This is a genomic window from Streptomyces sp. NPDC015171, assembly GCF_043079545.1.
Classification (GTDB): domain Bacteria; phylum Actinomycetota; class Actinomycetes; order Streptomycetales; family Streptomycetaceae; genus Streptomyces.
Genome location: NZ_JBIBUO010000001.1, coordinates 228,540 through 281,216 on the forward strand (window position 1 = coordinate 228,540; position 52,677 = coordinate 281,216).

41 protein-coding genes are annotated in these 52,677 nt (G+C 73.1%); 13 read left to right on the top strand and 28 right to left on the bottom strand.

Annotated features, from left to right (window positions below; all coding sequences use genetic code 11):
• Positions 1 to 115: 115 nt before the first annotated feature.
• Positions 116 to 1,228, bottom strand: a complete 1,113-nt coding sequence (locus ACF073_RS01095; RefSeq protein WP_392065659.1) for an SDR family oxidoreductase — start codon at positions 1,226 to 1,228, stop codon at positions 116 to 118.
• 192 nt (positions 1,229 to 1,420) lie between these two features.
• Between ACF073_RS01095 and ACF073_RS01100 the strand changes: the two genes are divergently transcribed.
• Together ACF073_RS01100 and ACF073_RS01105 are read left to right on the top strand one after the other, a co-directional pair.
• Positions 1,421 to 2,878, top strand: a complete 1,458-nt coding sequence (locus ACF073_RS01100) for a zinc-dependent metalloprotease (RefSeq protein WP_392065661.1) — start codon at positions 1,421 to 1,423, stop codon at positions 2,876 to 2,878.
• A complete protein-coding gene (locus ACF073_RS01105; RefSeq protein WP_392065663.1) occupies positions 2,875 to 3,396 on the top strand; it encodes an NUDIX hydrolase in 522 nt (173 codons plus the stop codon). Before ACF073_RS01100 ends, ACF073_RS01105 begins: the two co-directional genes overlap by 4 nt.
• A 48-nt stretch (positions 3,397 to 3,444) precedes the next feature.
• Here the strand turns inward: ACF073_RS01105 and ACF073_RS01110 are convergent, their stop codons facing one another.
• The 4 genes from ACF073_RS01110 to ACF073_RS01125 form a co-directional block, all read right to left on the bottom strand.
• Positions 3,445 to 4,200 (bottom strand): AIM24 family protein, encoded by a 756-nt coding sequence (locus ACF073_RS01110; RefSeq protein WP_392065665.1) that lies wholly within the window; start codon positions 4,198 to 4,200, stop codon positions 3,445 to 3,447.
• 17 nt (positions 4,201 to 4,217) lie between these two features.
• Positions 4,218 to 4,898, bottom strand: coding sequence for an AIM24 family protein (locus tag ACF073_RS01115; protein ID WP_392065667.1), 681 nt, complete (start codon positions 4,896 to 4,898; stop codon positions 4,218 to 4,220).
• A gap of 11 nt (positions 4,899 to 4,909) precedes the next feature.
• Positions 4,910 to 6,574, bottom strand: coding sequence for a TerD family protein (locus ACF073_RS01120; protein ID WP_392065669.1), 1,665 nt, complete (start codon positions 6,572 to 6,574; stop codon positions 4,910 to 4,912).
• A 238-nt stretch (positions 6,575 to 6,812) separates the two neighbouring features.
• Positions 6,813 to 7,418, bottom strand: coding sequence for a M48 family metallopeptidase (locus ACF073_RS01125; protein ID WP_392065671.1), 606 nt, complete (start codon positions 7,416 to 7,418; stop codon positions 6,813 to 6,815).
• 348 nt (positions 7,419 to 7,766) lie between these two features.
• Between ACF073_RS01125 and ACF073_RS01130 the strand changes: the two genes are divergently transcribed.
• Complete coding sequence (locus tag ACF073_RS01130) at positions 7,767 to 8,981, top strand: TOMM precursor leader peptide-binding protein (protein ID WP_392065673.1); 1,215 nt, start codon at positions 7,767 to 7,769, stop codon at positions 8,979 to 8,981.
• Entirely contained in the window at positions 8,974 to 10,353 is a 1,380-nt protein-coding gene (locus tag ACF073_RS01135; protein WP_392065675.1) for an ABC1 kinase family protein, read from the top strand. Before ACF073_RS01130 ends, ACF073_RS01135 begins: the two co-directional genes overlap by 8 nt.
• A 140-nt stretch (positions 10,354 to 10,493) precedes the next feature.
• On the opposite strand, the gene ACF073_RS01140 is transcribed toward ACF073_RS01135, so the two are convergent.
• The 5 genes from ACF073_RS01140 to ACF073_RS01160 form a co-directional block, all read right to left on the bottom strand.
• On the bottom strand, positions 10,494 to 10,706 hold the full coding sequence (locus ACF073_RS01140; RefSeq protein ID WP_392065677.1) for a hypothetical protein: 213 nt from the start codon (positions 10,704 to 10,706) through the stop codon (positions 10,494 to 10,496).
• A 137-nt stretch (positions 10,707 to 10,843) separates the two neighbouring features.
• A complete protein-coding gene (locus ACF073_RS01145; RefSeq protein WP_392065679.1) occupies positions 10,844 to 11,167 on the bottom strand; it encodes a hypothetical protein in 324 nt (107 codons plus the stop codon).
• Positions 11,164 to 11,532: a WhiB family transcriptional regulator gene (locus ACF073_RS01150; RefSeq protein WP_392065681.1), complete on the bottom strand. Its 369-nt coding sequence runs from the start codon at positions 11,530 to 11,532 to the stop codon at positions 11,164 to 11,166. The genes ACF073_RS01145 and ACF073_RS01150 overlap by 4 nt, the downstream gene beginning before the upstream one ends.
• A gap of 172 nt (positions 11,533 to 11,704) precedes the next feature.
• A complete protein-coding gene (locus tag ACF073_RS01155) occupies positions 11,705 to 12,025 on the bottom strand; it encodes a hypothetical protein (RefSeq protein ID WP_392065683.1) in 321 nt (106 codons plus the stop codon).
• A 164-nt stretch (positions 12,026 to 12,189) separates the two neighbouring features.
• Positions 12,190 to 14,466: an ATP-dependent DNA helicase UvrD2 gene (locus ACF073_RS01160; RefSeq protein ID WP_392066833.1), complete on the bottom strand. Its 2,277-nt coding sequence runs from the start codon at positions 14,464 to 14,466 to the stop codon at positions 12,190 to 12,192.
• A gap of 164 nt (positions 14,467 to 14,630) precedes the next feature.
• On the opposite strand from ACF073_RS01160, the gene ACF073_RS01165 reads away from it, so the two are divergent.
• A complete protein-coding gene (locus tag ACF073_RS01165) occupies positions 14,631 to 14,873 on the top strand; it encodes a mycoredoxin (RefSeq protein WP_356819894.1) in 243 nt (80 codons plus the stop codon).
• 95 nt (positions 14,874 to 14,968) lie between these two features.
• Here the strand turns inward: ACF073_RS01165 and nudC are convergent, their stop codons facing one another.
• The 5 genes from nudC to ACF073_RS01190 all read right to left on the bottom strand — a co-directional run bounded on the left by nudC (position 14,969) and on the right by ACF073_RS01190 (position 25,525).
• Positions 14,969 to 15,913 carry an NAD(+) diphosphatase gene (gene nudC / locus ACF073_RS01170; RefSeq protein ID WP_392065685.1) on the bottom strand — a complete coding sequence of 315 codons (945 nt, stop codon included), beginning with the start codon at positions 15,911 to 15,913 and terminating at the stop codon, positions 14,969 to 14,971.
• A gap of 152 nt (positions 15,914 to 16,065) precedes the next feature.
• On the bottom strand, positions 16,066 to 17,469 hold the full coding sequence (locus tag ACF073_RS01175; protein WP_392065687.1) for a dipeptidase: 1,404 nt from the start codon (positions 17,467 to 17,469) through the stop codon (positions 16,066 to 16,068).
• A 53-nt stretch (positions 17,470 to 17,522) separates the two neighbouring features.
• Entirely contained in the window at positions 17,523 to 21,179 is a 3,657-nt protein-coding gene (locus ACF073_RS01180; RefSeq protein WP_392065689.1) for a UvrD-helicase domain-containing protein, read from the bottom strand.
• Positions 21,180 to 21,272: 93 nt separating this feature from the next.
• Positions 21,273 to 24,881: an ATP-dependent helicase gene (locus tag ACF073_RS01185; protein ID WP_392065691.1), complete on the bottom strand. Its 3,609-nt coding sequence runs from the start codon at positions 24,879 to 24,881 to the stop codon at positions 21,273 to 21,275.
• Between the two features lie 257 nt (positions 24,882 to 25,138).
• Positions 25,139 to 25,525 (bottom strand): MGMT family protein, encoded by a 387-nt coding sequence (locus ACF073_RS01190; protein WP_392065692.1) that lies wholly within the window; start codon positions 25,523 to 25,525, stop codon positions 25,139 to 25,141.
• 162 nt (positions 25,526 to 25,687) lie between these two features.
• Here ACF073_RS01190 and ACF073_RS01195 point away from each other — a divergent pair, with 162 nt between their 5' ends.
• The 3 genes from ACF073_RS01195 (at position 25,688) to ACF073_RS01205 (ending at position 32,121) form a co-directional block, all read left to right on the top strand.
• Positions 25,688 to 28,726, top strand: coding sequence for a lysylphosphatidylglycerol synthase domain-containing protein (locus tag ACF073_RS01195; RefSeq protein ID WP_392065694.1), 3,039 nt, complete (start codon positions 25,688 to 25,690; stop codon positions 28,724 to 28,726).
• Positions 28,727 to 28,801: 75 nt separating this feature from the next.
• Positions 28,802 to 30,349 (top strand): alpha/beta hydrolase, encoded by a 1,548-nt coding sequence (locus ACF073_RS01200; RefSeq protein WP_392065696.1) that lies wholly within the window; start codon positions 28,802 to 28,804, stop codon positions 30,347 to 30,349.
• Between the two features lie 215 nt (positions 30,350 to 30,564).
• Positions 30,565 to 32,121, top strand: a complete 1,557-nt coding sequence (locus ACF073_RS01205) for an alpha/beta hydrolase (RefSeq protein ID WP_392065698.1) — start codon at positions 30,565 to 30,567, stop codon at positions 32,119 to 32,121.
• Positions 32,122 to 32,194: 73 nt separating this feature from the next.
• Here ACF073_RS01205 and moeZ read toward each other — a convergent pair whose 3' ends face one another.
• From moeZ to ACF073_RS01265, 12 genes are all read right to left on the bottom strand, one after another.
• On the bottom strand, positions 32,195 to 33,373 hold the full coding sequence (gene moeZ / locus ACF073_RS01210; protein WP_392065700.1) for an adenylyltransferase/sulfurtransferase MoeZ: 1,179 nt from the start codon (positions 33,371 to 33,373) through the stop codon (positions 32,195 to 32,197).
• Positions 33,374 to 33,436: 63 nt separating this feature from the next.
• Positions 33,437 to 34,180: a spherulation-specific family 4 protein gene (locus tag ACF073_RS01215; RefSeq protein WP_392065702.1), complete on the bottom strand. Its 744-nt coding sequence runs from the start codon at positions 34,178 to 34,180 to the stop codon at positions 33,437 to 33,439.
• On the bottom strand, positions 34,168 to 35,127 hold the full coding sequence (locus tag ACF073_RS01220; RefSeq protein WP_392065704.1) for an NAD-dependent epimerase/dehydratase family protein: 960 nt from the start codon (positions 35,125 to 35,127) through the stop codon (positions 34,168 to 34,170). The genes ACF073_RS01215 and ACF073_RS01220 overlap by 13 nt, the downstream gene beginning before the upstream one ends.
• Before the next feature lie 185 nt (positions 35,128 to 35,312).
• Positions 35,313 to 36,662 (bottom strand): hypothetical protein, encoded by a 1,350-nt coding sequence (locus ACF073_RS01225; protein WP_392065706.1) that lies wholly within the window; start codon positions 36,660 to 36,662, stop codon positions 35,313 to 35,315.
• Positions 36,663 to 36,832: 170 nt separating this feature from the next.
• On the bottom strand, positions 36,833 to 38,548 hold the full coding sequence (locus ACF073_RS01230) for a DUF3492 domain-containing protein (RefSeq protein ID WP_392065708.1): 1,716 nt from the start codon (positions 38,546 to 38,548) through the stop codon (positions 36,833 to 36,835).
• Between the two features lie 201 nt (positions 38,549 to 38,749).
• Entirely contained in the window at positions 38,750 to 40,348 is a 1,599-nt protein-coding gene (locus tag ACF073_RS01235; RefSeq protein WP_392065710.1) for a dipeptide ABC transporter ATP-binding protein, read from the bottom strand.
• Positions 40,345 to 41,343 (bottom strand): ABC transporter permease, encoded by a 999-nt coding sequence (locus ACF073_RS01240; RefSeq protein ID WP_392065712.1) that lies wholly within the window; start codon positions 41,341 to 41,343, stop codon positions 40,345 to 40,347. The genes ACF073_RS01235 and ACF073_RS01240 overlap by 4 nt, the downstream gene beginning before the upstream one ends.
• Positions 41,340 to 42,479 (bottom strand): ABC transporter permease, encoded by a 1,140-nt coding sequence (locus tag ACF073_RS01245; protein WP_392065714.1) that lies wholly within the window; start codon positions 42,477 to 42,479, stop codon positions 41,340 to 41,342. The genes ACF073_RS01240 and ACF073_RS01245 overlap by 4 nt, the downstream gene beginning before the upstream one ends.
• A gap of 4 nt (positions 42,480 to 42,483) precedes the next feature.
• Positions 42,484 to 44,202, bottom strand: a complete 1,719-nt coding sequence (locus tag ACF073_RS01250) for an ABC transporter substrate-binding protein (protein ID WP_392065716.1) — start codon at positions 44,200 to 44,202, stop codon at positions 42,484 to 42,486.
• Positions 44,203 to 44,406: 204 nt separating this feature from the next.
• Entirely contained in the window at positions 44,407 to 44,502 is a 96-nt protein-coding gene (locus tag ACF073_RS01255; protein WP_392065718.1) for an Ms4533A family Cys-rich leader peptide, read from the bottom strand.
• 57 nt (positions 44,503 to 44,559) lie between these two features.
• Positions 44,560 to 46,254 carry a DUF3152 domain-containing protein gene (locus ACF073_RS01260; RefSeq protein WP_392065720.1) on the bottom strand — a complete coding sequence of 565 codons (1,695 nt, stop codon included), beginning with the start codon at positions 46,252 to 46,254 and terminating at the stop codon, positions 44,560 to 44,562.
• A gap of 8 nt (positions 46,255 to 46,262) precedes the next feature.
• Positions 46,263 to 47,258: an alpha/beta fold hydrolase gene (locus tag ACF073_RS01265; protein ID WP_392065722.1), complete on the bottom strand. Its 996-nt coding sequence runs from the start codon at positions 47,256 to 47,258 to the stop codon at positions 46,263 to 46,265.
• 197 nt (positions 47,259 to 47,455) lie between these two features.
• Here ACF073_RS01265 and ACF073_RS01270 point away from each other — a divergent pair, with 197 nt between their 5' ends.
• The 4 genes from ACF073_RS01270 to ACF073_RS01285 all read left to right on the top strand — a co-directional run bounded on the left by ACF073_RS01270 (position 47,456) and on the right by ACF073_RS01285 (position 49,313).
• Positions 47,456 to 47,689: a hypothetical protein gene (locus tag ACF073_RS01270; RefSeq protein ID WP_392065723.1), complete on the top strand. Its 234-nt coding sequence runs from the start codon at positions 47,456 to 47,458 to the stop codon at positions 47,687 to 47,689.
• A gap of 168 nt (positions 47,690 to 47,857) precedes the next feature.
• Positions 47,858 to 48,499, top strand: a complete 642-nt coding sequence (locus tag ACF073_RS01275) for a TetR/AcrR family transcriptional regulator (RefSeq protein WP_392065725.1) — start codon at positions 47,858 to 47,860, stop codon at positions 48,497 to 48,499.
• A 148-nt stretch (positions 48,500 to 48,647) separates the two neighbouring features.
• Complete coding sequence (locus ACF073_RS01280; RefSeq protein ID WP_392065727.1) at positions 48,648 to 48,875, top strand: DUF3107 domain-containing protein; 228 nt, start codon at positions 48,648 to 48,650, stop codon at positions 48,873 to 48,875.
• Positions 48,876 to 49,046: 171 nt separating this feature from the next.
• On the top strand, positions 49,047 to 49,313 hold the full coding sequence (locus ACF073_RS01285; RefSeq protein ID WP_392065729.1) for a hypothetical protein: 267 nt from the start codon (positions 49,047 to 49,049) through the stop codon (positions 49,311 to 49,313).
• Between the two features lie 157 nt (positions 49,314 to 49,470).
• Here ACF073_RS01285 and ACF073_RS01290 read toward each other — a convergent pair whose 3' ends face one another.
• Entirely contained in the window at positions 49,471 to 50,226 is a 756-nt protein-coding gene (locus ACF073_RS01290; RefSeq protein WP_392065731.1) for a ferritin-like fold-containing protein, read from the bottom strand.
• 493 nt (positions 50,227 to 50,719) lie between these two features.
• Between ACF073_RS01290 and ACF073_RS01295 the strand changes: the two genes are divergently transcribed.
• A partial coding sequence (locus ACF073_RS01295) for a DEAD/DEAH box helicase (protein WP_392066835.1) occupies positions 50,720 to 52,677 on the top strand: 1,958 nt, incomplete at its 3' end.

The window sequence follows — 52,677 nt, forward strand, 5'->3', positions numbered from 1 at the left end:
GGGGAATACGAGATTCACCAGTCCCGCGCGCGGGGGCGTTTGGAGTGTCCTACGACACCGGACGGCGCTCCGGCGCGGCGCGCGGCACCCCGGGGCGCGGGCCCGTCCCGGCGCCTCAGACGCGCCGCCGCGCCTTCCGGGCCCGCCGTACGACCGCGGCGGCGCCCAGCAGGGCCACCGTCGCGCCCGCCGCGCCGGCCGCCGTCGCGTCCTTGCGCCCCAGCCGCCGGCCGGCCACCGTGTGCCGCCCGGCCACCTCCCCCAGCAGCTCGGCGAGGACCTCCTCGTTGGTCCAGCGCGGCCGCCAGCCGGCGTCGTGCAGCCGGCTGCCGCTGATCACCCAGGGGTACATCGTGTAGGCCAGGTCCCCGGCCGGGGACGGGGTGAGGCCGATCCGGTGCAGCCGGGCCGCCGCGCCGAGCGCGACCGCCGACGGCAGCTCCATCCGCCGGATCCCGCTCAGCTCCTCGACCTCCTCCTGTTCCAGCCACCCGTCGCAGCCGACGGCCAGCTCCCCGTCGACCTTCTCCAGCACGGCGTACTCCAGAGCGCTGCACAGATCCTCGACATGGCAGAACTGCCACGCGGGCCGCGAGCCGGCCACGACAAGCAGCCGCGGCGACTCGAAGTACCTGGTCAGCGCGGTGTCGGTGCCGCCCACGAGCACGGCGGGCCGTACCACGGTGACATTGAGGCCGGGGTGGGCCCGGGGCGCGCGCCGCGCCAGCCGCTCGACCTCCAGCAGGTCGCCGACGCCGGTGGCCTCGGCGGTGGCGCGCAGCTCGGCGTCCTCCGACAGGGGCAGCTCGTTGTCCGGCAGCGCGCCGTAGACCATCGCCGAGGTGCACAGCACCACCCGGTGGACTCCGGCCGCCGCCGCCGCGGTCAGGACGGTCTGGGTCCCCCGGACGTTGTAAGCCGTGCGCGCCGCGGGATCCGTCTCCAGATCGAGGTCGAGCGCGAGGTGGACGACCACGTCCGCGCCCCGCAGCTTGTCCGCGATGGCGGGGTCGCGGACGTCGAGGATGTGCCACTGCGCGTCGGCGCACTCGCCGCGCCGCTCGTCGATGGCGACGACCTGTCTGATCTCGTCGGACGCGGCGAGCCGCTCGGTGAGCAGGGCGCCGACCCCGGTGGCGGCGCCCGTCACCGCGACGACGGGCCCGCGCACGGCGGGAGGGGTTGAGCGGTTTCGCGCTGCGCGAACCTGCGGATCTGGGGAACTCACCGGGCGTCTCCAGCGGTTGTCTTCAGTACGGGCGCGAGAGGCGCGTCCGTACCAGGTGTATCCATCCTGCCGCAGGGCTTCCGCGGGCGGAGCACCGAGGCCCGATCGGGTCCGGGTGTCTACGCTGGGTGGTGTTGTCGGGCAGCCGCGCCGCCGGAGCGAAACCGGTGGCCTTACCAGCCGAGGAATCCCGTGAGTAACACCCCATTCGGTTTCGGCCTTCCGCCGGAGGAGCCGGAAGACGGCGACGAGGGCAAGAAGAAGGACCAGCAGAGCGGTGGTGACCAGGGACCGGCCAATCCGTTCGGCTTCGGCGGCATGCCCGGAGCCGGCGGCTTTGGCGGCCCCGGCGCCGACAACCCGCTCGCTGCCATGTTCGGTTCCCTGAACCCCACCGACCTGGGCGCCGCGTTCCAGCAGCTGGGCCAGATGCTCTCGTACGAGGGCGGCCCGGTGAACTGGGACATGGCCAAGCAGATCGCCCGCCAGACGGTCGCCCAGGGCACCTCTGACGGCACCAAGGACGCCAGCGTCGGCCCTGCCGAGCGCAAGGCGGTGGAGGAGGCCGTCCGCCTGGCCGACCTGTGGCTGGACGACGCGACGTCCCTGCCGTCGGGCTCCGGCTCGGCGGTGGCCTGGTCGCGCGCGGAGTGGGTCGAGGCGACCCTGCCCGCCTGGCAGGAGCTGGTCGACCCGGTCGCCGAGCGGGTCGGCGCGGCCATGGGCGACGTCCTGCCCGAGGAGATGCAGGCCATGGCGGGCCCGCTGATCGGCATGATGCGCTCGATGGGCGGCGCCATGTTCGGCACCCAGATCGGGCAGGCCGTGGGCGTGCTCGCGGGCGAGGTCGTCGGCTCGACCGACATCGGCCTGCCCCTGGGCCCGGTCGGCAAGGCCGCGCTGCTCCCGGCCAACGTGGAGGCGTTCGGCAAGGACCTGGGCGTGCCGCAGGAGGAGGTGCGGCTCTACCTGGCCCTGCGCGAGGCCGCCCACCAGCGGCTCTTCGCCCACGTGCCGTGGCTGCGCTCGCACCTGTTCGGGGCGGTCGACGGCTACGCGCGCGGCATCAAGGTCGACACGGCCAAGCTGGAGGACGTGGTCGGCCAGTTCGACCCGCAGAACCCCGAGCAGCTGCAGGACGCACTCCAGCAGGGCATGTTCCAGCCCGAGGACACGCCCCAGCAGAAGGCCGCCCTGGCCCGTCTGGAGACCGCTCTGGCGCTCGTGGAGGGCTGGGTCGACGCGGTCGTCCACGCCGCCGCGAAGCCGCGCCTGGGCTCCGCCGACGCCCTGCGTGAGACGCTGCGCCGCCGCCGGGCGACCGGTGGGCCCGCCGAGCAGACGTTCGCCACGCTGATCGGTCTGGAACTGCGCCCGCGCCGCCTGCGGGACGCCTCCCGCCTGTGGGCCTCGCTCACGGACGCGCGCGGGGTCGACGGCCGGGACGGCCTGTGGGCCCACCCGGACATGCTGCCGACCGCGACCGACCTGGACGACCCGGACGGTTTCGTCCACCGCGAGCAGCTGGACTTCTCCGAACTGGACAAGATGCTCGGAGAGGCGGCGGGCGGCGCGCAGGGCAAGCCCGACCTGCGCAAGAAGGACGACGACGGCGAGGACGACGGCACCGGGGGCGACGACACCGAGTGAGCCTGTACGACGACGCGGTCCTCGTCCTGAAGGGGTACGAGGACCAGGAAGAGCTGCGCCAGACCTATCTGGACCATCTGGCGTCCCACCCCGACGGCATGTGGAAGTCGTGCCACGCGGGCCATCTCACGGCCAGCGCCATGGTCATCGACCCGGAGCAGGGCCGGGTGCTGCTCACGCTCCACCGCAAGCTGCGGATGTGGCTGCAGATGGGCGGCCACTGCGAGCCGGGCGACCCCACCCTGGCGGCGGCGGCCCTGCGCGAGGCGGCCGAGGAGTCCGGCGTGGCCGGGCTGACGCTGCTGCCCGGCGGCCCGGTCCGGCTCGACCGGCACGCGATCCCGGCGCCGTGCCACTGGCACCTCGACGTGCAGTACGCGGTCCTGGCCCCGCCCGGCGCGGTGCAGGAGATCAGCGAGGAGTCGCTCGACCTGCGCTGGTACGGCTACGACGAGGTGGCGGGGGTGGCGGACGAGTCGGTCGTACGCCTGCTGGAGGCCACGCGCGCCAGGCTCTGACCCGGTGAGGGGTGACCGCCGGCGCGGTCACCCCTCCTCCGTCGTGGTTCAGCTCCAGACGTTGCCCTGGTTCTGGCCGCGCGCCCCCTGCTGCCCCATGCCGAACTGGGCGCCGAGGCCCTGCCCGATCACCGCGTGCTGCGGCGGCAGCAGCTCGCTGGGCTGCACGAGCGCGAAGCCGGAGCCCATGAAGCTCAGCTCCCAGCCCTCACCGGTGCTGCCGCGCCGGCGCCACACGCCGGAGGAGTGCGTCTGCGCCTGCATCTGCACGCGCAGCCCGGTGGACCAGGCGACGATCGCGTCCGCGTCGCAGTTGACGTACTTGTCCGGCGTGACCTGCATCAGCAGGGGTGCGCCCGAGGTCATCAGGGCGACCTTGCCGCGCCCCGTGATGTTGAGCTGGTACTTCCCGGACCCGGAGATGCCGTAGAGGCTGTCGACGGCGATGACCTCGTGGTGCAGCGAGGAGTCCATGGCGAGGACGTAGGAGCTGTCGACGGTCAGGCCGTCCTGCTCGACGTCCATGAGGTGCACATGCTGGGCGAGATTGGCGAGGTACACGGTGCCCTGCCCGTGGCAGCGCATCAGGTCCAGGCCCTCGCCGGTGTGCGCACGCGCGCGTGCCTGGCCGTTGCTGCGGTACTCGGCGTCGAACTCGACGAGCCCCTGGTAGGCGACCATCGTGCCCTTGCGGGCGAGGATGTCGTCGTGGCCCTCCAGGGTGACGCGGAGCATCTGCTTGTTCTGCAGGCTCCAGCGCTCCTGCGTCTGGACGTCGTTGTGCGCGAAAAGCGGGCTCTGCATGGTGTTCTGGCTCCCCCTCAGCCCCGGAACCGGAGGCGGTCGGTGCTGTCCTCACTGGGCTGGACGACGACGATGCCTTGGCCGGAGAAGGCCATCTGGTAGGCCTCGCCGCTGCCCCGGCCGATCAGCGACTGGGCCTTGAAGCTGCGCTTGCCCTTCACCTTCAGGTTCGGCGACCAGGCGACGAGCGCGTCGGGGTCGACGTAGGTCTCGTCCTCGCCGCCGCCGCAGTCGACGACGATCGGCTTGCCCCGGGAGGTGAGGGCCACCCAGCCCTGCCCGGAGATCTTCGTGTTCCACAGGCCCTGCCCGGCGAACTTCGCGAGGCCCTTGACGCGCTCCACACCCCAGGTGAGGTGGGCGTCGAAGGCGAGCAGGTTGGTGGCGTTGACGGAGATGCCGTCACCGTTGAGGTTGATCACGACGACGTCGGCGCCGTAGTCGGCGAGGTAGAGCAGGCCGTCGCCGGAGCACTTCATCAGCGGCGCCCCTTCGCCGGTGACCCAGTCGCGGGCGATCTGGCGGACGGCAGGCGGGTTGGGCTCGTACTGGATGAAGCCCTCGTAGGCGACCATCGACCCCACGCGCGCGAGGAGGTCGTTCCCGGTCTGCAGGGCGACCTTCAGCATGTGGTTGCCGTGGTTCTCCATGCGGGCGGTGACGGGTGCGGGAGCGTAGCCCGCGATCGGCTGGTTCATGACGGGCTCCCTCAGACCTCGTACGGCTGGACGACGATGAAGTTGCCGGGAGCGCCCCGGAACTGGAGGTTCACGCTCTCGCCGGTGTCGCCCGGGTAGGCGTTGCGGCGCATGCGGACCTGGCTGGACACGATCACCTGCGAGGCGGCCGACCAGGCGACGACGGCGTTGCAGTCGGCGAAGGTCGTCGGGGTGACCGGCAGCACCACGGGCGTGCCGTGCGTCTTGACGACGATCGTGCCGGTGCCCTGGAACTGCATGGTGAACAGCGCGCCGCCCGGGATGCCGTGGCCCTCGACGCGGCGGACCTCGTACTGGAGGCTCTCGTCGAAGGCGAGGACGTTCTCCGCGGAGACGCAGATCGCGTCGCCCTGGAGCTCGACGGGGTGCAGATGGGCGGAGTTGTCGGCGAGGAACACCTGGCCCTGGCCGGTGCAGCGCATCAGCTGCATCTCCTGGCCGGTCGCGTTGCCCACGACCCGGCCCATGAACCCGGCGCCCTTGTAGCTGAAGTCGACCTTGCCCTGGTAGAGCACCATGCTGCCCTGCCGGGCGAGCACCGGCTGGCCGCCGATGCCGAGGTCGACGCGGATGAGCTTCTTGTTCTGCTGGGTCCAGCGCTGGCCGGTCGGCGTCTCCTTGAACGCCTGCAGCGCCGCGGTGACCCCGGCGCCGCCCTGGGGAGCGCCCTGCGGCACTCCGTAGGCGGCGGGCTGCTGGCCGGGGGCCTGCCCGTAGCCCGGAGGCATGGGCGGGGTCGGCTGGCCGCCGTGGGGTGCCGGCTGCTGGCCGTAGCCGGGGGGTGCCGACGCGCCGGGCTGGCCGTAGCCCGGGGGCATCGGCGCGCTCGGCTGGCCGCCGTACGACGGCTGCTGCGGCTGGCCGTAGGGGGCCGGGGGCGCGGCCGGCGGCGGGACGGTGCCGGCCGCGGGTGGTGCCAGGGGTGCGATGACCGTGGGTGCGCCATGCACGTTCGGCGCGGGCGCCGGAGCCGGGGCCGGGGGCGGGGTGTGGCCGGGCGGCGGGGCGAAGCCCTGCGGTGCCGGGGCGGGTGCGGGCGCGGACGCGGACGGGACGCCGAACGCGGGCGGGGCGAAGCCGGGGGTGGCGCCGGTCTCCGGCTGCTGCGGAGCCGCGGGCGCCTCCTCCTCCGCCACCTCGCCGCCGAAGTTCTTCAGCAGCGCGTCGAGACCGCCGTCGAAGCCCTGGCCGACCGCGGCGAACCGCCACCCGTCCTTGAAGTAGAAGTCACCGAGCATCACGGCCCGCTCGGTGGAGAACTCCGCGCCGGTGAAGGAGTACCGCGCGACCTCCTCGCCGCCCGCCACGATCCGCAGATAGCCGGGGCTGACCTGCGACATCTGCCCGGCGCCGTCGATGGTCGCCGTGAAGGCCAGCTTGCGGATGTGCGAGGGGATCCGGTCGAGCGTGACCCGGAACGACTCCGTGTCACCCGCCTGGGCACCCAGCAGCTGAAGGGACTCCTCCGGCGACTTCGGCTGGTTGAAGAAGACGAAGTACCGGTCGTCCGAGAGACGCTCGTCGGCGTCCAGACCGAAGCAGCTGATGTCGAAGGTCAGCCCGGGGGCGGAGATCTGCACGCCTACGTACAGATCCGTGCCCGCCGTGAGGTCACTGATCCTGGCCTTGTGGCCGCGTTGGAATTCCCTGGCCATGCGTTACGACCGTCCCCCATCCCGAGTGTGAGTGCGTCGCGCCAGGCTAACCGCAAAGACCGACAACGACCCCAGAGGGCCGGGGTCGGTACAGACCCGGTACAGAACCGGACCCGGCCGCTCACAGGACGGCGGCCACTCATGGGAGGGCGGCCGTTCAGGGAAGGCCGCTCATGGCAGAGGACGTTCATGGGGGGAGGGCGCTCATCGGGTGGGGACGCTCATCGGGTGGGGACGCTCAGTCCTCCCGCTCCTCGCGTGCGCCCGGCAGGTGCGGCAGCCGGGCGGCGGCGACCACTCCTTCGAGGAAGCCGCGGGCCCGCTCGGTCCGCGGATAGGCCTCCAGCAGCCGCCAGAAGTCGGGGCCGTGCCCGGGGACCAGCAGATGCGCCAGCTCGTGGCAGAGCACATAGTCGACGACGTAGTCGGGCATCCCCTGCAGGCGGTGCGAGAGCCGGATGCTGCCCTCGGCCGGGGTGCACGAGCCCCAGCGGGTGTTCTGGTTGGTGACCCAGCGCACGGAGGCGGGCCGGGCCCGGCCGCCGAAGTACTGGGCCGACAGCCGCTCGGCGCGCTCGGTCAGCTCGGTGTCGCCCAGCACCCGCTTGCTCTCCTGGGCGGCGAGCTTGTCGAGCATGACGGTCACCCAGCGCTGCTCCTCCGCCTTCGACATCCGGGCGGGGATCAGTACGACGGTGCGATCGCCCTCGCGGTACGCGGAGACCGTCCGGCGGCGCCGGGCACTCCTGCGGACCTCGATCGCGCTCGCCCCCGAGCCGCCGGGCGGCTGGTCCGTCGTGCTGCGCTGTGGTTTTCCGGCGCTGTGCAGGGGGTCGGCGGGCACGCCCCGACGTTACCCGCCCGGCAGGGACAAAGTCCCGGCTCCGGAACGGTTCACTGCGGATCCCCCACCATGTGTTTGATTTGTACGACCAGTCAAATTGCCCGACTTGCACATATTTACCCACCCGTTTCGCGCCTGCCGCACCCCCGATTCATACGATGAATCCCGTCGCCTGTGGATAACTTTCGGCGCCCGGTGCGCCGGCCGGGCATGCTGGCAGACGTCGGCGGGGTGCGACCGCTTCCGCCGTGGAACGCAACGGAAGTATCAGATGCAATCGGGTGTTTCAGGCGTCCCCGTCTCGCGTTTCCGGGTCGCGGACGTCTCGACACCTACGGGGGGCGGGTCATGCATCCGGTGGTGAAGCCCGCGCTGCGGCGCGGCTGGCGCGACCACGACACCGTGCAGTTCGGGATGACCCCGGCGCACGCGGTGACGCTGGGCCCGATGGACCGGGCGACCGGCGGCTTCCTCGACCTGCTCGACGGCACCCGCGGGCTGCCGTTGCTGCGCGAGGAGGGCCGCCGCAGGGAGGTGGCGGAGGGTCATGTCGACGCACTGGTGGCAGGGCTGGCCCGCGCGGGACTCGTCGACGACGCGCGCGGCGGCGGACCGGCCGCCGACACGCTGCGGCAGAGAGCGGACGTCCTGGAGCGGCTGCGCCCCGACCTCGCCTCGCTCTCCCTGATCACGGCCGAACCGGGCGGCGCCCAGGCCCGGCTCGCCGCCCGGCGCACGCTGCGGGTGCGGGTCCAGGGGGCGGGCCGGGTCGGCGCCCTGCTGGCGTCGGTGCTGGCGGGCGCCGGCGTCGGCGAGGTCGACGTGCGCGATGCGGGCCGCGTGGAGCCGTGGGACGTGGCGCCCGGCGGGCTGCCCGCCGAGTCGCTCGGCGACCGCCGGGAGGCCGCGGCACGGGCCGCCGTGCGCCGCGCCGCGCCGGACCGCCCACCGCGCCACGCCCACGCCCCCGGGTCCGGCGCCGGGGACCCCGGCCTCTCCCTCGTGGTCCTCGCGCCCCGGGACGACGTCGCCGTGCACGCCCCGGACCCGGCCTCCGCCGAAGTGCTGATGACCTCCGGCACCCCCCATCTGTACGCCGGCGTCGTGGAGGGCACGGGTGTCGTCGGCCCGCTCGTCCTGCCCGGTGAGTCGGGCTGCGCCGGCTGTCTGGACCGGGACCGCGCTGACCGGGACCCGGCCTGGCCCCGGCTGGTCACCCAGTGGCGTTCCGGCCGGGGCCGCCGGGTCGGGGCCTGCGATCTGGCACTGGCCACGACCGTGGCCGGTCTTGCGGCGGCGCACGCCCTGGCCTTCCTCGACGGGGAGTCCCCGTCCGGCACCGGAGCCCGCTGGGAGGTGTCCCTGCCCGGCCTGAACTGGTGCTCCCGGCCGGTCCGGCCGCATCCGGAATGCGGTTGCGGGGCGGCGAGGAGAAGTAACCGGGAGGACTTCTCAACCAGCGGGGAGGCGCGCGCAACAATGGCGGTGCAACGGCCGTCGCAGCAGCGACGACGCGAAGCAGGCGCGGCGCGGCCGACTGGGACCTGGAGGGCGCATGTCTGATCTTCCCCGCAAGGCGGTCACACGGACCGCCAAGCTCGCCGCGCTCCCGCTCGGCTTCGCCGGACGGGCGACCTGGGGGCTGGGCAAGCGGATCGTGGGCGAGTCGGCGGAGATCGTCGGCCGCGAGCTGCAACAGCGCACGGCGGAGCAGCTGTTCAAGGTGCTCGGCGAGCTGAAGGGCGGCGCCATGAAGTTCGGGCAGGCCCTGTCCGTCTTCGAGTCGGCACTGCCCGAGGAGGTCGCCGGCCCCTACCGGGCGGCCCTGACCAAGCTCCAGGAGGCGGCGCCCCCGATGCCGACCCGCACGGTGCACTCCGTGCTGGAGCAGCGGCTGGGACCGGACTGGCGCGACCTGTTCGAGGAGTTCGAGGAGAAGCCGTCCGCCGCGGCCTCCATCGGCCAGGTGCACCGGGCGGTGTGGCACGACGGCCGTGCGGTGGCGGTCAAGGTGCAGTACCCGGGCGCGGGCGAGGCCCTGCTCTCCGACCTCGGCCAACTGAGCCGTTTCGCCCGGCTGCTGGGCCCGCTCATCCCGGGCATGGACATCAAGCCGCTGATCTCGGAGCTGCGGGACCGCGTCTCCGAGGAGCTGGACTACGGCCTGGAGGCCCAGGCCCAGACCGTGCACGCGGAGGAGTTCGCTGACGATCCGGACGTGGTCGTCCCGGCGGTGGTGCACCAGTGCGAGCAGATCCTGGTGACCGAGTGGATCGACGGCATCCCGCTCTCCGAGGTCATCGCGGACGGCACCCAGGAGCAGCGCGACCGGGCCGGCCAGCTGCTGGCCCGCTTCCTCTTCTCCGGGCCGGCCCGCACCGGCCTGCTGCACGCCGACCCGCATCCGGGCAACTTCCGCCTGCTGCCCGGCGGTCCCGCAGGTGCGGACGACTGGCGCCTCGGGGTCCTGGACTTCGGCACGGTCGACCGCCTCCCCGGCGGCCTGCCGACCCCGATCGGCGCGTCCCTGCGGATGACGCTGGACGGCGAGGCCGAGTCGGTCTACGAGCTGCTCTGCGCGGAGGGGTTCGTGAAGGAGAGCATCGCGCTGGAGCCCGACGCGGTCCTCGACTACCTGCTGCCGATCATCGAACCGGCCCAGGTCGAGACGTTCACCTTCACCCGCTCCTGGATGCGCGGCCAGGCCGCCCGCATCGCCGACCCGCGCTCCCCCGCCTACCAGCTCGGCAAGCAGCTCAACCTGCCGCCGTCCTATCTGCTGATACACCGTGTGACCCTGAGCACGATCGGTGTCCTGTGCCAGCTGAGCGCCGCGGTGCGGCTGCGGGAGGAGCTGGAGGAGTGGCTGCCGGGTTTCGTGCCGGATCCAGCCGAGGACGGTATCGGCGGTGAGGAGTCGGCTGCCGGCGCCTGACCGGCCGGCCACCGGGTCGGGCGGTGTGGACCGCCGGCCTCCGGCGGCCGGTCGATCTCACTGCCGCCGAGGCCGGTGACCCGGCAGGAGCCGGTGACCGGTGCCGTGCGGCTCGAAAGCCGGTCGCCAGGCCCGGCCTGTCACCACCAGGCCGAGTCCAGCCGGCCCTCGATCGCGCGCAGATTGTGCCGGGAGCAGACGTCGCAGATGTACTGACGGCTGCCGTTCTCCACGGAACAGGTCCAGGTGACCGGCTGGGGGCCGTCGGCGGGGGTGCCGCAGCGGGCGCACACGATGCGCTGGCGCTCCGCGGTGGAGCCGCCCTGATCACATTCTCCGGGAAGACTCGTCACCTGGCGACGATAACCCCGCACGCCGCGGATCGCCGTGCGCAACGCACCGCGGGGGCCGGTCCGTTCGGTCGGACCGGCCCCCGCGGGGAGGCTTCGCCCCCCTGGTCCGGGAGGCCACCGCTGCTCAGGTGTGTTCGTTACTGCATGACGGCCATGGCGAGCGCGCGGCGGGCGCGCAGCGAGGCGCGCTCGGCCCGGCGCTGCATGCGCTGGGCGACCGCCAGGCGCATGGCCCGGCGTTCCCGCTCGGCGTCATGGAGCCGCTCGTGCATATGCGCACGAGCCAGGGCTTCTTGCATGAGTTGCATCTCTCGGTTCCTGTTCTGGCGCGCTTCGGTCGCACCGGTGGTGGTGAAGTCTGTGGTCGCGGAGCCGGCGGGCTCGCTGGTTGACGGCTTCATCGGGGCCTGCTTCTTGGGGTCGTGCGTGAGGGGGCGATCGATCGTTCCTGCGGTGTTCATGCCGTGACCGGGTTCTTCCGCGGGCGGCCACGGGGCCGCTTCCGGGCGACGACGACGCCCTGGACGAACAGCTCGCCACCCCAGACGCCCCAGGGCTCACGCCGCTCCTGGGCGCCGGCGAGGCAGGCCTCCATCAGCGGGCAGGTGCGGCAGAGGGACTTGGCGTACTCCACGTCCGCGGGCGACTCGGCGAAGAAGACCTCCGGGTCGTAGGAGCGGCAGGGGACGGGTACGCCGAGGTTCTCGATGGCGTCGTCGAGCGCGGTGAGCGCGGTGAGGGGGGTCAAGGTGGAGTCCTCCGTGAGGCCGGGCGGGGGGATCGTTTGCGAAGGCGGTACGGACGGGGCGTGCGCTTCGAGTTGCACGATGGGTCTTCCTCGTCTGGTCGTTCCGGCCGGTTGACCGGGTGTCGGCTTGGTACCGGGTTCTGTTCCTGTCCCGAGGCCCCTTCGCTTCGTCGTCCCCGTTCGGGGAAAACAGAAGGGCCGCGGATCCCGGGTGGGGTTCCGCGGCCCTGAAGGCGCCGGCCTGATCGAATCAGGCTGGATCACTCCAGGGTTCTGGCCCACGGAAGGCCCACATCAGGTGGTGCTGCGTCGTCTGCTTGCGGAATCCGGCACCGGCCGCCGCGAAGGCATAGGCATGCGCCCCTGCCTCTACCGCTTCCAGTGCCTTGGTCGGTCGCTCATTGCCTTCGCGGACGGGAAGACCGGCGAGGGCAAGGGAGGACTCCGGACGCACGGCAGGGATGCCGGACAGACCGGTGCCCTGGTTCGAGGCGCCGAGCATGCACAGGGAGACGGTCGAGCGATCGGTCAGTTTGGCCGTGCTGATGGTGCTGGTGTGGATGCTGATCACTGGACTCGCCTCCTCTCGGCGTCTCTGGGACTGGGGTGAACCAGTCCGTTCGGATATGCAAGTACATCACGGAACCGCGGCCTTCGAGAAGGCCGCCGCTTCCGTGCCTAGAACCTATGGGGATTGCCGGGGCATGCGCAAACTATTTTTTCGACGAGTTCGCATCAGTCTCTGGCAGCACCGTCACCAGGCTCCTGACCTGCGCAGATGGCTAGAACATCGGCTCCGTAGCTGCGCAGCTTGCGGCTGAGGACACCAGGGATACGGGCGAGTTCGGCGGAACTCTCCGGGCAGGTCTCGGCGATGGCCACCAGCGTCCGGTCGGTGAAGACGCAGAAGTCGGGCTGACCGCTGCGCTCGGCCTGGACCGCCCGCCAGTCCCGCAGCCGCTCGTAGAGCCCTTCGTCCATGTCCGAGGGGCAGTCCTCACAGCGCATCAGCTTCATCTCGCCCGCGTCGGTGAGCGTGCGGCCGCAGACCCGGCAGCGGGCGGGGGTGCGCTGGGCACGCCGGGGGACGGCGGTGGCGCTCGCGGCGGTCCCCCGCTCGACGCCGCCGCCCGCGCCGGCGCCGGTGCGGCCGACGGTCGGGCTGGTGCCGGGGCGCAGGCCGTCGAGGAAACGGCTCGCTCTGCGGCTCGGGCGTCCACCGGGTGCGCGGGACAGCGACCAGGAGACATGGAGGCGTTCCCGGGCGCGGGTCACACCGACATAGAGGAGACGGCGCTCCTCCTCGACCTGTTCGTCCGTCCGGGCGTAGGTGATGGGCAGCATGCCCTCGGCGATGCCGACCAGGAAGACGACGTCCCACTCCAGGCCCTTGGCGGCGTGCAGGGAGGCGAGGGTGACGCCCTGCACGGTCGGGGCGTGCTGGGCGCTCGCCCGCTCGTCCAGTTCCGTCACGAAGTCGGCGAGGGTGGCACCCGGTCCGGCGGCGGCGAGGTCGTGGGCGAGGTTGACCAGGGCGGCCAGGGATTCCCAGCGCTCTCTAACGGCGCCGGAGCCCGCCGGGGGCTGGCTGGTCCAGCCCTCGCCGGAGAGGACGGCGCGCACCTGGGAGGGCAGGTCCACGGTGTCGTCGAGGAGGGCGTCGTTGCCCCCGAAGCGGGCGGCGCCGCGCAGGGCGAGGCCGGCCTTGCGGACCTCGGGCCGGTCGAAGAAGCGTTCGGCGCCGCGCAGCTGATAGGGGACGCCGACGTCGGCGAGCGCCTGCTCGTAGGTCTCGGACTGGGAGTTCGTGCGGAACAGCACGGCGATCTCGGCGGCCGGGACGCCCGCGTCGATCAGCTCCCGGATGCGGCGGGCGGCGCCCTCGGCCTCGGCGGGCTCGTCGGTGTATTCGGTGTAGACGGGTTCGGGTCCCGAGGGGCGCTGGGAGACGAGTTCCAGCCGGTGGTCCGCGGCGCGGCCCCGGGCCTGGGTGAGCAGGCCGTTGGCGAGATGGACGACCTGGGGGGTGGAGCGGTAGTCGCGGACCAGTTTCACGACGGTGGCGCCGGGGTGCCGGGCGCGGAAGTCGAGGAGATGGTCGGGCGTTGCGCCCGTGAACGAATAGATGGTCTGGCTGGCGTCACCCACGACGCACAGGTTGTCCCGTTCCCCGAGCCACAGGTCCAGCAGCCGCTGCTGCAGGGGGCTGACGTCCTGGTACTCGTCCACGACGAAGTGCTGGTACTGGGCGCGTACCTGTTCGGCGATGTCGTGCCGGTCCTGGAGGACGGCGACGGTCAGCAGCAGCACGTCCTCGAAGTCGATGACCGCGCGGTCGCGCTTGAGGTCCTCGTAGGCCGCGTAGAGGTGCGCGATCTCGGCCGGGTCGCGGGGTGCCTCGCGGCCGGCCTTCGCAGCCGCGTACGGATAGTCGGCGGGGACCGTCTGGGTGACCTTGGCCCATTCGATCTCGCCGGTCACATCCCGCAGCTCGTTGCGGTCGAGCCGGGTGCCCAGGGCTGCGGCCGCGTCGGCGACGAGCTGGATCTTGCGGTCGACGATCCGGGGCAGGGAGCCGCCGATCGCTTTCGGCCAGAAGTACTGGAGCTGGCGCAGGGCGGCCGAGTGGAAGGTGCGGGCCTGGACTCCCTGAGCGCCGAGCTGGCGCAGCCGGCCGCGCATCTCTCCGGCGGCGCGGTTGGTGAAGGTGACGGCCAGCACGCTGGAGGGCTGCAGGATGCCCGCGCGCACCCCGTAGGCGATGCGGTGGGTGATGGCCCGGGTCTTGCCCGTGCCCGCTCCGGCCAGCACGCACACCGGGCCGTGCAGGGAGGTGGCGACCTCGCGCTGCTCGGGGTCGAGCCCGTCGAGCACCGCGTCGGCCCCGCTCGGCGCGGCCGAGTACGCGGAGTCGCCGGAGCCCTGCGGGAAGAGGGTGGAATGCGTTGCTGGTGTCACACCGCCATGCTGCCAGGTCGCCCGGGACGGCTGTGCCGGTTGTCCACAGGGCAGGGGTCGCAGTCGTATTAATGCGGCAGGTGTCACAGCCGTCGTTGCGGCGGGTGTCACATCCGGAAGTGGCCGGAGGTGAGTATCCCCGGCGGGAATGGCCGGGCCGGTCGCTTACGTTCTCTTCCCGGACGACTTTTCCGAGCTGCCTGAGGAGAGCGAGAGACATGCAGGGCACTGTGACGATGTACAGCACGACGTGGTGCGGCTACTGCCGGCGGCTGAAGAGCCAGATGGACCGTGAGGGCATCGCGTACAGCGAGATCAACATCGAGCAGGACCCCGAGTCCGCCGCGTTCGTGGAGAAGGCGAACGGCGGGAACCAGACGGTTCCGACCGTGCTCTTCGCGGACGGCAGCACGCTGACCAACCCGTCGCTGGCTCAGGTGAAGCAGAAGCTCGCCGCGTGACGCTCCGCGGATTCCCGCGGTAGCCGGACAGGGCGGCCCCGATCTCTCGGGGCCGCCCTGCTGTGTCCTGCCCCACATCGGGGGCACCGCACGGCTCAGACGAAGCTGCGCGTCGGCAGGGGCTTGCCGTACCACATCTCGATCAGGCGGGCCGCGATGGAGATGCCGTAGGGCGGCAGCACCTCGCCGGCCTCGAAGGCCGCGTGCAGCTCCTCGCGGGAGAACCAGCGGGCCTCGTGGATCTCGTCGCCGTCCACGTCGATCTCGGTGGACGTGGCGTGGGCCATGAAGCCGAGCATCAGGCTGGAGGGGAAGGGCCACGGCTGGCTGGCGACGTATTCGACCTGGCCGACGGTGACGCCGACCTCCTCGGACACCTCGCGGCGCACCGCCTGCTCGATGGACTCGCCGGGTTCGACGAATCCGGCGAGCGTGGAGAAGCGGCCCTCGGGCCAGTGGACCTGGCGGCCGAGGAGGATGCGGTCCTCCTCGTCGGTGACCGCCATGATCACGGCCGGGTCGGTGCGCGGGTAGTGCTCGGCGCCGCAGGCCGGGCAGCGCCGGATGTGGCCGGCCGCCGCGATGACCGTGCGCTCGCCGCAGCGGGAGCAGAAGCGGTGGGTGCGCTGCCAGTTCTCCAGGCCGACCGCGTGCACCATGAGCCCGACGTCGCGCGGCGACAGCAGCAGGCCGGCCTCCCGCAGCCCGGCGGCGCGCGCGGACTGGTCGATGCGGCCGGGCAGCGAGTCCTTCTGCAGCGCGAAGTAGCTGACGCCGTCCTCGTCGGTGCCGAGGAAGTAGCGGTGGGCCTCGGTGAGCGGGGCCTCGAAGGAGGGGGTCATGACGAGTTCGGTCCGGCCGTCCGGAGTCTCGTCGATCAGCACCTGGCCGCCGGAGACCACGAAACAGCGGGTCGTGGGGTGGCTCCACGCCGCCGCGAGCCAGGCCTCGTCCAGCCGGTGGTGGGCCGCGCGGTCGACGCCGCTCGGGGCGGTCAGGGAGATGGGTCGGTCGGCTGTGTGGTCGGTCCAGGTGGTCACGGGTACTTCCAACTCCCCCAGTACAGCGGTTTTCGGCGGGCGGTTCGACGGGACGTGGGCCGGGAGGGCACGGGCCGGGCGTGGGCGGGGCGTGCGGGGCGGTCTTTCCAGTGTGCCCCGCGCGCGGTGCCCTTCCGCGCGGCACCGGTCGGTCAGGGTGCGGGACGCCAGTTCCGGGCCAGGTCGCCCCAGAGGTAGGCGCTGGTCTCGACGCCCTTGAGGAGGAGGTCGAGCTCGACCTTCTCGTCGGGCGCGTGCCAGCCGTCGGAGGGGACGGAGATGCCGAGGAAGAGCACGGGGGCACCGAGGACTTCCTGCAGGTCGGCGGCGGGTCCCGAGCCGCCCTCGCGGGTGAAGCGGACCGGCCCCTCGAAGGCGCGGCCCATGGCGCGGACCACGGACTGCAGCGCGGGGTGGTCCAGCGGGGTCAGGCACGGGCGCGTGGCCGAGCCGAAGTCGATCTCGTAGCGGATCCCGGCGGGCACCTGCTCGGCGGCCCAGGCGCGGACGGCCTTCTCGATGTGGTCGGGGTCCTGCCCGGCGACCAGCCGGAAGGACAGCTTCACCATCGCGCTGGACGGGATGACCGTCTTGCTGCCCGGGCCCTGGTAGCCGCCGCCGATGCCGTTGACCTCGGCGGTCGGGCGGGCCCAGATGCGCTCCAGGGTGGTGTGCCCGGCCTCGCCATGGGTGGCGTACGACTTGGCGGTGCTCAGCCAGCGCTCTTCGTCGAAGGGCAGCTCGGCGAAGAGCTCGCGCTCGCGGTCGGTCAGCTCGACGATGCCGTCGTAGAAGCCGGGGACCGCCACGCGCGCGTGCTCGTCGTGCAGGGCGGCGACCAGGCGGGCGGCTGCGGTGGCCGGGTTGGGCACGGCACCGCCGAAGGAACCGGAGTGGATGTCCTGGTCGGGGCCGTGCAGCCGGATCTCGCACTCGGCGAGGCCCCGCATGCCGGTGCACACGGTCGGGGTGTCCTCGGCCCACATGCCGGTGTCGGAGACGATCACGGCATCGGCGGCGAGCCGCCCCGCCCGCTCCTCCACCAGGGCCCGGAAGTGCGGGGAGCCGGACTCCTCCTCGCCCTCGATCAGCAGTTTCAGGTTGACGGCCGGCGCGGTGCGGCCGGTGGCGGCGAGGTGGGCGCGGACGCCGAGTGTGTGGAAGAACACCTGGCCCTTGTCGTCGGCCGCCCCGCGCGCGTAGAGCCGGTTCTCGCGGACGACCGGCTCGAAGGGGTCGCAGGACCAGCCGTCCTCACGGGCGGCGGGCTGCACGTCGTGGTGGCCGTAGACGAGGACGGTCGGCGCCTGCGGGTCGCCCGAGGGCCACTCAGCGAAGACGGCGGGGGCTCCTGGGGTCTGCCAGACCTCGGCGGTGGGGAAGCCGGTCTCCTGGAGCTTGGCGGCGAGCCAGTCGGCACTGCGCCGTACGTCGGGCGCGTGGTCGGGCTGGGCCGACACGGAGGGGATGCGCAGCCATGCGACGAGGTCGTCGAGGAAGGCGGCGCGGTGCTGCTCGATGTACGCGCGGACGGCGCTGTCCGGGGTCTGGCTCATGCTCACGAGCCTATCCGCCCGCACCGACAGCGTCGGAGGGCGGTTCGTCACACTCAGGTCGCCTCCGGTGACCGTTCCGTCTCTCCCGTGAGCAGCCGCTCCAGCGCGGCCCGGTCCGGCAGGCCCGCGGGCCGTACGACCTCGCCGCTGCGCACGTACAGGAAGGCGGCCGTGACCGACTCGGGGGGCACGCCCTGCTGCTCGGCCCAGGCCAGCCGGTACACGGCGAGCTGGAGCGGGTCGGCGGTGCGGGTGCGGCCCGTCTTCCAGTCGACGATCTCGTACGTCGTCCCGTCGCCGTCGCCGTGCCGGTAGACGGCGTCGATGCGGCCCCGGACGACACGGCCGGCGAGGGCCAGCTGGACGGGGGCCTCGACCCGGTACGGAGTGCGGTGGGCGTACTCGGTGCGTTCGAAGGCCTCCTTCAGGGCCTCCAGGTCGCGTTCGTCGGCGATCTCCGCGTCGCCGCCGGGCAGCTCGTCCGGTTCCAGCAGGGGCAGTGCCAGCGCCTCGAAGCGGGCTTCCACCCACGCGTGGAACCGGGTGCCCCGGCGCGCGGCCCGGCGCGGGGGCAGCGGCATGGGGCGCGCGAGCTCCTGTGCGAGCCCGTCCGGGTCCTCGGCGAGGCGCAGCAGCTGGGACGCGGTGAGGGTGGCGGGCAGGGGGACGTCCAGGACGCTCTGCCGGGCACGCAGCAGCTCCCCGGTGAGCGCGTCCAGGTCGCGGTCCCAGGAGGCGACGGCACGCGCCTCCTCGGGGGCGAGGAAGGCCGGGACCGGCGGGCCGGCGGGCCGGGGGCGGCTCGGCGGGGCGGGCGCCTGGTGGGGGATCGCGGGCCGCGCGGCGCTCCGGTCGTCCCAGCCGGCGGGGGCGGCCGTGTCGGCGGGTGTCTCGCCGAGGGTGTCCGCGGGGTACGGGGAGTCCTCCTCGTGAGAGAAGTCACCCTGGGAAGGGCGGTGCTCTTCGGAGGGGAAGCCGCCTTCCGCGGTGACGTCGCCCTCCGGGGGGAAGTCCCCGTCCGGTACCTCGGCGTACGGATCCGTGCCGTACGGGTCCTCGGCGTACGGGTCGGTGCCGTACGGGTCCTCGCCGTACGGGTCTGTGCCGTACGGGTCCTCGCCGTACGGGTCCTCCTCCGGGGGCGCGGGCCAGTCCGGGTGCTCGGCGCCGGCCGGGTCGTGCGGCGCCGGGCGGCCCTCGGGGCGGGCGGCGAGGGCGTCCAGGTGGGCGAGGACGGTCTCGGCCGCTGCGCGGCGGCGGGCCAGGGCCGCGGCGTCCAGCGGAAGCGGCCACACCTGGTCGGCGGTGGCCGCGTGCAGGGCCGGGTTCCCCGCGTCCTCGGCGGGCTCGTCCGCCCACGCCTCGATCTCGCCGTACCCGGCGGCGCAGTGCTCGTACAGGGCCTGGAGGAAGTCGGAGGGACCGCGGGGCTTCTTCTGGCTGGGCCCCCACCAGTGGCCGGAACCGAGCAGGAGCGAGCGGGGGCGGGTGAAGGTGACGTAGCCGAGACGGAGTTCCTCGGTGTGCTGGTGGTCCTTCATGGCCTCGTGGAAAGCCTTCATGCCGCGCGCGTCCCAGCCGGCGGCGTCGGGCAGGGTGGCGCTGTCGCCGCGCAGGGCGTGCGGCAGCACCTTGGCCTGCGCGGTCCACTTCTCGCGGCCCTGGGCGCTGGGGAAGGTGCCGGTCACCAGGCCGGGGACGGCCACGACGTCCCACTCGAGGCCCTTGGACTTGTGCGCGGTGAGCACCTTGACGGTGTTCTCGCCGCCGGGCAGGGCGTTGTCGAGCCCCTTCTCGTACTGGGCGGCGGTGCGCAGGAAGCCGAGGAAGGCGAGCAGGGTGGCCTCGCCGTCGCTCGCGGCGAAGGAGGCGGCGACGTCCAGGAAGTTGGACAGGGTCTCGCGGCGGCGGGCGGCCAGCGCGTGCGGGGACGCCGACAGCTCCACCTCGAGGCCAGTGACGGCGAGGACGCGGTGCAGGACGTCCATGAGCGGATCGGACAGCGAGCGGCGCAGGTCGCGCAGCTCGGCGGCGAGCCGGGCGAAGCGCACGCGCGCGTCCGGGGAGAACGGCAGCCGGTCGTCTTCGCCGTAGCCCTCCATGGGCGTTTCGAGAAACGTGTCGAGGGCGTCGGCGAGCGATATCACCTCGGACGGGTCGACCCCCTCCACGGCGGCGGCGAGCCGGCGGTCGGGGTCGTCGGGGTCGCCCCCGCGCGCGTGGGCGACCAGCAGGCGGGCGCGGCGGCCCAGCAGGGCGAGGTCGCGGGGGCCGATGCGCCAGCGCGGTCCGGTCAGCAGGCGCACCAGGGAGGCGTTGGCGCCGGGATCCTGCAGGACCTCGCAGACGGCGACGAGGTCGGCGATCTCGGGCAGGTGCAGCAGCCCGGAGAGGCCGACCACCTCGACGGGGATGTCGCGGGCGACGAGGGCGCCCTGGATCTCGGCGAAGTCGGTCGCGGTCCGGCACAGTACGGCGATCTCGCCGGCGGGCGTGCCGGTGCGCACGAGGTGGGCGAGGGAGTCGGCGATCCAGTCGATCTCCTCGGCGTGGGTGGGCAGCAGGGCGCAGCGGACCGTGCCGTCGTACTCGGCGCCCGGGGCCGGGCGGAGGGCCTCCACGCCCGCGTGCATGGCGCGCAGGGGCGCGGCGAGGCCGTTGGCGAGGTCGAGCAGGCGCCCGCCGCTGCGGCGGTTCTCGCTGAGCGCCTGCCGGGGGGCGGGCCGGCCGTCGGCGAGGGCGAAGTGGCGGGGGAAGTCGTCCAGGTTGGCGACGGAGGCTCCGCGCCAGCCGTAGATGGCCTGGCAGGGGTCGCCGACCGCGGTGACCGGGTGGCCGGTGCCGCCGCCGAACAGTCCCGCCAGCAGGACGCGCTGCGCCACCGAGGTGTCCTGGTACTCGTCCAGGAGCACCACGCGGAACTCCTCGCGCAGCAGGCGGCCCACCTCGGGGATGCGGGCGAGGCGGGCGGACAGGGCGATCTGGTCGCCGAAGTCGAGCAGGTCGCCCCGGCGCTTGGCCGTCCGGTAGCGCTGGACCAGGTCGGTCAGTTCCCGGCGGGCCGCGGCCGTCTCCGGGACCTTGCGCAGGTCGGCGTTGGTGAGCTTGGCGCCTTCCAGGGTGTGCAGCAGGTCGGTGTCCCAGGCGCGCAGCTCCTGCGGGTCGACGAGGTGTTCGGCGAGCTCGGAGTCGAGGGCGAGCAGGTCGCTGACGAGGTCGGCGAAGGAGCGGGTCAGCGCCGGATAGGGGCCGGGGGCCTCGCGCAGCACGCGCGCGGCGAGCTGGTAGCGGGTGGCGTCGGCCAGCAGGCGCGCGGTGGGCTCAAGACCGAGGCGCAGGCCGTGGTCGGTGAGCAGCCGGCCGGCGAAGGCGTGGTACGTCGAGATGACGGGCTCGCCCGGCGGGTTGTCCGGGTCGATGACGTCGGGGTCGGTGACACCGGCCTTGATCAGCGCCTTGCGGACGCGTTCGGCCAGCTCGCCGGCGGCCTTGTTGGTGAAGGTCAGGCCGAGGACCTGCTCGGGGGCGACCTGTCCGGTGCCGACCAGCCAGACCACGCGGGCCGCCATCACGGTGGTCTTGCCCGACCCGGCACCGGCCACGATCACCTGCGGGGCGGGCGGCGCGATGATGCAGGCCGTCTGCTCCGGGGTGAACGGGATGCCGAGAAGCTCCTTGAGCTGCTCGGGGTCGCTGATGCGGGGGGACATGTCGAAAGAGGCTAGCGGCGGGGACTGACAGTCGAGCGCGCCGCTGCCGTCCGGGACCGAAGAAGCGCAGGTCGGCAGGGGTGGTGCCGTACGTCACTCCACTACGTGCCGGCCCTCGGGGCGCGCGCTGCACGAGGCGCGGAACGCGCAGTGCGTGCAGTGCTGGCCGGTGCTCGGCGTGAACCGCTCGTCGAGCACCTTGCCGGCGGCAGTGGCGAGCAGTTCGCCGACCCACTCCCCCGCCAGCGGCTCCTGGGGCTGCACCTTGGGCAGGCTGTCGCCCCCGTCCCGTTTGGCGGCGCCCTGTCTGAGGTGGACCAGTTCGGCGCCGCCGGGTTCGGGGCGCACGTCGGCGAAGGCCGTGTCCACGGCGCCTTCGCGGACGGCGAGCTGGTAGACGGCGAGCTGCGGGTGCCGCTCCACCTCGCGCGCGGTGGGCGCCTGCTTGCCGGTCTTGAAGTCGACGACGTAGGCGCGGCCCTCGGCGTCCGTCTCCACGCGGTCCATCTGGCCGCGGATGCGGATCCGGTGGTCGCCGGCCTCCAGGGTGACGTCGAAGTCCTGCTCGCTGGCCACCGGGGTGCGGCCGGCCCGGTTCAGCACATGCCAGTTCAAGAAGCGTTCGAGCGCCGCGCGCGCGTTGTCCTTCTCCTGCTGCGACTTCCAGGGCGCGTCGAAGGCGAGCGCGTTCCACACGGAATCCAGGCGCTCCATGAGGGCGTCGAGGTCGGCGGGGGTGCGGCCGGAGGCGACCTCGTCGGCGAGGACATGGACGACGTTGCCGAAGCCCTGCGCGGTGGTGGCGGGGGCGTCGGCCTTCACCTCGCGGCCCAGGAACCACTGCAGCGCGCAGGTGTTGGCGAGCTGGTCGAGGGCGCTGCCGGAGAGCACCACGGGCTCGTCGCGGTGGCGCAGCGGCACCTGGCTCTCGGTCGGCTCGAACATGCCCCACCAGCGGTAGGGGTGCGCCGACGGCACCAGCGGGCGGCCGTCCTCGTCGGCGAGGGCGGCGAGCCGCGCGAGCCGGCGTGCGGCGGCCTCCCGCAGCGCGTCGGACACACGCGGGTCGACCGTGGTCGCGCGCAGCTCGGCGACGAGCGCGGCGACGGACAGCGGGCGGCGGGGGCGTACGGTGACGTCCTTCGGCTCGACGCCCAGCTCGGTCAGGAACCGGGAGGGCTGGTCGCCGTCGTCGGCCGGTGCCTTCACGGCGGTGACGACGAGGCGGTCACGCGCGCGCGTGGCGGCGACGTAGAACAGGCGGCGCTCCTCGGCGAGCAGCGCGCCCGGGGTCAGCGGCTCGGCGAGTCCGTCGCGGCCGATGCGGTCGGCCTCCAGCAGCGAGCCGCGGCGGCGCAGGTCGGGCCAGAGCCCCTCCTGGACCCCGGCGACGACGACCAGCGGCCACTCCAGGCCCTTGGCGCGGTGCGCGGTCATCACGCGGACGGCGTCGGGGCGCAGCGCGCGACGGGTGAGCGTGTCGGCGGCGATGTCCTCGGCCTCGATCTCCTCCAGGAAGTTCAGGGCGCCCCGGCCTCCGGTGCGCTCCTCGGCGCGCGCGGCGGTGGCGAACAGCGCGCATACGGCGTCCAGGTCCCGGTCGGCGTTGCGGCCGGCCGCGCCGCCGCGCCGCGCGGACCGCTCCAGGCGCGCGGGCCACGGCGTGCCCTCCCACAGGTCCCACAGCGCCTCCTCGGCCGTACCGCCGCCCGCGAGGCGCTCACGGGCCTTGCGCAACAGCGCGCCGAGGCGCTGCGCCCCGCGCGCGTAGGCCGGGTCGTGCACCGCCAGGCGTTCGGGCTCGGCGAGCGCCCGTGCGAGCAGCTCGTCGGACGGCGGCGGCAGCGGGTTCCCGGCGACCCGCTCCTCCTCGCGCAGCGCACGTCCGAGACGGCGCAGGTCGGCGCTGTCCATGCCGGCGAGCGGGGAGGCGAGCAGGGTGAGGGCGGTCTCGGTACCGAGCCAGGAAGTGCCCGGGGCCGGTTGCGGGGCGTCGGCCGACCGCGTGCCGGTGTTCTCGGCCTGGCCCACGGCGGGCGTGCCCGGCTCACCGGCCGCCGCGGGACGCGCCTGCGCGCCGTCGCCGGCCGCTGCCCCGGCGTCCACAGCCGATGCCACGACGCCGCCGGCCGGCGCCCCGGCGTCGCCGGTCGGTGCCCCGGCGCCGTCGGTCGGTGCCCCGGCGCCGTCGCCCTCGGACGCGGCCTCGGCCTCGGACGCGGCCGGTTCTTCCGTGATCGGTGCCGCCTCGTCCGTGACCGGCCCGTCCTGGGCGGTCCGTGCCGCCGACCGCTCCTCGCGGGCCCCGGCCTCCGCCGTGGCCACCGCGCGGAGGGCCGTCAGCAGGGGTGCCACCGCCGGCTCGTGCCGCAGCGGCAGGTCGTCACCGTCGATGTCCAGGGGGACGCCGGCGGCGGTCAGGGCCCGGCGGAGGGTGGGCAGGCTGCGGGCGCCGGCGCGCACCAGGACGGCCATGTCGCGCCAGGGGACGCCGTCCTCCAGGTGCGCGCGGCGCAGGATGTCCGCGATGTTGTCCAGTTCCGCGCCGGCCGTCGGGTACGTGTGCGCCTCGACCCGGCCGCCGTCCCGTACGGGACTCGGCTCGCGGTGGGCGCGGACCTTGTCGGCGGGCAGCCGGGGCAGCGGCATGCGCTGGGTGATCACGCGGGTCGCGGCCAGCAGGGCGGCACCGGAGCGGCGGGAGGTGCGCAGCACCTCGACCGGGGCGGGGCGGCCGTCCGCGCGCGGGAAGGCCGCCGGGAAGTCGAGGATGCCGTTCACGTCGGCGCCCCGGAAGGCGTAGATCGACTGGTCGGGGTCACCGAAGGCGACCAGGGTGCGGCCCTGGCCCGCCAGGGCGTCCAGGAGCCTGACCTGGGCGGGGTCGGTGTCCTGGTACTCGTCGACGTACACGGCGTCGTACTGGGCGGCGAGCCGTGCGGCGGTCTCCGGCCGGCGGGCGAGCAGGACCGCGCGGTGGACCAGCTCCGCGTAGTCGATCACGCCCTGGAGGTCGAGCGTGTCGAGGTACTCGGCGAGGAAAGCGGCCGCCGCCCGCCAGTCGGGGCGGCCGATACGGCGCGCGAAGGCGTCCAGGGCGTCCGGGCCGAGGCCCAGCTCGCGGCTGCGGGCGAGGACGGCGCGGACCTCGTCGGCGAAGCCGCGCGTGGTCAGGCAGGCGCGCAGTTCGTCCGGCCAGCGCACATGGGTCAGCCCCAGCCGCTCCAGCTCGGGCTGGCCGGCGAGCAGCTCGCGGACGGTGACGTCCTGCTCGGGGCCGGAGAGCAGGCGCAGCGGCTCGGTGAACCGGCCGGCGTCCTGGTGGGCGCGGACCAGGGCGTAACAGTACGAGTGGAACGTGGTCGCCCTGGGCGCGCGGGCCGCGCCGATGCGCCGGGCCATACGGTCGCGCAGGTCGACGGCGGCCTTGCGGCTGAACGTCAGCACCAGGATCCGCGCGGGGTCACCGCCCCGGGCGATCCGCGCTGCCACGGACTCGACCAGGGTGGTCGTCTTGCCGGTGCCGGGGCCGGCGAGGACGAGCAGCGGTCCGGCCTTGTGGTCAACCACGGCGCGCTGCGCGGCGTCCAGACGAGGGGGATGCCCGATCGCCGGTGGGGTACGGACCAGTCGGTAAGCGCCACGACTCCCCTGCCGCACCGGAAGGTGCGGCAGGCGCCTGGTGGAGGAGGAGGAGCTCACGTGATCGGCCGGTCCTGGTGGTTGCGCTGGTGGACAGGCGGTCACGCGCGCGAGGCGGTGACCGCGGGATGAGGGGGACACGTGCACTCGACGCTACGCCGCCGCTCCGGCCGGAAGCAGGGCTTCCGGTTCTTCCCTCGCGGCGCGCACGTCACGCGCGACCCACACCTCACGAACGTACGGCATGCCACGGACGTCCCCCGTGTCCCCCGAACGGATCACAGGCCCGTCCTGGCGGCATCCCATGGCGGAAGCTGTCAGATGTGACCCTCCGCGTCCGCACCGCCGTCCCACCGGGCCCGTCGCATGTCGAGCCGCGGCAGATGCCCCTCGGTGCTCCTGCCCGCCTGCTTCAGCGGGGTGCCCTCCTCGCGGTAGTGGGCGAGCGCCCGCAGCTCGTGTCCGGGCAGCAGCGCGCCGTCGGCGCGTACGACCCGCCACCACGGGACGGCGCCTCCGTAGAGGGCCATCACCCGGCCGACCTGGCGCGGGCCTCCCTGCTCCAGCCACTCGGCGACATCGCCGTAGGTCATGACCCGGCCCGGCGGAATGCGCTCGGCGACGTCCAGGACCCGCTCGGCGTACTCCGGCAGTTCGTCCGCGTACCCCTCACGGGCGTTTTCGGGAGGGCTCTGCTCGCTCATCCACCCCATCCTGCCGCACCCCGCGGACGTCCCGGCGGGAACCGTCAGCAACGGTCCTCTCGCCCCCGGCCGGTCCTTCCGGCAGACTGTGCGCCCGCGCATCCGCACCCTGATGACCGTGAGTGCCGGTGGGGCATGCCACCATCGTGCGGGCGGTGACTGGTGATACGAGACCACGAAGAGACCACGAAGGAGCAGGGCGTGCACCCCGAAGGAACGGCGGGCACCCCTGACGCCTCCGCGCGCCCGGACACCGCCCGCGCCGCCGAGAGCGGCACCGGCGCGCAGCAGGAAGACCCCGGTCCGGCCAAGCAGGAGAGCGGCGGCCCGGAGAAGCGGGAAGGCGGCGGCCCGGAGAAGCGGGACGACGCCGGTCCGCGCGAGGACGACGGCACGCGCGCGCGGGAAGCGCGCGCGGGCGGCTCCGAGGCCGGCGGCCCCGAGGCCGACCAGAACGACGGCACGCACGCGCGTGGCGACGACGCGGACGCCGCCGAGAGGGCACCCGGATCGGAAGCGGACGCCGCCGAGAAGGCACCCGGCCCGGAGACGGCGCCCGGCTCCGACAAGGCGCCCCCGGATCGGCATCAGTGCGCCGCCGACGACCCCCACGCCGAGCAGGTGGAGGGCGACGAACCGCTGCTCCCCGCGCGCGTGCACCGCCCCTCCGACCTCATGCGGCTCATGGTGGGCGTGCTCGCGATCGTGGTGCTGCTCGCGATCGCCGCGTTCGCGCACGGCACCACCTCGGGCCTCGAACAGGACATCAACAAGGGCACCGGCCAGGCTCCCGACCTGCTGATCAAGATCGCGGGGCTGGCGTCCAGCATCGCGATCCTGCTGGTGCCGGTCGCCTTCGCGATCGAACGGCTGATCAAGCGCGACGGGCTGCGCATCGCCGACGGCGTCCTCGCCGCCGTCCTGGCCCACGGAGTGACCCTCGCCACCGACCTGTGGGTCGCCCAGGCCGCCCCGGACTCGATCCAGGAGGCGCTCACCCAGCCCTCGCCGGGCGACATCCACGCCCTGACCGACCCGGTGCACGGCTATCTGGCGCCCGTGATCGCCTATATGACGGCCGTCGGCATGTCCCGCAGACCGAGATGGCGCGCGGTGCTGTGGATCGTGCTGCTGCTCGACGCGTTCTCCATGCTGGTCACCGGCTACACGACCCCCTTCTCGATCATCCTGACGGTCCTGATCGGCTGGACCATCGCCTACGGCACCCTGTACGCGGTCGGCTCCCCCAACGTCCGCCCGACCGGCCAGACCCTGATGGCGGGCCTCAGGTACGTCGGCTTCCACCCCGTCAGCGCGGCCCGCGAGGAGGCCGGGGAGTCGGAGAACGGCGACCGGGGCCGGCGCTACTTCGTCACCCTGGAGGACGGCCCGCCGCTGGACGTCACGGTCGTGGACCGGGAACAGCAGGCACAGGGTTTCTTCTACCGCGCGTGGCGCAATCTGACCCTGCGCGGCTTCGCCACTCGCTCCAGCCTCCAGTCGCTGCGCCAGGCCCTGGAGCAGGAGGCGCTGCTGGCCTACGCGGCGATCGCGGCCGGCGCCAACGCGCCCAAGCTGATCGCCACCTCCGAACTCGGCCCCGACGCGGTCATGCTCGTCTACGAGCACACCGGCGGGCGCACGCTGGACTCGCTGGCCGACGAGGAGATCACCGACGAGCTGCTGCGCAGCACCTGGCACCAGGTGCAGGCACTGCAGTCGCGGCGCATCGCGCACCGCAGGCTGGCCGGCGACGCGATCCTGGTGGATCGTTCCGGCAGGGTGATCCTCACCGAGCTGCGCGGCGGCGAGATCGCGGCCGGTGAGCTGCTGCTGCGTATGGACGTCGCCCAGCTGGTCACCACGCTCGGCCTGCGGGTCGGCGCCGAGCGGGCCGTCGCCTCGGCGGTCGGGGTGCTCGGGCCGGACGCGGTCGCCGACTGTCTGCCGATGCTCCAGCCGATCGCGCTGACGCGCTCCACGCGCTCGACGCTGCGCCGGCTGGCCCGGGAGCGGGCCGAGCGGGAACGCGAGGCGGTGCTCGAAGCGTCCCGGCAGGCCAAGCTGGCCCGTCTGGAGGAGGCGTCCGAGACGGCCGAGACCGTTCTCGAGAAGCCGGACAAGAAGACCGTCCGCGCCGAGCAGCGCGCCCAGAAGCGGGCGATGGACGAGGCGCTGGACGAGGCCCGCGAGGAGGATCTGCTCACCCAGATCCGGCACGAGGTGCTGCGGATCAGGCCCCAGGCGCCGGTGGAGCCGGCCCGTCTCGAGCGGATCAGGCCGCGGACGCTGATCAGCTTCATCGCCGGTGCGATCGGCGCGTACTACCTGCTGACGCAGCTCACGCACATCGAGTTCGGCAAGCTGTTCGCGCAGGCCCAGTGGGGCTGGGTGGCCGCGGCGGTGCTGTTCTCCGCGCTCAGCTACGTCGCCGCGGCCATGGCCCTGCTGGGGTTCGTGCCGGAACGGGTGCCGTTCCCGCGGACCGTGGCGGCCCAGGTCGCCGGGTCCTTCGTGAAGATCGTGGCACCGGCCGCGGTCGGCGGTGTGGCGCTCAACACCCGCTTCCTGCAGCGGGCCGGCGTGCGCCCGGGGCTCGCGGTGGCGAGCGTCGGCGCCTCGCAGCTGTTCGGGCTCGGCTGCCACATCCTGATGCTGCTGTCCTTCGGCTATCTGACCGGAACCGAGAAGACACCGTCGCTGTCGCCGTCCCGCACGGTCATCGCGGGCCTGCTGACCGTGGCCGTGCTGGTCCTCGTGGTCACTTCGGTGCCGTTCCTGCGGAAATTCGTCGTCACGCGCGTGAGGTCGCTGTTCGCCGGTGTCGTCCCGCGCATGCTCGACGTGCTCCAGCGGCCCCAGAAGCTCGTCACCGGCATCGGCGGCATGCTCCTGCTGACCGCCTGCTTCGTGATGTGCCTGGACGCCTCGATCCGGGCCTTCGGCGACGGCTCGGTGTCGCTCAGCATCGCCAGCGTCGCCGTCGTCTTCCTCGCCGGCAACGCGCTCGGCTCCGCGGCGCCCACCCCCGGCGGCGTCGGCGCGGTCGAGGCGACCCTGACCGTCGGTCTGATCGCGGTGGGCCTGCCCAAGGAGGTCGCCGCCCCGGCCGTCCTGCTGTTCCGGCTGCTGACCCTCTGGCTGCCGGTGCTGCCCGGCTGGCTGGCCTTCAACCACCTCAGCCGCAAGGGAGCCCTGTAGCCGCCGGCGCCGGCCGCGTACCTCGTACGGCCCGCGCCCCGCGCGCCCCAGCGTGCGCGCCGCCACGATGGGCTTATGGCGAACCCCTCCCGGCTGCGTGCCGCCGCGCTGACCACCACCGCTGTCCTGCTCGCCGCCGCACTGGCCGGATGCGGCGGCGACAGCCCCGAGGACGGGGACCTCACGGCTCAGCAGCTGGACTGGAAGGACTGCCCGGCCCCGTCCGAGGCGGAGGGCGGCGGCAGCGCACCGTCACCGCTGCCGAACGGCACCCCGTGGCAGTGCGCCACCATGAAGGCGCCGCTCACCTGGAGCAAGCCGAAGGGCGACACCATCGACATCGCCCTGATCCGCGCCCGGACCAGTGGCCCCGCGAGCAAGCGGATCGGCTCGCTCGTGTTCAACTTCGGCGGCCCCGGCGGCAGCGGTGTCACCACGCTGCCGGCGTTCGGCACCGACTACACCACCCTGCGCACCCGCTACGACCTGGTCAGCTTCGACCCGCGCGGGGTCGGCCGCAGCGCACCGGTGGAGTGCGAGAGCGACGCCCAGCTCGACGTGTACTTCCAGCAGGACGCGACCCCGGACACCGGCGCCGAACGCGTCCAGCTCCTGAAGCGCACCAAGCAGTTCAACGCGGCCTGCGAGAAGAACTCCAAGCCGGTCCTGCCCCATGTGCGCACCACGGACGCGGCCCGCGACATGGACCTGATGCGCCAGGTCCTCGGCGACGCCAAGCTGCACTACTTCGGCATCTCCTACGGCACCGAACTCGGCGGCGTCTACGCCCACCTGTTCCCCAGGCACGTCGGCCGGGCCGTCCTCGACGCCGTCGTGGACCCCACGCAGACCCCCGAGCAGGGAGCGCTCGGCCAGGCCAAGGGCTTCCAGCTCGCACTCGACAACTTCGCTGAGGACTGCACGTCGAAGGCCACGGACTGCCCGCTCGGCGACACCGCGCAGGACGTGAAGGACCGCATCATGAAGCTCCTCGCCGACCTGGAGAAGAAGCCGATCCCCGGCATCCCCCCGCGCCAGCTGACCCAGACCGCCGCCACCAACGGCATCGCGCAGTCCCTGTACTCGAAGGACTTCTGGGAGTACCTGACCGAGGGCCTGGAGGAGGCGTACGACGGCGACGGCAAGATCCTCATGCTGCTGTCCGACTCGTTGAACGGCCGCAGCGAGAACGGCGAGTACAGCAACCTCCTGGCGGCGAACACCGCCATCAGCTGCTCCGACGCGAAACCGCGGTACGACGTGGACTTCGTCGAGCGGAGACTGCCCCAGTTCCGCGCCGCTTCCCCGGTGTTCGGGGACTTCATGGCCTGGGGCATGGTCAGCTGCACCGACTGGGCGGTGCCGGGCGCCGCCGACCATCCCGACGTCAGCGCGCCGGGAGCGGCGCCCATCGTCGTCATCGGCAACACCGGCGACCCGGCCACCCCGTACGAGGGCGCGAGGAAGATGGTGAGCGCGCTCGGCAAGGGCGTCGGCGTCCAGCTGACGTACAAGGGCCAGGGCCATGGCGCGTACGACAGCAAGAACAAGTGCGTGCAGAGCGCGGTGAACGGCTATCTGCTGAACGGGAAGGTGCCGAAGGCCGGGCTCGTCTGCTCCTGACGGATCCTGCCGCGCCTGACGGATCCTTGTGCCCCTGGCGGATCTTGCCGCACCTGACGGATCCTTGTGCCCCTGGCGGATCCTGACGACCCGAATCGGGCGAAGTCGCAGGTCAGAGGGTTATCCACAGGCCGAAACGGACCAGGCCGCGCACGCCTACCATGGCCTGAACGCCCGGCGCGGCACGACGCGGCGGGCCTGTCAGGGGGGTGCGCATGATGCGATTGCCGTGGTGGACGGCCGCGCTGGCGGCGGGGCTGCTGCTCGCCGGCTGCGGAGGCTCGTCCGGCGGCGGGAAGAAGGACGAGGGCAAGGGCGCCGGTTCGGCTCCCCCACCGGCATCCCGTGCCACCGCCGCGCCGGCCCCGGCAGCGCTGCCGTCCTCCCTCACCTCCCAGCACCTGGACTGGCGGCGGTGCAAGGCCGCCGGGAACTCCACCGCGCCCAGCGGGGCATGGCGGTGCGCGACACTCGAGGTGCCGCTGGACTGGGCCGAGCCGGGCGGCCGGACGATCGGTCTCGCTCTCATCCGCGCGCGGGCCACCGGTGGCCACCGCATCGGCTCGCTGCTGTTCAACTTCGGCGGCCCCGGCGGCTCCGGGGTGTCGACGATGCCGTACTTCGAGGGCTCGGTCTCCGCCCTTCATGAGCGCTACGACCTGGTGAGCTGGGACCCGCGCGGGGCCGGCGCGAGCGAGGGCGTCCGCTGCCGTGACGACCGGGAGATCGGCGCCGCCGAGACCCTGGACGCCACACCGGACACCCCGGCCGAGGAGAAGGCGTACTTCGCGGACGCCGCCGCCTTCGGCCAGGGGTGCCGGCAGGCCGCGGGACCGCTGCTGGCCCATGTGTCCACCACCGACACGGCACGCGACATGGACCTGATGCGCCAGGTCCTCGGCGACGCCAAACTGCACTACTTCGGCATCTCCTACGGCACCGAACTCGGCGGCGTCTACGCCCACCTGTTCCCGCGGCGGGTGGGCCGGCTGGTGCTCGACGCGGTGGTCGACCCCACGGCGGACACGGTGGGCCACGCAGAGAACCAGGCCCGCGGCTTCCAGCGGGCGCTGGACGACTACCTCAAGTCCACCGGCCAGGATCCCGATGAGGGCTCACGGAAGATAGCGGGCCTGCTGAAGCGGCTCGACGCCGAACCGCTGCCGACGTCGTCCGGGCGGAAGCTGACCGAGACGCTCGCGGTCACCGGGATCATCCTGCCGCTGTACAGCGAGTCGAGCTGGCCGAGACTGACCAGCGCGCTCAAGTCGGCGCAGCAGGGCGACGGTTCGGAGCTGCTGGCACTCGCCGACGGATACAACGACCGGGACGCCTCGGGTCACTACGGCACGATGTCCCACTCCCAGCGGGCCATATCGTGCCTGGACGACAAGCAGCGGCCGGCGCTCGCCGAGACGAAGCGGCGGCTGGCGGACTTCGAGCGGATCTCGCCGGTGTTCGGGGACTTCCTGGCCTGGGACACGGCGGGCTGGTGCCACGGCTGGCCGGTGCCGGGCCAGTACGACACCCCGGAGGTCGGCGCCCCGGGTGCGGCGCCGATCCTGCTGGTCGGCAACACCGGCGACCCGGCCACTCCGTACGAGGGCGCCCGCAGAATGGCCGACGAGCTGGGCCGGGGTGTCGGCGTCGAACTCACCTGGAAGGGCGAGGGGCACGGGGCGTACGGCCACGGCGACGACTGCGTCGACTCGGCGGTGGACGCCTATCTGCTGAGGGGAGCGGTGCCGAAGGACGGCAAGGTCTGCTCCTGACGGCCGGGGGCGCGGTGGCCGCAGCACGACGGCGGGCCGCGGAGCAGCTCCGCGGCCCGCCGAAGGGGGTTGGTCAGTAGACCGGCTTGTCCGGTTCGATCTGGTTGACCCAGCCGATGACGCCGCCGCCGACGTGGACCGCGTCGGCGAAGCCCGCGGACTTCAGGACCGCGAGGACTTCCGCACTGCGGACACCCGTCTTGCAGTGCAGGACGATCTTCTTGTCCTGCGGCAGGCCCCCCAGGGCGGTGCCGAGGAGGAACTCGTTCTTCGGGATCAGCTTGGCGCCCGGGATGGAGACGATCTCGTACTCGTTCGGCTCGCGGACGTCGATGATCTCGATGTTCTCGCCCTCGTCGATCCACTCCTTGAGCTGCTTGGGAGTGATCGTCGAGTCGAGGGCCGCCGCCTGGGCCTCCTCGGAGACGACGCCGCAGAAGGCCTCGTAGTCGATGAGCTCGGTGACGGTCGGGTTCTCGCCGCAGACCGCGCAGTCGGGGTCCTTGCGGACCTTGACCTGGCGGTACTGCATCTCCAAGGCGTCGTAGATCATCAGACGGCCGACCAGCGGCTCGCCGATGCCGGTGAGGACCTTGATCGCCTCGGTGACCTGGATGGAGCCGATGGACGCGCACAGCACGCCCAGGACGCCGCCCTCGGCGCAGGAGGGGACCATGCCGGGGGGCGGGGGCTCCGGGTAGAGGCAGCGGTAGCAGGGGCCGTGCTCGGACCAGAAGACGGACGCCTGGCCGTCGAAGCGGTAGATCGAGCCCCACACGTACGGCTTGTTCAGCAGCACGCACGCGTCGTTGACCAGGTAGCGGGTCGCGAAGTTGTCGGTGCCGTCGACGATCAGGTCGTACTGGCTGAAGATGTCCATCACGTTCTCGGCTTCGAGCCGCTCTTCGTGAAGGATCACGTTCACGTACGGGTTGATGCCCTTGACGCTGTCACGCGCGGACTCGGCCTTCGAGCGGCCGATGTCGGACTGGCTGTGGATGATCTGGCGCTGCAGGTTCGACTCGTCGACCTCGTCGAACTCCACGATGCCGAGGGTGCCCACGCCCGCGGCGGCCAGGTACATCAGCGCCGGCGAACCCAGGCCGCCGGCACCCACACAGAGCACCTTGGCGTTCTTCAGCCGCTTCTGCCCGTCCATGCCCACATCGGGGATGATCAGGTGGCGGGAGTACCTGCGGACCTCGTCTACGGTGAGCTCGGAAGCCGGCTCGACCAGGGGTGGCAACGACACGGGGACTCCGTTGGTCGGTCAATCACTACAGTTGTTCTCCTCGTAACACTGCCACGGCCTTCTTCATTCCGAGACACCTGTTTCGACACGCGAGACAATGTCGTCCCAGTAGCCGGGCATCGTCTCCCACGGATCGCTGCGCCCGCCGCCGGTGCGGTCCGTGAAGTAGATCGTCGCGGCGCCCTGCCAGCGGGCGATCCGCAGCGCCTCGTCGAGGTGGCCGAGCGGCACACCGTGCACGAAGTGGCAGAACCGGTCCGGCGGATAGTCGGCGGTCCACTCGGCCGCCTGCGACCAGCGGTAGTCGGACCAGGGTCCGCGGAAGGTCACCAGCTGGTCGGCGTTCTCGGCGTAGCCGGGATGCGGGTGACGGCCGTGTCCGAGGACGACATGGGCGGTGTCGCCGATCGCCCGGAGCGCGGTGATCGCGCGGCGGACCTCGGGGAGCGCGGTCCGCTCCGCGGGGCAGCGGTCCAGGAAGAAGCCGTCGACGCGGTACCAGTCGAGATGGCGGTGGGCGTCGGAGAGCAGGTCGCCGAAGGGCCGGGCGCCGTAGGTGAGGTCCAGATGGCCCAGGATGCGGACGCCGGCCGCGCGCAGCCGGGCCGCCGCTCCCAGGCAGTGCGGGTCGGGGCGGCTGCCGGGGCCCGCGGCGACGTTGAGGACGACCCAGTCCAGCGGGGTGCCGGGGCGGGTCAGTTCGGCCCACTGGGCGGGGGCCACGAGCGGGTGGGCGTAGCCCGGGACGCCGAGGGCGGTGCGGATGCCGGTGCCGGTGGTAGTGGTGGTGCTGGTCAGATGCGGCACGCCGCCTCCATCCAGATGTCGGCCAGGGACTCTTCGAGGTTGATGCGGGGCCGCCAGCCGAGCCGGTCGCGCGCGGTGCGCACATCGGCCTGCTGCCAGGAGCCGCAGCCGTCCGGGTAGGGGTACGCCATCGGGCCCGCGTGCTCGGACTCCGCGCGGGGGTGGCCGATGGTGGCGCGCAGCGGCCCGGGCGGGGCGTCGAGTTCGTGCAGGGCACCGCCGTATCCGGCCACGCGCGCGAGGACGGAGGCGGCGTCCCGGAGGCGGACGGCACGGCCTGAGCCGATGTTGATCACGCCCTGCGCGGCGGAGAGCGAGGCCGCGTGCACGGCCCGCGCGACATCGCGTACGTCGATGAAGTCCCGCTGCACGCCGAGGCCGCCGAGTTTGAGTTCGCCGTCGCCCGACTGCATGGCGCGGCGCATGGCCTCGGCGAGCCGGCCGAGCGGGGAGCCGGCCGGGGTGCCGGGTCCGGCCGGCGAGAAGACGCGCAGGACGACGGCGTCCAGGCCGGAGCCGAGGACCAGCTCGGTCGCGGCGAGCTTGCTGACGCCGTAGGGGCCGCCGGGGCGCGGTACGGCGTCCTCGGCCGTGGAGGACCCGGGCTGACTGGGGCCGTACTCGGAGCCGCAGCCGATCTGCACGAGACGGGCACCGCACCCGCTGCGGCGCAGCGCCTCGCAGACGGTGGCGACGGCGACGGTGTTGTGCCGGGTGAGTTCGCGGGCCCCGCCGCGGGTGGCGCCCGCGCAGTTGATGACGACCCCGGGATGGACCGCGTCGAGGAAGCGGGTGAGCGCGCCCGGGCTGCCGGTGGCGAGGTCGAAGCGGACGTCGGCGTCGTCGCCGCGGCCGAGCGCGGTGAGCTGGACGGCCGGGTCGGCGAGCAGGCGGTCGGCCACGAAGCGGCCGATGAATCCGTTGGCTCCGATCAGCAGGACCCTCATCGGGCGGCTCCCGGGGTGTGCGCGCCGGTGGTACCGGCCGTCTCGACGGCTCCTGCGGCTGCTCCGGACACTCCGGCGGCTCCGGCGGCTCGGGACGCTCCGGGTCGGGAGGTGGTCATCTGGTGTTCTCCTTCAGAGGGGTGGTGCGGGTGCCTCCGGCGGCGGGCCGGGCCGGTGGGCGAGGTTCAGTCGGGTGCTCCCGTGGGCGCGTGGGCCGAGGCCCGGGTGAGGGTGCGGCCTGCGTGCCACAGCAGGGCCAGGGCCGCGACGCCGCAGGCGAGGGCCGGTACGACGGCCTCGCCCCAGGCGTCGACGAGGGCTTCCACGGGCGCCGCGAGGAAGGCGCAGCCGGGCAGCCGGGCAGCCGCGGGCAGGGCGAGGGCCGCCGCCTCCGTGGCCGCGGCGGCGCCCAGCGCGAGGGCGGGGGCGTGCCCGTGGCGGTGCACGGTGAGCAGGCGGGCGAGCAGGAGCAGGGCGCCCAGGGTGAGGGCCTGCGGATAGGCCGCCGGCTCGTGCAGGACGGCACCGCACAGCGCGAGCAGGGCGGCGAGGGCGCCGAGGAACAGGGTGAACGTGCCGAGCAGCAGGGGTGTCACGGCGGCCGTGAAGTCTTCGAGGCCCCGGCTGCCGGCGAGCCTGCGGCGGGCGCCGGCGGCGAGGAGGTGGGCCGCCCAGGCCGCCGGCGCGCAGGCCGGCAGAAGGGCCAGGAAGGGCGCGGTGGCGGTGGGCCAGGGGCCGTCCGGGGTTCCGGTGGGCAGGGCGTCGGGGCCGCCCGCCAGGACGGCGCGCAGGAGGCCGTCACCGGCGAGGGCGTAGCCGAGGAGCCAGAGCGTCCATACGCGCGTGCCGGCCGCGGTGCGCCACGTGCGCGTGCCGGGCGGGCCGGCGAGGGGGCCGTGCCGCAGTGCCGCGCGCGTGGCGAGGGCGACGGCGAGGAGGCCGCCGAGAGCGGCCAGTTGACGGGGGTGTCCGTGGCTCAGGCGCACGCAGGCGACCGAGGCGGCGCCGAGCAGGCCGGGCAGCAGGGTGAGCAGGACCCAGTCGGCGCGGACGCGGGGCTCCGGCAGGGGCGCGGGCTCCGGGCGCGGTCCGGCGTCGCGCGGCACGCGCGCGTACAGCTCCTCGGCGAGCGAGAACACGTCCCGGTGACGGAAGCGGGCGGCGGTCCGGTCGGTGACGCCGTGCGCCTCCAGACCCGCGGCGATCTCCAACGGGTCCACGGCCCGCTCGCACAGCTCGCGGTGCCGGTGCAGCAGTGCTTTCACCGGGTCACCTGACCCGCGCCTGACTCCGGCGGCACGCCCGCGCCCGGCCCCCGCGTCCGTCGCGGTGTCCGCGACGATGTGGGAGGCGGCCGGTGCGGGTGCGTGCCGGGCGGTCTGTCCGACGGCGGCGGCCGGCGGTCCGGCGGCCGGCGCGGGAGCCTGCCCGACAGCGGCGGGCGGCCTGAACGCGCCCGCGCCGCCGATGTCGTCCGCCGCGCCCGTCAGCCACTCCCCCGAGCGCACGTCCCATGGATCGGCACCACTGGGCATCCCGGGACGGGAGCCGATCAAGCCGGAGTCAACGAAGCCCGAATCAATATGAACCGAGTCAACACGTGCCGCATCAACCGGTGCCGCATCGACATGACCGTGATCAACATGGCTCGCCTCAACCCGCCCGGCACCGATCCCCCCGTCCACGGCCCAGCTGTCCACGTCGCTCATCGCGTACCCTCCGCAGCCGCCAGCGGGGTCGCCCGGACCGGGGTGTTCGAGGCCCACCCGGGGAGGGGGCGGGACAGGGCGCGGGCCGTGTGGCCGGTCCAGCGGCCGGGGACGCGGGACTCGGCGGGGGCGGCGAACGGCAGGGGCTCGCCCGACTCGTCCAGGACGACCCGGCGGACCGGGCAGTGCGAGACGATCTCCAGGTAAATGCCGTGAAATGCCGCGATGTTCTGCTCGGCGGTGAACAGTTCGAGCGCACGGGCGCGCGCGGCGGCACCGAGGCGCGCACGGCGCTCGGGGTCACGCAGCAACGCCACACACGCCTCGGCGAGCGCCCTGGGGTTTCGCGGGGGCACGACGAGGCCCGTACCGCCGATCACCTCCACGACCGCGCCCACGTCGGTGGAGACGGTGGCCCGTCCGCAGAACATGGCCTCGACCAGGCTGACCGGGAAGCCCTCCACGACGCTGGACAGGACGACGACCGCGCCGGCGGCGTACGCCTCGGGCAGCGTCGGTGCCTCCGGTGCGCCGATCTCTTCGAAGGAGACGGGGTTGTCGCCGACGTCGTGGGCGCCCTCGGCCTCGTCCGGAAAGAGCTGTGCGGCGAGCGCCCGGCAGTGGCCGAGGTAGGCCGCGCCCCCGGCGCCGGAGGGGGCGCCCACGATCCGCAGCCGGGCCCTGGGCTCCTCCTTGCGCACCTCGGCGAAGGCGTGCAGCAGCGACACCAGGTCCTTGGCGGGTTCGACGCGCCCGACCCAGACCAGCGTGTCCGGGTCGGCCCGGTCAGCGGACTCGCCGACCTCGCTGAAGCGGTCGGCCGCCATGCCGGGGTGGACCGTGCGGATCCGGGCCCGGTCGGCGCCGCAGTGCTCCTGCCAGCGGCGGGCGTGCGCGTTGCCCGGGGTGAGGATCTCGGCCCCGCGGTAGACCTCGGCGGCGAGGCGGCCGTGGAAGGCGGCGAGCAGAGCGCGTACGGCGGGGGCGGCGGCGTCGGGGCCGAGCGCCAGGTAGTGCGAGCGGAGCCGCACGCCGTACTCGGTGACGAGCAGCGGTACGTCGCAGAAGTGCCGGGCGAGCAGCCCGCAGAGGGCGGCGGGGCCGCCGGTGGTGGCGTGGCAGAGGTCGGCGGCGCCGAGACCGTCGTCGCCGTACCAGTCGAGGGAGAGGGGGCGCAGGGCGCGTTCGAGGTGGGCGGCGACGGCGAGCAGGTCGGGTACGCGCGCCTCGTGCGCCGTGCGCGGCGCGTCAGGGGCGCGGCAGGCGCGCTCCAGGGCGCGTACGGCGGTGTCGGAGCGCAGGGCGCCGACGAGTCCGCCCTCCTCACGGGCGAGTTCGGCGAGTCCGTACAGCGCACTGCCGAAACGGTCCGCCAGATCACCGGACGCGGACGCGCCCCGGGAAGCGGCCTCCGCGCCGGCTCCGGCGCACACGGCCGCGAGCAGGTCGCCGTAGTGCTCGGCGAAGCGCCGGCGCGCACGCCGCCCGTACACGACCCCGTCGTCCTCGGCCGTCCACAGCGGCGCCGTGCGCACCCGCTTGACCTGAGGTGGGAGCGGGGCGCGGCCCTCGGCGCCCTGGCGTCGGCCGCGGCTGAGCGCGTAGACGTCGAACTCGTGCTGTTCGAGCCCGCGCACGAGCCGGTCGCACCAGAGCCCGGCGTCACCGCTCACATACGGATAGCCACCCTCCGTAAGCAGTCCTATGCGCACGTGTGCACCCCCGATCTCCCGTCTGGGGAGCCGCCGTTGTCCCGGCGGCTCACAGCGGGAAGAACGTAAGGGGCCAAGGCGGTGGTGCGACGGACGGTTGTCCGTCGCACCACCAAAAGGGGTGAACGGTCGTAACTTTCGCGTGCGGGCCGCGTTCCGCCGCGCTAAGGATTCACACGGCGATCGCGCGTGCGCGAAACGTTACGCCACCGCGGGTTCACGCCGTGCCGCGCGGCGCCGGGCCGCCAGCTCCGGGTCGAGCGCGGGTACGGCGGCCAGGAGTTGCTTGGTGTACGGCTCGCGCGGGCTGTCGTACACCTCGTCCGCGGGCCCGTACTCGACGAGCCGGCCGCGCCGCATCACCGCGACCCGGTCGCTGACCTGGCGGACGACGGCGAGGTCGTGCGCGATGAAGACGAGCGCGAGACCGAGTTCCCGCTGGAGTTCGCCGAGCAGGTCGACCACCTGGGCCTGGGTGGTGACGTCGAGCGCGGAGACGGGCTCGTCGCAGACGATCACGCGCGGCTCGGCGGCGAGCGCCCGCGCGATGCCGATGCGCTGGCGCTGCCCCCCGCTGAACTCGTGCGGGTAGCGGTCGTAGTGCGCCCGGTCGAGCCCCACGCGCTCCAGCAGCTCCGTCACGCGCTCCCGGACGCGCTCCTCGTCGCCGCCCCGCGTCCCGCGCGCGCGGAGCGGGTCGGCGATGGACTCGCCCACGCTGCGGCGGGGGTTGAGGGAGGAGACGGGGTCCTGGAAGACCATCTGGACGGCCGGGTTCACACCGGTGTGCGGGCGCCCTTCGTAGCGGATCGCGCCCGCGGTGGGCTCCAGCAGGCCCACCAGCATGCGGCCGAGCGTGGTCTTGCCGCTGCCGCTCTCGCCGACCACACCGAGGGTCTCGCCGCGCCGGACGGTCACCGAGACGTCGTCCACGGCCGCGACCGCCCGGCGGCCGCGCCCGAACTCGCGCCGCAGTCCGGTGGCCTCCAGCACGACCTCCTCGGTGGCCGGGGAGCCGGTCCTGCGGGCGTCGAGGCGCGGGACGGCGTCGAGCAGGGCGCGGGTGTACGGCTCGGCGGGCGCGGCGAGGACCGCGCCGACCGGGCCGCGCTCGACGGCCCTGCCGTGCCGCATGACGAGGACGTCGTCCACGCTCTCGGCGGCCACGCCCACGTCGTGGGTGACGAGCAGCAGGCCCATGCCGGTCTCCTCGCGCAGCGCGTGCAGGAGATCGAGGATCTGGGCCTGCACGGTGACGTCGAGCGCGGTGGTCGGCTCGTCGGCGATCAGCAGGTCCGGCTCGCAGGCGAGGGCCATGGCGATGAGGGCGCGCTGGCGCATGCCGCCGCTGAACTCGTGCGGGCGGGACCGGGAGCGGCGGGCCGCGTCCGGGATGCCGACCCGGTCCAGTACCTCGACGGCACGCGCGCGTGCGGCGCGGCGCGGCACGCGCGTGTGGACGCGGTAGACCTCGGCGATCTGGTCGCCGATCGCGTAGTACGGGTCGAGCGAGGACAGCGGGTCCTGGAAGACCATGGCGGCCTTGGCGCCGCGCAGCCGGCGCAGCTCCTCGTCGGACGCGGCCTGTACGTCGGTGCCGGCCACCCGGACCGTGCCGCCGACCCGGGCCCCGGTGCCGCGGTGCAGGCCCAGCAGGGCGCCCGCGACCGTGGACTTGCCGGAGCCGGACTCGCCGACCAGGGCGAGGGCGGCGCCCTCCGCCAGGCTGAAGGAGAGCCCGTCGACGGCGCGCAGGGCGCCGAACTCGACGGTCAGGCCGGTCACTTCCACCAGGCTCATGAGAGCACCACCCGTCGGTCGGCCACCGCGTACAGGACGTCCGCGACGGTGTTGGCGAGGACCACGAAGAAACCGATCACCAGCACCATGCCCACGACCACCGGCAGGTCGACGACCTTGACGGCGTGCACCAGCTCCTGGCCGATGCCGGGCAGTCCGAAGAGGGTCTCGGTGAGGACGGCGCCGCCGACGGCCGAGCCGAAGGTGACCGCGTTCAGCGCGATGACGGAGGCTGTCGCGCCGCGCAGCGCGTGCCGGGAGATCACCGCGCGCTCGGTGACGCCGTAGGCCCGGAACGTGCGGATGTGGTCCTCGGCCAGGGTCTCCAGCATCGCCGCCCGGGTGAGCCGGGCGAAGCCCGCCGCCTCGATGAGGGCGAGCGAGAGCCAGGGCAGCAGCAGGTTCCACGCCCACTGTTCGGGGTCGTCGGTGAAGCCGACGTACTGCGGGAAGGGCAGCAGTTGCAGTTCGCCGCAGACGACGATCATCAGGATCAGGCCGATGACGAAGACGGGGGTCGCCGTGCCGGCCAGGGTGATCGCGGTCAGGACGCGTTCGGAGACCCGGCCGCGCCGCCAGGCGGAGAGCACGCCGGTGCCGACACCGAGCACCAGCCAGATCACCATGGCGCCGAGCACCAGCGAGAAACTCACCGGCAGCTTGGTCAGGATGATGTCGGTGACCTGCTGGTCGGTCTGGTACGACTGGCCGAGGCAGGGCGCCGAGCAGTGCTCCACGGAGGTGCCCGTCGAGAAGTCCTGGCCCACGAAGAGGCCCTGCAGGAAGTGCCAGTAGCGCACGTACAGCGGGTCGTCGAGGTGGAGCTGTTCGGCGACCTGGTGGACCTGGGCCGGGGAGCAGCGCGGGCCGCAGGTGATCTGGGCGACGTTGCCGGGGGTGACGTAGAAGACGACGTAGATGATCACCGAGAGCACGAACAGGGTGATGACGGCGCCGACGAGCCGGCGCACCACGAAGCCGGTGAAGCCGTTCACGTGCGCTCCTCCTTCTTCTTCGGCACGGCGGTGGACGCGGCGTCCGGTACGCCCTTCCCGGGCCCCGGCGCGGCGGTCTCGGTGCCCGGTGCGGCCTCGCCGGTGGCCGGTGCGCCGTTCTGGGTGGCCGGTGCGGCCGTCCCCGCGCGGGCCTCCCGCTTGCGGCCGGTGCCGATGCGCAGCCGGGAGGCGGCGCGCGGGTCGAGCGCGACCCGGACGCCGTCGCCGAGGACGGTCATCGCGAACACGGTCACGAACAGGGCGAGGGCGGGCAGCAGGAGGTACTGCGGGGCCGCCTGGTACCAGACGTCGGCGGAGGTGAGCATCTGGCCCCACGAGGGGGTGGGCGGCTTCACGCCGACGCCGAGGAAGGACAGGGCCGCCTCGGCGCTGATGTTCTGCGGGATCAGCAGCGCGCCGTACGTGATGACCGGCGCGGCGAGGCCAGGGAGCAGCTCGCGTACGGCGGTCCGCCAGGTGCTCCAGCCGCTGAGCCGGGACGCGGAGACGTAGTCGAGGTTCTTGAGCGCGAGGGTCTGCGCGCGGACCATCTTCGCCATCGTGCTCCACCCGGAGACCAGGGAGATGATCAGCGCGACGAGGACCGGCCGCGGGAACCCGTCGGACACGACGGCCAGCAGTGCGAGCGCCATGATCATCAGCGGCATCGCGAGGAAGATGTCGGTGACGCGGCTGAGGATCAGGTCGACCCAGCGGTTGCCGAGACCGGCGGCCACGCCCATGGCGATGCCGACGACGACCTGGACCACCGTGGCGCCCAGGGACACGCCGAGCGAGACCCGTGCGCCGTAGAGCAGCCGGGCGAACATGTCGCGGCCGGTCTGGGGTTCGACGCCCAGCCAGTGGTCGGCGCTGATGCCGCCGAAGGAGCCGATGGGCACGCCCCCGCGCGCGGAGTCGATCAGGGTGGGGTGGTAGGTGGTGGGGTCCTGGCCCTCCAGTGCGGTGAGCAGCGGCGCGGCGAGCGCGACCAGGACGAGCAGCGCGACGACGGCCGCGGCGACCAGGGCGGCGCGCTGCGCCCGCAGCCGCCGCCAGAACTGACGTGCCCCCGAGACCGCCGGGACGGAGGTGTCCGTCCCGGCGGTCTCGATGGCGGCAAGTGCCTCACTCACGGCGCTACTTCACCGAGACCTGGGAGATGTCCAGGACGCCGGTCCAGTCGCTGATGACGATGTTCTTGACGTCCTTGCCGTACAGGCGCTTGTAGACCGGGTGGAACAGCGGCACGACGAGGGCCTTCTCGCCGATCTTCCGGTCCAGCGCGCCCCACCGCTCGGCGGCGGCGTCGAGGTCGGTCAACTTGTTGATCGCGTCAATCTCGTCATTGACCGACTTGTCGTTCAGCAGACCCGTGTTGAAGTTCGCGCCGTCCTTGACGATCTGCCGGCCGTCGAAGATGGGGGCGAGGAAGGGACCGCCGGAAGGCCAGTCCGCACCCCAGTGGGCCAGGAAGAGGCCCGGCTCGGTCTTCACACTGTGGATCTTGTCCTTGTAGTCGTTCTCCTCCAGGCCCTGGAGCTTGACGGTGATGCCGGCCTTCTTGAGCGCGTCCTGGACGGCGGTCGCGATCTCCGGGCTGGTCTCGAAGTCCTTGCTGTTGGAGTGCGTCAGCGTGATGGTCAGCCCGTTGCCGTGGCCGGCCTGCTTCAGCAGTTCCCTGGCCTTCGCCGCGTTGCCGGACGCGCCCGCCGGGAACGGGTCGGACGGCGTGTAGCCGAAGGACTTCTGGTTGGGCAGGAAGGTGGTGGCGGCCTCGGCGAGGGCACTGCCGCCGGCCGCGTTGACCACGGACGACCGGTCGATGGCGTAGGCGATCGCCTGGCGCACCTTGGGGTCGTCGAACGGCTTCACGGTCGGGTTGAACGCGATGTAGTTCGTGTAGCCGAAGTGGCCGGTGCCCACGCGCGCGGCCAGTTCCTTGTCACCGCTCACCTTGGCGAGTTCGGCCGGGCCGAGGTTGGTGTCCGTGGTGACGGCCGCCGCGTCCGCGCCCTGGGAGGCGGAGAGCCGCTGGTTGATCACCGAGGAGTCGAGTCCTGAGCGCACGTCGATGGTGGCCGGGTACGCCTTGCGCTGGTCGTCCGTCGCCGCGGACCAGTGCGGGTTGCGCTCCAGTACGAGGTGCTCGCCGTCGTTCTCGTTCTTGACGACCTTGTAGGGGCCGGACGAGACCGGGTGCGACTCGTACTTGGTGCCCGTGTCCTTGCCCTTGGGCACCGGGGTGAACTGCGTCTGCGTGGCGAGGTACGGGAACTCGCCCTCGGGCTTGTTCAGGTGGAAGACGATGGTCCGGGCGTCCGGCGTCTCGATCGACGACAGGCCCTTCTTGTCCTTGTACGGCCCCTGGTAGTCGGCGGCCCCGACCAGCCAGTCACGCAAGTAGGGTGCGCCGCCGGAGAGTTCGGGCGCGAAGGAGCGCTCGATGCCGTACTTGATGTCGCCCGAGGTGATCGGCGTCCCGTCCTCGTACGTGAGGCCCTTCTTCAGGGTGTACGTCCACACGGTCGCGTCCTTGTTGGGGCGCCCGGTGTCGGTGGCCAGGTCCGGCACGACCTTGGCGCCGGCCGCGCCGTTCTCGCGGTTGCGCGTGGTCAGGGTGCGGAAGACGAGCGAGGGGACGTTTCCGCCGCCGGAGGTGTACAGGCGGGCGGGGTCGAAGTCGGACTGCGGCTGGGAGTTCAGGACCGTGAGCGTGCCGCCCTTGTGGGGCGTGGAGTCGCCACCTGAACCCTTGGCATCGCTGTCCTCCGGGCCGCAGGCGGCTGCGCCCGCTGCCACGACCAGGCTGACGGATGCCGCTGCCACGCGGCGCGCTATGACGGACGGTTGACGCATCGGAATGACGACCTCTCGGGGTGACGTATCAAGGCTTCGAGTCAAGGCTGATCGAGGGTTTCTCGATGGCTGAGACATGTGGACGAGGAGTGAGACGACTGCGGACAGACGTCGGCCCCGGCGTCGGGTCGTCGAAAAGTCCGTGACACGGCCACGGACAGAAGTGGAGGAAAGGGTCGCGACGCAAACGCCGGGAAGGCGGCGTCAGCGACAGTGGATGTCGGCTACGCAGAGCGCGGTCACGCCAATGAGCGCCAGCTCGATGGCGGCGCTGCGAGAGACGGCATGACTAGACCACATGCGCAGAAATATGAACGAACATGCGGGCTGATGTCAATGTGACATAAGCGGTGGCTGTCAACTACCGGGGTACGGCCATGGGTTGGGCCGGCAGTGGATCCCGTCATGATCGAGGAACTTGGTCTGCTGCTGCATGACGGGGGCTAGCTCGCCGTCCTTCTCGCAGGTGACGTGCCCGTGGCCGAGCCGGTGGCCGACCTCATGATTGATCAACATTTGCCGGTAAGGGTGGATCCGGTCACCGTATGTCTTGCTGCCTTGAGCCCATCGGTACGCATTGATCATGACGCGTTCGGTGGCGGCGGAGTCGCAGGACACGTTGTCCTCCGTGGTGTCCAGGCCGGACTTGGCACACCACTTGGCGGTGGTGCCGGGGCTGGCCAGCGTGATCACGAAGTCGGGTTTGCCGGAGGAGATCCGCTCGAAGGTACGGGCACCGCCGTGGGCCCAGCTGCGCTTGTCGTTCAGGGTCTGCTGCACGGCCTCGGCGAACAGCGCGCCGTCCAGCCCGAGTCCCTGCTCGACATCGACGCGGTAGCGGTACTTCTGCCCGACGCCGGGTGCCTTGTCGAAACCGGGCACGGCGTCGAACTTCCCCGACCCGGCCAGCGTGGCGCTCAGCGGGTACTTCTTGCCCATCTTCTGGTCGTACGTGAGCGGCGCCGCGCTCGGCACGGTGGACGGCGCCGGCGCTCCGGACGCGTGCGCGTCGGGAGCGTGTCCGCCGGCGGACTGCGACTTCGCGTCGCCGTCGTCCCGCGCGTCGGTCACCTGTCCGGCGACGATCACCGCGAGCACGGTGGTGATGGCGGCCGCCGCGATGCCGGTGAAGGCCCACCCCTTGTTCCCGCCGCGCTGCGCGGGCAGGGCTGCACCGTCCGCGGCGCCACCGTCCGCCCCGGCGGCCGACACCTGCGGCGCCTCGGCCGGCCGGTCGCCGGTACGGCGTGCACGGCCCGCGTCGGCCGCGAGGACACCGGTGCTCCGGGGACCCCCGGCGTCCGCGGTTCCGTCGCCGTCCCGGCCACCGTCACGGTCACCGTCGCCGTCGCCGTCGCCGTCGAAGGCTTCGAGGTACTCCTGCCGAGGTCCACGTCCGCGCCTCGATCCGCCCGGTCCACCCGGTCCGCGCTGTACGCCCGGCCCGTCCGGCCCCGCCTGCCGCTGCCGCGGCAGCACCGCACCGGGCCCACCGGCGTCGCCCGGCCGCCCGGCGAACTCGCCCCAGCCGCCCCCGGCCTCCCGCTGCTCGGGATGCCCGCCCCGGGCACCGGCACCCTCCCGGGAACGCCGCACCCCGCGCGCGGGAGCGTCATCGGAGACCCTGGGCACTCCCTGCCCGGGTGTCCCGTCGGGGAACCTCGACACCCCGCGCGCGGGAGTGCCGTCCGGAAAGCCCAGCACAGCCGGCCCGGAGCCGCCGCCCGGAACCCCCGGCCCGCCCTGCGCACCCTGTGCACCCTGCGTACCCCGCCTCGGCAGGTGGTCCGCGCGTCTCGGCAACCCGGGCGCCGGAGTGCCGTCCTGCACCCGCGGCGTACCGTCCGGATTCCTCGACGCGCCCTCCGGAGCCCGCGACGCGCCGTCGGGGGCCGGCGCCGTGCCGTCCCCAGGGCTGTCAGAGTGCGCGCCCCGGCCGTCGGAGCGCGTGCCCCGGCCGTCGGAGCGGCTGCCCCGCTCGTCCCCTCGCCCTGCGGTTATGTCCGCGGACCCGCTCTTCGGAGCCGGTCCGCGGCGGCTGTGACGTCCCACCCCGGCCCTCAGCTCCCCGCACCCGTGCCGGCCGCGGCTCGCTCGCCGCCGCCGTCCGCCCGTGCCAGGAGGTCCCGGAAGGCGTCGGCCACCAGATCGGGGTACTCCATCATCGCCACGTGCCCGGCGTCCGGCAGGGACAGCAACCGGGAGCCGCGGAAGGCACGGGCGGCCCGGTGGGCCATGCGGAAGCCGACCAGCTGGTCCCGGCCGCCGTAGATCAGCAGCGTCGGGGCGAGCACACGCTCGGCCTGGCGCCACAGTCCGTGCTGTCCGCCGAGCGTGTAGGCGTTGACGATCCCGCGCGCGGAGCGGGCCATCGCGTCCCAGAAGTACGGCAGCCGCAACCGCCGCTCCAGCTCCTCCACGGCCAGCTGGAACGCCTCGGGCGAGACCCGCCCGGGGTCGCCGTAGCAGAGCGCCATGACCCCGCGCACCCGCTGCTCCGCCGTCCACTCCCTGGTGATCCGGGTGAACAGAGCGGCGATCCCGGGCACGCCCAGCAGCGCGGTCGGCACCGCGGTGCGCTGCACCCGCAGCTCGGGCAGGGCGGGCGAGACGAGGGTGAGCGAGCGGACGAGATCGGGGCGTACGGCGGCCACGCGCGTGGTGACCGCCCCGCCGAGCGAGTTGCCGAAGAGGTGGACCGGGCCGCGCCCGGCCGCGTCGAGATAGCGGATGACCGCGCGCGCGTGCCCGGTGACGGAGTAGTCGCCGTCGTCCGGCGGCGGTGAGTCGCCGAAGCCCGGCAGGTCGACCGCCTCGCTGTCGACGACGCCGTCCAGCTCGGCCATGAGCGACGACCAGTTCTGCGAGGAGCCGCCGAGCCCGTGCACGTACAGCGCGGGCGGCAGGGCTTCGCGCCCGGGGCGGCGGGAACGGACCGACAGGGTGACACCGGGCAGACGCACGGAGCGCAGCCGCTCGCCCTCGCCGACCCGGACGGGCGCCACCCTGGGAAGCACACTGGCAGCCGGCACGGACGGCGACTCGGTCGAAGACATGCGGCAATGTTACGAGGTGATCACGTCGAGATTCATGTGTTCGCGGTCACAGAATGAGCCGTCCGCGGCAGGGGAACCGGACAGCGAACCGCCCTGACGGCATGGCGCCCGTATCGGCTGTCTCCTAGGCTCATACCTGCGGGCACCCGCAGTGGCTCCTGCTGCTTCCAGGGACGTTCGTAGGAAGGGAGCCCATCATGGCCTTTGACCCCACCGAGCCCGACACGATCGAGGACATCGACGACCTGGCGGCCGACACGGCACCGGAGATCGACGTCGAGGCGCCCGAGGTGGACGCTGCCGAGCAGCACGCGGACATCACGCCCCACCGCGACGACCCCCTGACCGGAGTGGACCCGGACCGCGCGAACGTGGCCGATCTGGTCGAACAGGCACGCGTGGTGTCGCTCGACGAGGACGACTACCGCTGACCCCCCAGGACCGCACGACACCCGGCCGGCCGCGCCGCGGACGGGCCGCACGGGTTTCGCCGTCGTCCGGTACGTGAAATTCTGCGCTCGCACCGCGCACACCAGGGTTACCGAAAAGTACGATGGCCGCGCGGCCTACACCGCATGTGGACGACATTGGGAGGCGGCGTGACAGCCATCGAGCAAACTGAGGCAGCACGCCCGCGCGGCACCCGTCTGCCGCGCCGAGCTCGGCGGAACCAGCTGCTGGGCGCCGCTCAGGAGGTGTTCGTCGCGCAGGGCTACCACGCGGCGGCGATGGACGACATCGCCGAGCGGGCCGGCGTGAGCAAGCCCGTGCTCTACCAGCACTTCCCGGGCAAGCTCGACCTCTACCTCGCCCTGCTGGACCAGCACTGCGAGTCGCTGATCCAGGCGGTGCGCGGCGCGCTGGCGTCGACGACCGACAACAAGCAGCGCGTGCGGGCGACGATGGACGCCTACTTCGCGTACGTGGAGGACGACGGCGGGGCCTTCCGGCTGGTCTTCGAGTCGGACCTGACGAACGAGCCCGCGGTGCGCGAGCGCGTGGACAAGGTCACCAACGAGTGCGCCGAGGCCATCTGCGAGGTCATCGCCGAGGACACCGGCCTCTCGCGCGCGGAGTCGATGCTGCTCGCCTCCGGCCTCGGCGGGCTCGCCCAGGTGGTCGCCCGCTCCTGGCTGCACAGCGACCGCAGCGTCCCGCGCGACCAGGCGGTGCAGCTGCTGGCCTCGCTGGCCTGGCGGGGTATCGCCGGTTTCCCGCTGCACGGCACCGACCACCACTGACGGCGCGTTCGCACGCTGTTCTGTTCCCGCGCGGTGTTCGCTCCTGGCGTTCCCGCCCGCAGCGTGTACGTCCCCCTCACCGGGCTAATGTGTGCGGAGTACGGCGCGGAAGATCGCGCACATCACTGACCGTCGGAGGGACATAGCCGTGGAGGTCAAGATCGGCGTGCAGCACGCGCCCCGCGAGATCGTTCTGGAGAGCGGTCTGAGCGCCGAGGAGGTCGAGCGTCTCGTGGGCGACGCGCTGTCCGGGAAGACGCAGCTGCTGAGCCTCCAGGACGAGAAGGGCCGCAAGGTCCTGGTGCCGACGGACCGTCTGGCGTACGTGGAGATCGGCGAGCCGACCGTGCGCAAGGTGGGCTTCGGCACGCTGTAGGCCACAGTCGTGAGAAGGGCCCGGCGGCCGTGTGCCGCCGGGCCCTTCCGCGTCCGGGAGTACACACGAACGACGCACAAGTCCTCCACAGGGAAGGATTGCAATCCGCAGGTCACGGGTATGACGGGCTACGAACGTCGAGCCAGACCGGCCGTGGGAGGGACCCCCGACATGATCCTTGAAGCACTCGGCTCCGCCGTGCTCGGTCTGATCCTCGCGTGGGCCGCGGCGCACCGCCTCGCCCACCGGCTGCCGGCCCGCCCGCTGGTGTACTCGACCGGCGTCGCGGGAGCCCTCTTCGGGGACTTCGTCACCCACACCGCCCTGGGCCCGGGCAGCGATCTGCTCAGCCTCCTGGGCGCCGCGATCATCGCGGTGGCGTCCCTGTCCCTGCTCCTCCGCCCGGCCGGCCGCCTCCGCCGATCAGCCACGGCGTAACGGACGGCGCCTCGAAGAGCCCTGGAACCGGCACCCCCAAGGAGCCCGGAAGCCGGCGCCCCGAGGGGCGCGGGACCTGCGCGACCAGCCCCACCACCACCCTCGGGACCGCGGGAGAACCGGGACCCGAGGGGGCCGGAGCCGCTCCCCGGAGGGGCTACGCGGCCAGGCCCAGGGCGGCCATCCGCTTAGTGTGGGCCTCCGTGATCCGGGAGAACATCCTCCCGACCTCGGCGAGATCGAAGCCGTCGGCGACGCCGCCCACCAGCATCGTGGACAGCGCGTCCCGGTCGGCGACCACCCGCTGGGACTGCGACAGCGCCTCGCCCATCAGCCGCCGCGCCCACAGGGCCAGCCGGCCGCCCACGCGCGGGTCCGCGTCGATGGCGGCGCGCACCTTCTCCACCGCGAACCCGGCGTGCCCGGTGTCGTCCAGCACGGCGAGCACCAGCTCACGCGTGTCGGAGTCGAGGCGGGCCGCGACCTCCCGGTAGAAGTCGCTCGCGATCGAGTCGCCGACGTACGCCTTGACCAGGCCCTCCAGCCAGTCCGACGGCGCGGTCTGCCGGTGGAAGCCGTCGAGCGCGGCCACGAACGGGTCCATGGCGGCGGTCGGCTCCTCGCCGATCTCGGTCAGCCGGTCCCGCAGCCTCTCGAAGTGGTGGAACTCGGCGGAGGCCATCTTGGCCAGTTCCGCCTTGTCCGCGAGGGTCGGCGCCAGCTTGGCGTCCTCCGCGAGCCGCTCGAACGCCGCCAGCTCGCCGTACGCGAGCGCGCCGAGGAGGTCGACGACCGCGGCGCGGTACTGCGGCTCGGCGGACGCCTGCGTCCAGTCCTGGGCGGCGACACCGGTGGGCGCGGCGGCTTCTGCGGACACGTTCTCAGGCTTGTCAGAGCTACTCATGAGGCGCACAATAGCCCGCTCGTGGCGCCCCTCAAGCCCCCCGCCGATCACTGTGACCACGACTACGTGACCAAATCGGCCATCGCATGTGCGCGAATCCGGGGTATGGTGGTAATGCGCCTGCCGAGTGCGTCGACGGTTTTCGACGTGCTCCGACAGGGGCGCACGCATGAGGATGCCCGGTCGGTGGCCCGATCGGCTCCGACCCGACAGCCCTCCACGGCCGTACGGCAGTGATCGTACGACGACCGGAGGGACCCTCAGCGGTACGAGCGCTAGAGCGTCGGCAGAGGTCCCGTGTCATACGGCTTGCCCGAGTGGTACGCCCGTACGGCGGCCGACGTCCCCGGCACGGTCAGACATGACCCCCGCGCTCGCCTCGCACCGCACACACAGAAGAGGCAGCACCCTGACTACGACGTTTCGAGAACTCGGAATCCTTCCCGAGACCGCCGAGGCCCTGGAGGCCGTCGGCATCATCAACCCCTTCCCCATCCAGGAGATGACGCTCCCCGTAGCCCTGTCCGGCACGGATGTCATCGGCCAGGCCAAGACCGGCACCGGCAAGACGCTGGGCTTCGGCCTCCCGCTCCTGGAGCGCGTCACCGTCCCCGCCGACGTCGAGGCCGGACGCGCCGCCCCCGCGGCCCTCACCGACGCCCCGCAGGCGCTCGTCGTCGTCCCCACGCGCGAGCTGTGCACCCAGGTCACCAACGACCTGCAGACGGCCGGCAAGGTCCGCAACGTGCGCGTGCTGGCGATCTACGGCGGCCGGGCCTACGAGCCCCAGGTCGAGGCCCTGAAGAAGGGCGTCGACGTGGTCGTCGGCACCCCGGGCCGGCTGCTGGACCTGGCCGGGCAGAAGAAGCTCGACCTGAGCCACATCAAGAGCCTGGTCCTCGACGAGGCCGACGAGATGCTCGACCTGGGCTTCCTGCCCGATGTCGAGAAGATCATCAAGCTGCTGCCGGCCAAGCGCCAGACCATGCTGTTCTCGGCGACCATGCCGGGCGCGGTCATCGGCCTCGCCCGCCGCTACATGTCGCAGCCCACGCACATCCGCGCCACCGCGCCGGACGACGAGGGCGTGACGGTCGCGAACATCAAGCAGTTCGTCTACCGCGCGCACTCCATGGACAAGCCGGAGATGGTCTCCCGCATCCTGCAGGCCGACGGCCGCGGGCTCGCGATGATCTTCTGCCGCACCAAGCGGACGGCCGCCGACATCGCCGAGCAGCTCCAGCGCCGCGGGTTCGCCTCCGGCGCGGTCCACGGCGACCTCGGCCAGGGCGCGCGCGAGCAGGCGCTGCGCGCCTTCCGCAACGGCAAGGTCGACGTCCTGGTCTGCACCGATGTCGCCGCGCGCGGCATCGACGTCGAGGGCGTGACCCACGTCGTCAACTACCAGTCCCCCGAGGACGAGAAGACGTACCTGCACCGGGTCGGCCGCACCGGCCGCGCGGGCGCCAAGGGTACGGCGATCACGTTCGTCGACTGGGACGACATCCCGCGCTGGCAGCTGATCAACAAGGCGCTGGAGCTGGACTTCAACGACCCGGTGGAGACGTACTCCAGCTCCCCGCACCTGTTCTCGGACCTCGGCATCCCCGCGGGCACGAAGGGCACCCTGCCGCGCTCCGAGCGGACGCGTGCCGGTCTGGCGGCGGAGGAGCTGGAGGACCTGGGCGAGACCGGCGGGCGGGGTGCGCGCGGCCGTGGCCGCGGTGGCCGTGCCGAGCCGGAGCCGGTCGAGCGCGAGCGTGCGCCCCGTGCTCCGCGCCGCCGTCGCCGCACGCGCGGCGGAGCGGCACTGGACGCCTCCGCCCCGGCTGCGGCTCCGGCCGCCGCGAGCACCGGTCCGGACGAGAACCAGACCGCGGCCCGCACCCCGCGCCGCCGTCGCCGTACGCGCGGCGGAGCGCCGGAGGCGCCGGTGACGGCCGTCGAGACCGTGGCCGCCGTCGAGACCGTGACCGCGGTGGAGACCGTGGCCGCCGTGGAGGCCCCCGCCGTCCTGGACACGCCCGTCCTGGACACGCCGGACAAGCCGCGCCGCCGCCGCACGCGGAAGCCTGCGGCGACCGAGCCCGCCGTGACTCCGGCAGCCGAGGCGATCGTCGCGGACACCCCGGTGGCCGCGCCCGTGATCGCGGACACCCCGGTCGCGGAGCCCGAGGCCGCGCCGGCCGCGGAGGCCAAGCCGCGCCGCCGTACGCGGAAGACGGCCGAGCCGGCCGCCCAGGCGGAGGCCGCCGTGGACACGGCGGAGGCCGCGGAGGCCAAGCCGCGCCGGACCCGCAAGACGGCAGCCACGAAGACGGCCGCCACGGCCGCCACGACTGTGGAGGCCCCCGAGGCCGAGGCCAAGCCGCGCCGCACGCGCAAGACCACGACCGCCGCCGAGGCCACCGTGGACACCGCCGAAGGCACGGAGACCAAGCCGCGCCGCACCCGCAAGAC

What these genes read in the sequence shown, in the direction of transcription:
- ACF073_RS01110 (WP_392065665.1), bottom strand. Translation starts at nt 4,200, where the DNA reads ATGCAGAGCCCGCTTTTCGCGCACAACGACGTCCAGACGCAGGAGCGC.
- ACF073_RS01115 (WP_392065667.1), bottom strand. Translation starts at nt 4,898, where the DNA reads ATGAACCAGCCGATCGCGGGCTACGCTCCCGCACCCGTCACCGCCCGC.
- ACF073_RS01120 (WP_392065669.1), bottom strand. Translation starts at nt 6,574, where the DNA reads ATGGCCAGGGAATTCCAACGCGGCCACAAGGCCAGGATCAGTGACCTC.
- ACF073_RS01130 (WP_392065673.1), top strand. Translation starts at nt 7,767, where the DNA reads ATGCATCCGGTGGTGAAGCCCGCGCTGCGGCGCGGCTGGCGCGACCAC.
- ACF073_RS01135 (WP_392065675.1), top strand. Translation starts at nt 8,974, where the DNA reads ATGTCTGATCTTCCCCGCAAGGCGGTCACACGGACCGCCAAGCTCGCC.
- ACF073_RS01145 (WP_392065679.1), bottom strand. Translation starts at nt 11,167, where the DNA reads ATGAACACCGCAGGAACGATCGATCGCCCCCTCACGCACGACCCCAAG.
- ACF073_RS01165 (WP_356819894.1), top strand. Translation starts at nt 14,631, where the DNA reads ATGCAGGGCACTGTGACGATGTACAGCACGACGTGGTGCGGCTACTGC.
- ACF073_RS01175 (WP_392065687.1), bottom strand. Translation starts at nt 17,469, where the DNA reads ATGAGCCAGACCCCGGACAGCGCCGTCCGCGCGTACATCGAGCAGCAC.
- ACF073_RS01180 (WP_392065689.1), bottom strand. Translation starts at nt 21,179, where the DNA reads ATGTCCCCCCGCATCAGCGACCCCGAGCAGCTCAAGGAGCTTCTCGGC.
- ACF073_RS01190 (WP_392065692.1), bottom strand. Translation starts at nt 25,525, where the DNA reads ATGAGCGAGCAGAGCCCTCCCGAAAACGCCCGTGAGGGGTACGCGGAC.
- ACF073_RS01200 (WP_392065696.1), top strand. Translation starts at nt 28,802, where the DNA reads ATGGCGAACCCCTCCCGGCTGCGTGCCGCCGCGCTGACCACCACCGCT.
- ACF073_RS01205 (WP_392065698.1), top strand. Translation starts at nt 30,565, where the DNA reads ATGATGCGATTGCCGTGGTGGACGGCCGCGCTGGCGGCGGGGCTGCTG.
- ACF073_RS01220 (WP_392065704.1), bottom strand. Translation starts at nt 35,127, where the DNA reads ATGAGGGTCCTGCTGATCGGAGCCAACGGATTCATCGGCCGCTTCGTG.
- ACF073_RS01225 (WP_392065706.1), bottom strand. Translation starts at nt 36,662, where the DNA reads ATGCCCAGTGGTGCCGATCCATGGGACGTGCGCTCGGGGGAGTGGCTG.
- ACF073_RS01235 (WP_392065710.1), bottom strand. Translation starts at nt 40,348, where the DNA reads ATGAGCCTGGTGGAAGTGACCGGCCTGACCGTCGAGTTCGGCGCCCTG.
- ACF073_RS01250 (WP_392065716.1), bottom strand. Translation starts at nt 44,202, where the DNA reads ATGCGTCAACCGTCCGTCATAGCGCGCCGCGTGGCAGCGGCATCCGTC.
- ACF073_RS01255 (WP_392065718.1), bottom strand. Translation starts at nt 44,502, where the DNA reads ATGTGGTCTAGTCATGCCGTCTCTCGCAGCGCCGCCATCGAGCTGGCG.
- ACF073_RS01265 (WP_392065722.1), bottom strand. Translation starts at nt 47,258, where the DNA reads ATGTCTTCGACCGAGTCGCCGTCCGTGCCGGCTGCCAGTGTGCTTCCC.
- ACF073_RS01270 (WP_392065723.1), top strand. Translation starts at nt 47,456, where the DNA reads ATGGCCTTTGACCCCACCGAGCCCGACACGATCGAGGACATCGACGAC.
- ACF073_RS01285 (WP_392065729.1), top strand. Translation starts at nt 49,047, where the DNA reads ATGATCCTTGAAGCACTCGGCTCCGCCGTGCTCGGTCTGATCCTCGCG.